At 43.9% G+C, this 57671-nt stretch carries 49 protein-coding genes, 1 tRNA gene and 2 other RNA genes (1 of these 52 only partly in view); 50 read left to right on the top strand and 2 right to left on the bottom strand.

Annotated features, from left to right (window positions below):
* Positions 1 to 226: 226 nt before the first annotated feature.
* From EO126_RS03015 to EO126_RS02810, 43 genes are all read left to right on the top strand, one after another.
* Positions 227 to 787, top strand: coding sequence for a hypothetical protein (locus EO126_RS03015; protein ID WP_127007502.1), 561 nt, complete (start codon positions 227 to 229; stop codon positions 785 to 787).
* Positions 788 to 790: 3 nt separating this feature from the next.
* Entirely contained in the window at positions 791 to 2005 is a 1215-nt protein-coding gene (locus EO126_RS03010; RefSeq protein WP_006555138.1) for an acetate/propionate family kinase, read from the top strand.
* 111 nt (positions 2006 to 2116) lie between these two features.
* Entirely contained in the window at positions 2117 to 2749 is a 633-nt protein-coding gene (locus EO126_RS03005; RefSeq protein ID WP_127007500.1) for a Maf family protein, read from the top strand.
* 162 nt (positions 2750 to 2911) lie between these two features.
* A complete protein-coding gene (gene radC, locus EO126_RS03000) occupies positions 2912 to 3607 on the top strand; it encodes a RadC family protein (RefSeq protein ID WP_374111564.1) in 696 nt (231 codons plus the stop codon).
* Positions 3608 to 3779: 172 nt separating this feature from the next.
* A complete protein-coding gene (gene mreB / locus EO126_RS02995) occupies positions 3780 to 4817 on the top strand; it encodes a rod shape-determining protein (protein ID WP_127007496.1) in 1038 nt (345 codons plus the stop codon).
* Entirely contained in the window at positions 4817 to 5734 is a 918-nt protein-coding gene (mreC, locus tag EO126_RS02990; protein ID WP_127007494.1) for a rod shape-determining protein MreC, read from the top strand. The genes mreB and mreC overlap by 1 nt, the downstream gene beginning before the upstream one ends.
* Complete coding sequence (gene mreD, locus EO126_RS02985) at positions 5731 to 6222, top strand: rod shape-determining protein MreD (protein ID WP_006555133.1); 492 nt, start codon at positions 5731 to 5733, stop codon at positions 6220 to 6222. Before mreC ends, mreD begins: the two co-directional genes overlap by 4 nt.
* A 20-nt stretch (positions 6223 to 6242) precedes the next feature.
* Positions 6243 to 8219: a penicillin-binding protein 2 gene (gene mrdA, locus EO126_RS02980; RefSeq protein WP_127007492.1), complete on the top strand. Its 1977-nt coding sequence runs from the start codon at positions 6243 to 6245 to the stop codon at positions 8217 to 8219.
* A 130-nt stretch (positions 8220 to 8349) separates the two neighbouring features.
* Complete coding sequence (locus EO126_RS02975; RefSeq protein WP_127007490.1) at positions 8350 to 9753, top strand: AAA family ATPase; 1404 nt, start codon at positions 8350 to 8352, stop codon at positions 9751 to 9753.
* Positions 9754 to 9775: 22 nt separating this feature from the next.
* Positions 9776 to 10879 (top strand): rod shape-determining protein RodA, encoded by a 1104-nt coding sequence (rodA, locus tag EO126_RS02970; RefSeq protein WP_006555130.1) that lies wholly within the window; start codon positions 9776 to 9778, stop codon positions 10877 to 10879.
* A 155-nt stretch (positions 10880 to 11034) separates the two neighbouring features.
* Complete coding sequence (locus EO126_RS02965; RefSeq protein WP_006555129.1) at positions 11035 to 12918, top strand: TIGR03960 family B12-binding radical SAM protein; 1884 nt, start codon at positions 11035 to 11037, stop codon at positions 12916 to 12918.
* Positions 12890 to 13582, top strand: a complete 693-nt coding sequence (locus tag EO126_RS02960; protein ID WP_127007488.1) for a TIGR03936 family radical SAM-associated protein — start codon at positions 12890 to 12892, stop codon at positions 13580 to 13582. The genes EO126_RS02965 and EO126_RS02960 overlap by 29 nt, the downstream gene beginning before the upstream one ends.
* Before the next feature lie 98 nt (positions 13583 to 13680).
* Entirely contained in the window at positions 13681 to 15111 is a 1431-nt protein-coding gene (locus EO126_RS02955; RefSeq protein ID WP_127007486.1) for an Rne/Rng family ribonuclease, read from the top strand.
* Between the two features lie 101 nt (positions 15112 to 15212).
* Complete coding sequence (locus EO126_RS11100; RefSeq protein WP_307986617.1) at positions 15213 to 15395, top strand: hypothetical protein; 183 nt, start codon at positions 15213 to 15215, stop codon at positions 15393 to 15395.
* Positions 15335 to 15781, top strand: a complete 447-nt coding sequence (locus EO126_RS02950) for a manganese efflux pump MntP (RefSeq protein ID WP_307986616.1) — start codon at positions 15335 to 15337, stop codon at positions 15779 to 15781. Before EO126_RS11100 ends, EO126_RS02950 begins: the two co-directional genes overlap by 61 nt.
* 297 nt (positions 15782 to 16078) lie before the next feature.
* Positions 16079 to 16390: a 50S ribosomal protein L21 gene (gene rplU / locus EO126_RS02945; RefSeq protein ID WP_006555125.1), complete on the top strand. Its 312-nt coding sequence runs from the start codon at positions 16079 to 16081 to the stop codon at positions 16388 to 16390.
* 3 nt (positions 16391 to 16393) lie between these two features.
* Positions 16394 to 16708 carry a ribosomal-processing cysteine protease Prp gene (locus EO126_RS02940; protein WP_006555124.1) on the top strand — a complete coding sequence of 105 codons (315 nt, stop codon included), beginning with the start codon at positions 16394 to 16396 and terminating at the stop codon, positions 16706 to 16708.
* 12 nt (positions 16709 to 16720) lie between these two features.
* The gene (gene rpmA, locus EO126_RS02935; protein WP_006555123.1) at positions 16721 to 17005 is read left to right on the top strand and encodes a 50S ribosomal protein L27; all 285 of its coding nucleotides are present in this window, start codon (positions 16721 to 16723) and stop codon (positions 17003 to 17005) included.
* Between the two features lie 378 nt (positions 17006 to 17383).
* Positions 17384 to 18802 carry a [FeFe] hydrogenase H-cluster radical SAM maturase HydG gene (gene hydG, locus EO126_RS02930; protein ID WP_127007484.1) on the top strand — a complete coding sequence of 473 codons (1419 nt, stop codon included), beginning with the start codon at positions 17384 to 17386 and terminating at the stop codon, positions 18800 to 18802.
* Between the two features lie 445 nt (positions 18803 to 19247).
* Positions 19248 to 21239, top strand: a complete 1992-nt coding sequence (recJ, locus tag EO126_RS02925) for a single-stranded-DNA-specific exonuclease RecJ (RefSeq protein WP_127007482.1) — start codon at positions 19248 to 19250, stop codon at positions 21237 to 21239.
* 10 nt (positions 21240 to 21249) lie between these two features.
* Positions 21250 to 23487 (top strand): RelA/SpoT family protein, encoded by a 2238-nt coding sequence (locus EO126_RS02920; RefSeq protein WP_127007548.1) that lies wholly within the window; start codon positions 21250 to 21252, stop codon positions 23485 to 23487.
* A complete protein-coding gene (dtd, locus tag EO126_RS02915) occupies positions 23487 to 23936 on the top strand; it encodes a D-aminoacyl-tRNA deacylase (RefSeq protein WP_006555119.1) in 450 nt (149 codons plus the stop codon). Before EO126_RS02920 ends, dtd begins: the two co-directional genes overlap by 1 nt.
* A 123-nt stretch (positions 23937 to 24059) precedes the next feature.
* Positions 24060 to 24680 (top strand): MBL fold metallo-hydrolase, encoded by a 621-nt coding sequence (locus tag EO126_RS02910; RefSeq protein ID WP_127007480.1) that lies wholly within the window; start codon positions 24060 to 24062, stop codon positions 24678 to 24680.
* A gap of 13 nt (positions 24681 to 24693) precedes the next feature.
* On the top strand, positions 24694 to 25758 hold the full coding sequence (locus tag EO126_RS02905) for an AI-2E family transporter (RefSeq protein ID WP_006555117.1): 1065 nt from the start codon (positions 24694 to 24696) through the stop codon (positions 25756 to 25758).
* Positions 25755 to 26231, top strand: coding sequence for a Fur family transcriptional regulator (locus tag EO126_RS02900; RefSeq protein ID WP_006555116.1), 477 nt, complete (start codon positions 25755 to 25757; stop codon positions 26229 to 26231). The genes EO126_RS02905 and EO126_RS02900 overlap by 4 nt, the downstream gene beginning before the upstream one ends.
* Positions 26224 to 27660: a coproporphyrinogen dehydrogenase HemZ gene (gene hemZ, locus EO126_RS02895; protein WP_127007478.1), complete on the top strand. Its 1437-nt coding sequence runs from the start codon at positions 26224 to 26226 to the stop codon at positions 27658 to 27660. The genes EO126_RS02900 and hemZ overlap by 8 nt, the downstream gene beginning before the upstream one ends.
* Before the next feature lie 3 nt (positions 27661 to 27663).
* Entirely contained in the window at positions 27664 to 28935 is a 1272-nt protein-coding gene (gene hisS / locus EO126_RS02890) for a histidine--tRNA ligase (protein ID WP_127007476.1), read from the top strand.
* Positions 28936 to 28940: 5 nt separating this feature from the next.
* On the top strand, positions 28941 to 30737 hold the full coding sequence (gene aspS, locus EO126_RS02885; RefSeq protein WP_127007474.1) for an aspartate--tRNA ligase: 1797 nt from the start codon (positions 28941 to 28943) through the stop codon (positions 30735 to 30737).
* 138 nt (positions 30738 to 30875) lie between these two features.
* Positions 30876 to 31049, top strand: a non-coding RNA gene (ssrS, locus tag EO126_RS02880) — 6S RNA.
* Between the two features lie 254 nt (positions 31050 to 31303).
* Complete coding sequence (locus EO126_RS02875) at positions 31304 to 32620, top strand: replication-associated recombination protein A (RefSeq protein ID WP_127007472.1); 1317 nt, start codon at positions 31304 to 31306, stop codon at positions 32618 to 32620.
* 78 nt (positions 32621 to 32698) lie between these two features.
* The gene (locus EO126_RS02870) at positions 32699 to 35500 is read left to right on the top strand and encodes an FtsK/SpoIIIE family DNA translocase (RefSeq protein WP_127007470.1); all 2802 of its coding nucleotides are present in this window, start codon (positions 32699 to 32701) and stop codon (positions 35498 to 35500) included.
* Between the two features lie 88 nt (positions 35501 to 35588).
* Entirely contained in the window at positions 35589 to 36038 is a 450-nt protein-coding gene (locus EO126_RS02865) for a helix-turn-helix domain-containing protein (RefSeq protein WP_006555110.1), read from the top strand.
* Between the two features lie 50 nt (positions 36039 to 36088).
* Positions 36089 to 38083, top strand: coding sequence for a YgiQ family radical SAM protein (locus EO126_RS02860; protein WP_127007468.1), 1995 nt, complete (start codon positions 36089 to 36091; stop codon positions 38081 to 38083).
* 28 nt (positions 38084 to 38111) lie between these two features.
* Positions 38112 to 39152, top strand: coding sequence for an ABC transporter substrate-binding protein (locus tag EO126_RS02855; RefSeq protein WP_164726693.1), 1041 nt, complete (start codon positions 38112 to 38114; stop codon positions 39150 to 39152).
* Positions 39152 to 40501 carry a 30S ribosomal protein S12 methylthiotransferase RimO gene (gene rimO, locus EO126_RS02850; RefSeq protein WP_127007464.1) on the top strand — a complete coding sequence of 450 codons (1350 nt, stop codon included), beginning with the start codon at positions 39152 to 39154 and terminating at the stop codon, positions 40499 to 40501. The genes EO126_RS02855 and rimO overlap by 1 nt, the downstream gene beginning before the upstream one ends.
* A 131-nt stretch (positions 40502 to 40632) precedes the next feature.
* Positions 40633 to 41877 (top strand): competence/damage-inducible protein A, encoded by a 1245-nt coding sequence (locus tag EO126_RS02845; RefSeq protein WP_127007546.1) that lies wholly within the window; start codon positions 40633 to 40635, stop codon positions 41875 to 41877.
* A gap of 73 nt (positions 41878 to 41950) precedes the next feature.
* Positions 41951 to 42982 carry a recombinase RecA gene (recA, locus tag EO126_RS02840; protein ID WP_006555105.1) on the top strand — a complete coding sequence of 344 codons (1032 nt, stop codon included), beginning with the start codon at positions 41951 to 41953 and terminating at the stop codon, positions 42980 to 42982.
* 4 nt (positions 42983 to 42986) lie between these two features.
* A complete protein-coding gene (locus tag EO126_RS02835) occupies positions 42987 to 43484 on the top strand; it encodes a regulatory protein RecX (protein ID WP_006555104.1) in 498 nt (165 codons plus the stop codon).
* A gap of 143 nt (positions 43485 to 43627) precedes the next feature.
* Positions 43628 to 45172 (top strand): ribonuclease Y, encoded by a 1545-nt coding sequence (gene rny / locus EO126_RS02830; protein WP_263969961.1) that lies wholly within the window; start codon positions 43628 to 43630, stop codon positions 45170 to 45172.
* A gap of 334 nt (positions 45173 to 45506) precedes the next feature.
* A complete protein-coding gene (gene dnaG / locus EO126_RS02825; protein WP_006555102.1) occupies positions 45507 to 47276 on the top strand; it encodes a DNA primase in 1770 nt (589 codons plus the stop codon).
* Between the two features lie 24 nt (positions 47277 to 47300).
* Positions 47301 to 48464: an RNA polymerase sigma factor RpoD gene (gene rpoD / locus EO126_RS02820; RefSeq protein ID WP_040770867.1), complete on the top strand. Its 1164-nt coding sequence runs from the start codon at positions 47301 to 47303 to the stop codon at positions 48462 to 48464.
* Between the two features lie 173 nt (positions 48465 to 48637).
* Positions 48638 to 48712, top strand: a tRNA-Ile gene (locus tag EO126_RS02815).
* Positions 48713 to 48881: 169 nt separating this feature from the next.
* Positions 48882 to 49640: a DUF1829 domain-containing protein gene (locus EO126_RS02810; RefSeq protein ID WP_127007462.1), complete on the top strand. Its 759-nt coding sequence runs from the start codon at positions 48882 to 48884 to the stop codon at positions 49638 to 49640.
* Here the strand turns inward: EO126_RS02810 and EO126_RS02805 are convergent.
* On the bottom strand, positions 49637 to 50131 hold the full coding sequence (locus tag EO126_RS02805; protein WP_006555099.1) for a DUF6978 family protein: 495 nt from the start codon (positions 50129 to 50131) through the stop codon (positions 49637 to 49639). The genes EO126_RS02810 and EO126_RS02805 overlap by 4 nt on opposite strands.
* A gap of 61 nt (positions 50132 to 50192) precedes the next feature.
* Positions 50193 to 50849 (bottom strand): polysaccharide deacetylase family protein, encoded by a 657-nt coding sequence (locus EO126_RS02800; RefSeq protein WP_127007460.1) that lies wholly within the window; start codon positions 50847 to 50849, stop codon positions 50193 to 50195.
* A gap of 205 nt (positions 50850 to 51054) precedes the next feature.
* On the opposite strand from EO126_RS02800, the gene EO126_RS02795 reads away from it, so the two are divergent.
* The 7 genes from EO126_RS02795 to cybH form a co-directional block, all read left to right on the top strand.
* Complete coding sequence (locus EO126_RS02795; protein WP_127007458.1) at positions 51055 to 51795, top strand: tRNA (adenine(22)-N(1))-methyltransferase; 741 nt, start codon at positions 51055 to 51057, stop codon at positions 51793 to 51795.
* A gap of 180 nt (positions 51796 to 51975) precedes the next feature.
* On the top strand, positions 51976 to 53091 hold the full coding sequence (locus EO126_RS02790) for a Nif3-like dinuclear metal center hexameric protein (RefSeq protein WP_127007456.1): 1116 nt from the start codon (positions 51976 to 51978) through the stop codon (positions 53089 to 53091).
* Positions 53092 to 53305: 214 nt separating this feature from the next.
* An RNA gene (gene rnpB / locus EO126_RS02785) (RNase P RNA component class A) lies at positions 53306 to 53654 on the top strand.
* Positions 53655 to 53821: 167 nt separating this feature from the next.
* Positions 53822 to 54148, top strand: a complete 327-nt coding sequence (trxA, locus tag EO126_RS02780) for a thioredoxin (RefSeq protein ID WP_127007454.1) — start codon at positions 53822 to 53824, stop codon at positions 54146 to 54148.
* A gap of 167 nt (positions 54149 to 54315) precedes the next feature.
* Positions 54316 to 55467: a hydrogenase small subunit gene (locus EO126_RS02775; protein ID WP_127007452.1), complete on the top strand. Its 1152-nt coding sequence runs from the start codon at positions 54316 to 54318 to the stop codon at positions 55465 to 55467.
* On the top strand, positions 55467 to 57368 hold the full coding sequence (locus EO126_RS02770; RefSeq protein WP_127007450.1) for a nickel-dependent hydrogenase large subunit: 1902 nt from the start codon (positions 55467 to 55469) through the stop codon (positions 57366 to 57368). Before EO126_RS02775 ends, EO126_RS02770 begins: the two co-directional genes overlap by 1 nt.
* Before the next feature lie 14 nt (positions 57369 to 57382).
* Positions 57383 to 57671, top strand: partial view of a Ni/Fe-hydrogenase, b-type cytochrome subunit gene (gene cybH / locus EO126_RS02765; RefSeq protein WP_006555092.1) — the 5' portion only. 425 nt of this gene lie beyond the right edge of the window; only the first 289 of its 714 coding nucleotides appear in the window; it begins with the start codon at positions 57383 to 57385; the stop codon falls past the right edge of the window.

The following is a 57671-nucleotide window of genomic DNA, read 5'->3' as shown; positions in this document are numbered from 1 at the left end:
GATAGTATTTTATCTGTTTGTATCATTATAGCATAGATATTTTAGGGATATAAAAGCTGTTTTTTCATTACAAAATGATGTTTTTACAATAAAATTACAGTAAATATATATATGTATAAAAATAATAGTGATTATGTCTAAAAAGAGGCGTGCAAGTAATCGCAAAGAATGGTATAATTTAAACGTACGTGATTGCTTGTACAAAGATTTTGAATCGAGGGATATTATGAAGAAATGGTTCACTGTTTTTTGCATGGCTTTGCTGGTGTTTGTGATTAGCGGCTGTGGCAGTGATAATGCACTGGATTCTTATAGTTTCGGTCACAAAGTGATTAAGAGCGGCAACTCGGAAATTACCGTTGCCTTACCTTACGATATAGGCGTACAGCCTAATACAACCAAAAATGCGTTGGGATATCCCGTAACAACGTATTTAGGGGCCGATAAAAACTTCCTGGTTTCCATTGAAGCTATCTCTCCGAAAGCCGGTCAGTCTTTACCGACAGCGGTTGCTTATGGCGCTGAAACTCGAAGCTTTTATGAAAAAAACTTCGGCGATAAATTGACATGGTCGGATGAGATGAAAACGGTAGACGGCGTGACAGCCTTTACCTCATCGGCTACACTTATAGCCAACCAAATCCAAATTCGTTTCTTTCAGTACACGTTTGCCGATAAAGGTGTATTGTGGAATATAACCTATCAGTATCCTGTTGACAGCACAATGGGAGCTCAGATTTCTGACCTTGTGGTAGGTAAAATTCAAATTACTAAGAAAGAGGGATAAGTAATGAATGTTTTAGTAGTAAACTGTGGTAGTTCTTCCTTAAAATACCAACTCATTGACATGGACAATGAAGCGGTATTAGCAAAAGGACAATTCGAAAAAATCGGTGCTGAAGATGCTATCTTCACTCACAAACGTCCGGATGCTGAAAAGTTGGAACGTGTAGAACCAATTTTGGACCACAAACAAGCGCTTAAAATTTTGCTCGACATTTTGGTTGATGCAGAATTCGGCGTAATTTCTTCCATGGATGAAATTGATGCAGTTGGTCATCGTGTGGTTCATGGTGCTGAAAAGTTTGCTGACTCCGTGTTGATTACACCGGCTGTTATGGAAGCTTTAGAAGAATGTGCTAAGATTGCACCTCTTCATAACCCACCAAACATCCAAGGTATTGAAGCTTGCGAAGCTATCATGCCTAAAGTTCCTCAGGTAGCTGTATTCGATACGGCTTTCCATCAGACTATGCCTGCTGAAGCTTTCCTTTACGGTTTGCCATACGAAGCATACACTGAACTTGGTGTTCGTCGTTACGGCTTCCACGGCACCAGCCATAAATATGTGGCTCAGCGTGTAGCTGAATTAATGGGCAAACACATGAGTGACTTGCGTATTATCTCTTGTCACCTTGGTAACGGTTCCAGTGTGTCAGCTATTAAAGCCGGTCGTTCCATCGACACTTCCATGGGCTTCACACCATTATCCGGTTTGATCATGGGTACTCGTTGCGGCGATATTGACCCTGCTATCGTACCTTTCTTGATGGACAAATGGGACATGACTTACCATGAAATCGATGCCATCATGAACAAAAAATCCGGTGTATTAGGTATCTCCGGTGTTTCCAATGACTTCCGCGTTATTGAAGAAGCTGCTGAAGAAGGTAACAAACGTGCTCAGTTGGCACTTGATATGTTCCACTACAAAGTTCGTTCCACAATCGGTGCTTATGCAGCTGTTATGGGCGGTGTAGACGTAATCGTATTCACAGCCGGTATCGGTGAAAACGGCATCGGTAACCGTGATGCTATCTGTAACGGTCTCGAATACCTCGGTACTCGTCTTGATCGTGAACGCAACAACGTACGCGGTAAAGAAACTGAAATCAGCGTAGAAGGTTCCAAAGTTAAAATCTTCGTAGTTCCTACTAACGAAGAAATTATGATTGCTCGTGATACAAAACGTATTACTTCAAGCCTTGTAATGAAAAACTGGTAATATAATAGTCTGACTGAAGATTTATAATCTAAACGATGACACTGCTCGCGCAGTACCTTTCGGGGTACTGCGCGTTGTAGTTTACGGCATATTCGGGGGTAAACATAAACGATGAAACTATATTTGGCATCGGCGTCACCGCGGCGTCGTGATTTATTGGAGCAATTGCATATTGAGTTTGAAGTTGTATCGAGCACTTATGAAGAACATAATGAACAGGCAATGAATCCGTATGAGTTAGTAGAAGCACAAGCCTTGGGGAAGGCGTTGGAGGCTCTTATTCCGGTAACGACAGACTCGGAAACAACGGAAGCAACGGACACAACGGACACAACAACGGCTGCAGAAAGTAAAGGATATATTGTTATCGGTTCTGATACGATTGTGGCACATAAGGGGCATGTTCTAGGAAAACCGGTCGATACGACAGAGGCGATTCAAATGCTGAAGGAATTATCCGGTGATACGCATGAAGTAGTGACCGGGGTAGCTCTTTGCCGATATGATGAACAACATCAATTGGTGGCTAAGGAAGTATTCCATGTGGTTACTAAAGTGGTATTTTATCCGCTCACCGATGAAGAAATTAAAACCTACGTGGCAACCGGAGAACCGCTTGATAAAGCCGGTGCCTATGGCATTCAGGGGCAGGGGGCTTATTTGGTAGAACGGATTGAAGGTTCATATACCAATGTGGTTGGCTTGCCGGTAGAGGTGGTAGCGAGATATTTACGTAAATTTTAAGGCCGTGTTTTAAGACAGCGATTTAAAGAAAGCTTCTCTAAAAGCAGAATTTTAAGCGGCGTGTTTTTTAGAGCAGTATTATTGGGGTAATATTTTTCGGGTAGTATTTTAGGTGTTGGCTTAGTGTATTGGTTAAGCAAGTAAAATTTAGGGGGATATATGATTAAGACATATACAGGTGTTGTTAGAGAGTGGCAACCTTGGCAGCAGCCACGGGAGAAATTTTTGAATTTGGGGGCAGCCGGTGTAAGTACGGTAGAGTTGTTGGCTATTTTGCTGAGAACAGGACGGCGCGGTTCTTCTGTGCTGGAACTGGCAAAAGAAGTATTGGATACAGTGAGTCACGGCGCTTACGGTTTGAATGAGACCACGGTCAGTGCTTTGCAGAAAATCAAAGGAATTGGTCGTGACAAGGCGGTTACGGTCTGTGCGGCCATTGAATTGGGGCGTCGCTTGGGACAACTGCGCGTAAAAGAAAATTTTGAAGACTTCGGCAATCCGAAGGCGGTGGCATCCTACATTATGGAGCGCTTGCGTTATGAAAAAGAAGAACACTTTTGTGCGGCATTTTTAACGTGTAAAAACAAATTAATTGATGTAGAAACAATCTCTATCGGCGGTTTGACCGGCAGTTTGGCGGAGCAGCGAACTGTATTTCGACAAGCCATGCAAGCCAATGCGGCAAGTCTTATTTTGATTCATAATCATCCGTCCGGCGATCCTGAGCCGAGCTCTGAAGATATAGGAATCACCAAATTATTTGTAAAAGCGGGAAAACTTATGGGGATACCTGTTTTGGACCATGTAATTATTGGGGACGGACGGTATACCAGCCTTTGCGAAAAAGGTCATATATAGAAAAAATTGTCTAACCGAATTTGCGGTAAATGCTATAATAAAAGGGCAGGCGTAAGTATATCCGACAGCATGAACAGAGCATGATAATTGAAGGGTGAACGCCGTTTTGGTTGATTTATCCTTACTGCCGATAGTATAATATAGGGATGAGTAAAGTAAGGAGACTAAACATATGATTCGTATTTTTTCGTCTTTGGGACGAGATTTAGGCATAGATATTGGAACCGTAAATACGCATGTGCATGTCCAAGGTCGTGGCGTTGTATTGTCCGAACCGTCGTTGGTGGCCACCGATACCAAGCAGGAAGGTATTGTAGCGGTCGGCTCCGATGCGGAACGACTTTTGCTCAGAACCCCTGACATGTTGGATGAAATGCGCCCTTTACGGGATGGATTTATAGTAGATTACCGCGTTATGCTTACCATGTTGCGCCATTTTATGAGTAAGGCGTCACGTATGGTAGGTCGGACACGTGTTATTATGGCCGTACCATGCGGCATTACGGATGTGGAAAAAAGAGCCATGACGGATGCTATCATTCAGGCCGGAGCTCGCGAGGCATATTTGGTAGAAGCACCGGTGGCAGCCGCGTTAGGATGCCATTTGCCTGTATTTGAAGCTTGTGGCAGTATGGCGGTAGATATCGGCGGCGGTACGACCGATATCGGCGTTATGTCGTTGGGCGGTAAAGTTATTGTCCATTCAGCCCGTATCGGCGGTCATGATTTTAATGAAGCCATTTTACGATATATTAAAAATACCTACTCCGTTATGGTAGCCGTGGAAACGGTGGAGGGGATTAAATTGGAACTTGGTACGGCGTTGCCGCCGCAGGAAGAATTGGAAGTGTCTTTCATGGGGCGTGATATTGCCAATGGTCTGATGAAGCGGATTATTATTCGTAAATCGGAAGTTTATCAGGTTATGCAGGATACTTTACAACGGATCGTGGACGAAATTAAATCCGTTGTGGAACAGACGCCGCCTGAATTGGCTGCGGATATAATGGAGCGCGGCATGACTTTAACCGGTGCTACGGCACTCATGGAAGGTCTCGGACAGCGTATCAGTGAAGATTTGGGAATTCCGGTGCAAGTGCCTCCGGAACCCGGCTTTGCCGTGGCTGTCGGTTTAGGCCAGGCCTCTAAAGAATTTGCACGGATGGATCGTTTTATTATTGCATCGAAAAATCGGAAAGGAAGGGCGTAATGTTTTCATCAGAACGACGATTAATTGTCGTAGTAGGGTTGTGCTGTGTGTTTTTGGCGCTCTTAGGCTATGCGTGGAAACAACGAACGGCTATTCCCTATGTAACGGTACCGCTTGAGCAGGTTACAACGCCGTTTACTTATGGAGCCTCACGATTTTTAGGGAATATTCATACCGGTATTGCCGTAATTGATACAGCTATTAACGGTACAAAAGAAATGGATGCCATTCGTGAAGAAAATGCACAATTACAGCAACGGGTGACAAATTATGATGAAGTAGTAGCGGAAAACATGCGTTTACGTCAGTTGCTGTCTTTTCAAAACAGTCATCCTCAATTTGATATGATGGCTGCATCGGTAGTGACGCGCGATGTGGGAACTTGGACGAATACATTTACCATTGATCGCGGCAGTGCCGACGGCTTGGAAGTTAATATGGCGGTCGTGATTCCCGGCGGGGTAGTGGGCTTCATCAGTGATGTATATACCCACTCGGCTCGTGTTCAGACAATTCTTGATCCGCGTACGGCAATCGGTGTTATCATACAGCGTCCGGAATCTCGTGTAGCCTCTATTGTTAAAGGTAACGGGAGCAATCCGGATGAGCCTTTATTGGTTAATGTAGCTCGTGACGGCGATGTGTTGAATGGTGATACCTTGATTACCTCCGGTTACGGCGGCATATATCCTAAGGGATTGTTGGTAGGCCATGTGACTCGCATTGATAATGATTCGGAAGGTTTTGTTAAAAACGCCGTTGTTCAACTGTCGGCGGATTTACGCAATGTAGAAGAAGTATTTGTTATTTTGCGCTCTCGTGAAGGCGAATTGGATAAGCCAAGCCTGACTCCTAAATTGGTACCGCAAACTCAGCGTGACCAGGTAGAAGGGGTAAAAGGAGCATCGCAACAATGAGAACTTTAATATACATACTCATGGGTATATTTACCTTTTTGATTCAAGCCGATGTATTGCCTGTCTTGTTTCGTCAGGGCTGGATACCTAACTTGATTTTGGTTTGGGTCATTGTTTTGTCCTTACTCAAAGGTAGACGCATCGGGTTGATGGCCGCCATTACGGGCGGTTTGGTTCATGATATTTTGATTTCCAATGCCTTTGGCCTTCATTTGTTCCCTTATATTGCGGTAGCCTATATTGTCAGCATTTGGTCTTTTAGCGTCTATGAGGAACAATGGTATATTACCTTCGCCTGGGTTTCCGTAGGAACTTTGGCGGATATTATTTTCCGCATAGCCATGCTGTGGCTGGGCCGCGAAGATATTATGATAGGTTCGTATTTATGGCATCATATATGGCCGGTTTGGTGGTTAAACGGACTGTTGGGCATTATGATTCACGAACTTTTGTGGAATATGGAAGAGAAGGACGAATATATTTGGTAGTTATGTAAGGAGGCATCGGCGTGCTTGAAGCATTATACAAAAAGAATAAAAAAGGCCGTTTTGATGCCTTAATGTATATAGTAAGCGGTATATTCATTATTCTTATCATTCGCTTGTTTTATCTGCAGATTATGGATGGCGAATATTATCACACCAAGGCGGAAGGTAACCGTTTGCGCATGGTGTCGGTAACGGCGGCTCGCGGTGTTATGTATGATCGCAACGGCCAGATTGTAGCGGGATCAAGACCGGCTTATACGGTCTCTATAGTACCGACCGGCCAGGATATCGACCCGACCGAATTAAATCGTTTGGCTACGATACTCAACATTAAGCCGGATGTAATTCAGAGTAAAATTGCCGCTCACAAAGGCGGCTATGAACCGATACGTTTGGCTACGGATATTACGATGGACCGTGTAACTACGATAGAAGAACATCGCCATGAATTACCGGGCGTAACCATTGATGTGGAACCGCTTCGTTATTATCCGTATGATTCCATGGCCTCGCAGCTGTTTGGTTATGTAGGTGAAGTCAGCGAAGATGAGTTGAATGAGCTTAAAGCTGAAAATCCGGAAACACCGGTAGGTCCGGGCACAATTTTAGGTCGTTCCGGCCTTGAAAAAATGTATGATGATGTATTGCGCGGTATTGACGGCGGTAAACAAGTGGAAGTAGATGCTACGGGGCGACCGGTGGCGGAAGTAGGTCGAAAGGATACGATTCCGGGCCGTGACATCCATTTGACTATTGATTTGCAGTTACAAAAAGCGGCTGAAAAAGCTGTAGCCGATCAATTGGCATCATTGCGTTCACAAGGTATTCCGGCTCAAGGCGCAGCCGTAGTGGCCATGGATCCGAATACGGGGGCCATTTTAGCCATGGTAAGTGCTCCGGGTTTCAATCCGAACTGGTTTGCCCGCGGTATTACATCGGCTCAATGGAATCAGCTCAATACGGATCCTAATCATCCGTTCGACAATAAAGTTATTTCCGGTGAATATCCGCCCGGATCACCGTTTAAGATTGTCACCGGTGCGGCAGCATTAGAGCTTAAAGAAGTAACACCGAATGAGATGATCTACGATAGCGGTCGTCACTGGTTGATTGATAAACGAAATGCGGAAGGCGAAGCTTTAGGCTGGTTGGATTTCAATACGGCCTTGGCTAAGTCGGATAACGTATATTTCTATGAAATGGGTAACCGCGTAGGTATCGAAGAACTCGATCGTTTTGCAAAGTTATTCGGTTTGGGTGAAAAAACCGGTATTAAGTTATACGGTGAATCCAGCGGTAACTTGGCAAGTCCGGAATATAAGCGTAAAGTATTTGATCAAGATTGGTATTTGGGGGAAACCTTTGATGCCGCAATCGGTCAGTCCTTTACGTTAGTAACGCCGATTCAGATGGCGGTCTTGATGTCGGAAGTGGCTAACGGCGGTATTCGTTATCAGCCGTATGTAGTGAGTCGTATTGACAATAAAGACGGTACACCGGCTGAAATTTTCAGCCCTAAAAAAATCGGTGTTTTACAAGTATCCAAAACTGTTATGGATTTAATTCGTAATGCCTTGCGTGACGTAACTGCCGAAGGCGGTACGGCGGGCGCACTCTTTAAAGGGTGGCCGATTGAAGTAGCGGGTAAAACCGGTACGGCTGAAAACGCTACAGGTCGTGACCATGGCTGGTTCGTTGCGTATGCACCGTATGACAAACCTCGTATTGTCGTGGTCGCTTTGGTAGAACAGGGCAGTTTCGGTGCCGGTTCGGCCGGTCCTATTGTAAGGGATATTTTGGCTGAATATTTCCATATTAACGGAGCCGGTACAGATGCTAAAAACAATACATCGGGAAATACAACGACCGGTGGCAATGCCAACAGCTCTGCTAACGGCACATCAGGTGCCCAATCGGGTAATAATACGTCCGGCAGTTCGTCTGATACGTCCGGTAATACAACGAATACGACCGTAACCGGACCGCAACAACGATAGGTTTGCTACTTATTATGTTTTATTAAATGTGTGTCATTTATTATATGTTTCTGTGTATTTTTTACTGCTATAGGTGTGTTTAGTAAGATTGTGTAGTGTATTATGGTAGTGAGAAAGGAAAGGAGTTGCTATGGGAAAGGTTATAGCTATTATGTCCGGTAAGGGCGGCGTTGGCAAAACAACAATGACGGCTTATATTGGGGCCGCTTTAAATCGACGTGGTCATCGTGTGTTAATTACAGATGCCGATTTCGGTATGCGTGATTTGGATTTAGTCATTGGGAAAGAAAACGATATCTTCTTTGATGCGGTAGATATTTGGAAAGATAACTGCAATAGGGACAGTGCCATCATTCCGTTAACGGACAATTTTGACTTTTTACCGGCAACTCAAACTCGTCGTTGGGAAGATGTAGGGCGAAAAGGGTATGCCAAACTGATTAAAAGCTTGGCGGACAGCTATGATTTCGTAATTATCGACGCTCCGGCGGGTATCGGGCGCGGCAACGAAGCTGTTTTTAAAGCGGCCGATCAATTGTTGCTTGTAGCAGAACCTATGTGGGTATCTTTGCGTGCCGTACAACGTGTTATGCAACTTTGTCATGAAGAACGCCAGTTTAACTATGCCTTGATTTTAAATAATGTGGGGCGCAGTGAAGTGGCAGTCGGTATTGAAGAAGCGTTGGCAACTTTGCAAGTTGAGCAATTGGCTACGATTTTACCTCATAGCACTAAGCTTATGAGTTGGGCTCAAGACGGGACACTTCATGAATTCTGTGATGATGAAGTGGACACCATGATGGTGCCGCTCCTCGAATACATTGAAACCTCTGAAGTTTGGCCGGAAGAAGAATTGATGGAGCGTTGGTATCAATTGCATCCGGCTGAGGCAACAGCAAATGAAGCTGTGACGGTCGAACCTTTGGTAGATCGAATCGTTGAAGGGGAACGCGTTGAGGTCGAAACTGTTGAAGTTAATCATGATTCTGTGTCGGCTCACAGTGATGTGGCGACTCAAAATCAATCTGTTAATAACGGAGCTAAAATCGGTGCCGTTCCGGCTGTAAGTGACATAGTTGATGAGGTAAGTGACGAAGACAGTGCCGTAGAAGCGAAGTCTACGGTTGAAGCGGCTGTCACCGAAACGTCGGCGCCGGTGGCATCATCGGCTAAATCGGCTGTTGAGGCTGCCATTGACGCGGCTAAAGATACTACTGAAAAAGTGGCAGCTACGGTTAAAGAGACTGTTGAAACAGCAACCGATAAAGCGGAAGCTGTCGCTGAAGAGGTAGCCGATACAGCGGCAACAATGGCTGAATCAGCGGCTGAAAAAGCGGAAGCCGCCGCAGACACAGTGTCCGACAAGGCGGAGGATATTGTTGAAAATGTGACTGACGCAGCTGAAACAGCGGCCGAAAAAAAACAAGATGCAGTTGAAGCAGTGGCTGAAGCAAAAGAAGAAGAACCGGCACAGCCGAAGAAAATGGGCTTGTTTGAAACAATTAAGAAACGCATTTCAAGCCTATGGTCGTAGCCGTATGCGCTAGGAGGTATATATGTGGCATAGAATCTGGCGCGAATGGGACTGGACTGTTGTTATTTGTACAGTCTTGCTTATTAGCGTAGGTGTTGTCATTATTGGCAGTGCCACTCATGTAAATCGGGATGGGCTCAACATTACCGATTTAGTGAGTAAACAACTTATGTTTTTTGTAATTAATGCAGTGGTCATCGTCTTGATGCAGTGGTTTGATTATCGTCGTCTTCGTTCCTGGGGACGACCGCTGTATTTTATTACGATTTTATTATTGGTAGCGGTTATGCTTGTCGGTACCTCCGCTTTGGGGGCGCAGCGCTGGATTCAGCTCGGTCCGATTACCATTCAGCCGTCTGAGTTTACGAAATTACTCATGATCATCAGTATGGCACAAATGATGGAAAGTCGAGTGAACAAGCTGAATACATTCCGCTCGTTGGTTCCCATAGTTTTATATGTAGGGATACCTACCTTATTGGTATTTAAACAGCCTGACCTTGGTACATCCTTAGTATATTTGGCTATTATGTGCGGCATGCTTTTCGTGGGCGGTATCCGCATGCGCTTAGTGCAAATTATTGTAGGCGTAGCGGTAGTACTGGCACCGCTTGGGTGGTTTGCCTTGCAAGAGTACCAAAAACAACGTATTTTAGTATTTTTAAACCCTAACATCGATCCGTTCGGAGCAGGGTATCATATCATTCAGTCAAAAATTGCCATAGGGTCCGGTATGATTCTGGGCAAAGGACTTTTCGAAGGTACGCAGAGTCAGTTGAACTTCTTACCGGAAAACCATACAGACTTTATTTTCTCCGTTATCGGTGAAGAATTGGGCTTTGTGGGCTGTGTGATTGTATTATTGTTATTGTTCCTTTTAATTTATCGCAGCGTGATGATTGCCCGCAGTGCCAACGATACGTTCGGTATGTTATTGGCCACGGGGATCGGTTCCATGCTGGTGTTCCAAGTACTGGTTAACGTGGGCATGACCACCGGGATTATGCCGGTTACGGGGATTCCGTTGCCGTTCATCAGTTACGGTGTCAGTGCGTTGACCACCAATATGATCAGTGTCGGTTTATTGCTGAATATTGCAATGCACCGCAAGAAATTGATGTTCTAGGCATTAATTAGACTTTTTTGAAAAGATGTTAAAAGTCGGCAAAGGTCGATGTGATATTTTTAGAAGTCGGCAAATGTCGTTTATGATGTTTTAACAAGCGTAAAAGGGCAACTGCGGTCAGTTGCCGTAATGATAGATTTTGAATCGGAGGTCCTATGGTTCAATTAGATGCGAGCTGGTTGCAGCATGTACAAAAGCCCGCGCGATACACAGGCGGCGAATGGAATAGCGTTGTGAAAGATCACAAAGATATGGATGTTACCATGTGTTTCGGTTTTCCCGACGTTTATGAAGTGGCTATGAGTCACTTGGGTATTAAAATTTTATATTCTTTGCTTAATGAATTACCATATGTGGCGGCGGAGCGCGTGTGTGCACCGTGGCACGATATGGAAGAGGAAATGCGTAAACGCAATATTCCGTTGTATTCTTTGGAAACGAAAACACCGGTTAAAGACTTTGATTTCTTGGCCTTCACGTTGCAGTACGAAATGAGCTATACCAACATTTTAAACATGTTGGATATGGGTGGCATTCCGTTCTACAGTAAAGACCGCGACTTGTCCTTCCCGTTGATTACGGCCGGCGGTCCTTGTGCGTATAATGTGGAACCGATTGCCGATTTCGTGGATATCGTAAACCTCGGTGAATCGGAAGAACACATTGTTGAAATGGTAGAACTCTATCGTCAGGAAAAAGCTGCCGGATTCCCGGGCGGCAAAGAAGGTTTGTTGCGTAAAATGGCGCAAATTCCGGGCAACTATGTGCCGTCTTTATACGAACCGCAATATACCGAAAAAGGCGATTTCAAAGGCATGAAAGTGCTCGCCGAAGAAGCTCCACCGGTAATCCAAAAACGCATTATCGAAGACATGGATAATTGTTTCTATCCGACCAAACCGGTTGTACCGTATATCGATGTAGTACATGACCGGGCCGTGTTGGAATTATTCCGCGGTTGTACGCGCGGCTGTCGTTTCTGTCAGGCCGGTATGCTGTATCGTCCGGTTCGTGAACGTTCACCGGAAAAATTGGTCCAATTGGCCAAAGAAATTATTGCCAACACCGGGTATAACGAGATTTCCTTAATGTCCTTGAGCTCGGCCGACTATTCACGGTTGCCGGAACTTGTTGACATGCTCATGGAAGAATTTAAAGATAAACAGGTGAGTGTGAGCTTGCCGTCTTTACGTATCGATGCGTTCTCTATTGATATTGCCAAAAAAGTACAACAGGTGCGTAAGAGCGGTTTGACCTTTGCACCGGAAGCCGGCTCGCAACGCATGCGTGATGTAATCAATAAGGGCGTAAGCGAAGAAGACTTAATAGCCGCTTGTACGAATGCGTTTAAATCGGGCTGGAATACGGTTAAATTGTATTTCATGATGGGCCTTCCTACCGAAACGGACGAAGACGTAGCGGGTATTGCCGATTTGGCGTATAAAGTGCTTGATTTACATCGTGAAATTACAGGCAAACGCAATGGTAAAGTAACTGTTAGCGTGTCCTTCTTTGTGCCGAAGAGCCATTCACCATATCAGTGGTACGGGCAACAATCGGTAGAAGAAATTCACCGCAAACAGCAGTATTTAAAAACACTCATCAATAACCGCAACATTTCCTATCATTATCATGACGGAGCGACCGGTTATATGGAAGCCGTGTTTGCTCGCGGTGACCGCCGTTTGAGCAAGACTTTAATAGAAGCTTGGAAATTGGGCTGTAAATTTGACGGTTGGACTGAATTCTTCTCTATTGACAAATGGATGCAGGCCTTCAAAAATACGGGCATCGATCCGGATTACTATGCGCGCCGCGACCGTGATTTTGACGAACCGTTGCCATGGGATCATTTGGATGACACTGTTTCCAAAGCTTATTTGAAACAAGAATGGGACCGTGCCGTGGATGCAACCTTGACGCGCGATTGCCGCCGTTTACCATGCAACGGCTGTAATGTGTGTCCGGAACTTAATACAGCGATTGTAGATTATCAGGAGGGTGGACGCGTTGAAAAAGTTACGTTTGGCCTTAAGTAAGGGCGAAGAAATGCGGTTTTTATCGCATTTGGATTATGCACAGGCCGTGGAACGTATGATTCGACGTGCCGAGATTAAAATGGCCTTTTCCGAAGGCTTTAATCCTCATATGAAAATCAGTTTTTCCTCCGCTTTGGCTTTAGGCATTACAGCGGAAGTGGAATATCTTGATATGGATATTGTGGAAGACGCTACCGTAGAATCCATCATGGAGCGTTTGAACCGCGTGGCACCGCCGGGACTCACCGTTATGGCCGGTCGTGAGATGCCGGATAAGGTGAAAAAACTCATGGCTATTTGTAACTATGCCGTGTATGAAGTGTCGGGCCCGGTAATCGGTGATGTAAATTGGGATGAACTTTTGAAATCCTTTAATGAAGCACCGGAAATTGAGTATGAAAAGGTAACACCGAAGAAGACACGTACTATTGACGTGAAGCATTTTGTGAAAGAACCGATTACGGCATGTCTTGACGGTAATCGCGTGACCTTGACTATGGGAATCGGCATTTATCCGGAAGGAACTATGAAACCGGGCGATGTGTGGCAGCTGGGCAGTGAAAAATTCGGCTGGCCCGTAACCGACGGTTATTCTATTCATCGCCATGAAATCATGGTTGAGCGGGAAGGCCAGTTGTTGTCACCGTTAGATGTGACTGTATAATCCTAGACTCGTTGTTATATAAATAAATTCGCTTAAAATTGAAAAATTTTATATAATAGCAGTAAGAATCAACGCGTCTTAGGAGAAGGGAGTTTGCCATGAAACGAATCGTAGCCAATGTGATGGCGGAAGAAATTCGCATGGTTGTTTTGGACGAGCAAAACGAGCTGGTAGATACAGCCTTTTATCGGCCTACTCGTGACGAAACCATTAACCATATTTATAAGGGCGTAGTGCGCAATGTATTACCCGGCATGTCGGCGGCTTTCGTGGATATCGGCCTAAAACAAAATGCGTATCTTAATTTAAAACAAGGTAAGCAGACGAAGGCTATGGGCAAACTCTTTGTGGGTCAAAATGTACTCGTTCAGGTTGTTAAAGAAGAAATGCTCGGTAAGGGGGCACGCGTCAGTGCCGATGTCAGTTTGGCCGGCCGTTTTATGGTGCTCCTGCCGTATTCGGAAGGTCTTCATATTTCGAAACGTATTACCGATGATATTTTGCGAGCACAGTTGGCTGATATGGCAGCACCGTACTTAGCCAACGGTTGCGGCTTTATCTTGCGTACGGCGGCTGCGGAAGCGACGGCTGAAGAATTGCAAGGCGATATGGAGTTTTTGTGGCGCACTTGGCACCAATTGCAAAATCGTTATAAGGTTGCTAAGGGCGGAACAGAACTTTATAGTGATGCGGATTTTTGGTTCCGTGTGATTCGTGAATATTTGGGGCATGATGTGAACGAAATTATCGTGGATGATCAGGGTGCCTATGAACGGTTACAGGAACTCTTGAGTATCACCAATATGGCTGATGCGGTTACTCTGCGCCAACATACGGCGGCAGAACCTATCTTTAAAGAGTGGCAGGTGGAATCACAGCTTGATACACTTTTAAACTCAACGGTTGAATTACCGTCGGGCGGTTTTTTGAAAATCGATACGACAGAAGCACTTACCGTTATTGATGTCAATTCCGGTCACTTTACGGGGCGTTCCGGTACAGCCGGGGAAGTGGCCCTTGAAGTGAACCGTGAGGCGGCGCGCATGATTGCACGGCAACTACGCTTGCGCGATATTGGCGGCATCATTGTTTGCGATTTTATTGATTTACCGAAAAAAGCACAGCGTGATGAATTGCTTGCTTATTTAACTCAACTGGTGCACGAAGATCGCGTGAAAACCGTTGTTTGCGGTATTACCTCATTAGGCCTCGTAGAAATTACGCGCAAACGAGAACGGCAAGGTTTGCAGAGTATTCTGTTTGACACCTGTTCCCAATGTGGCGGTACAGGTCAATTATTTTCGGCGGAAACGGTATATTTACAGATTATCCGTCGTCTTCGAGAATTGTATCGGGCCGGTCGTTTAAAATCCAATGTGCTCATTGAGGTCAATGATGAAGTAAAACAGTACTTCACTAAATCCGTAGTATCGGCTTTAGAAGAGGAATGTAAACGAACTATTAAGGTTGAAATGCAACCGTCCATGAGTCGCGAAGCCTATTCCTTGCTTGCGCTTGGTGACGACTAAAATAATATGTAAAATTTGTAAGACTTAGCTTGCTAAGTCTTATTTTTTTAGATATAATAGTCAGGTTATTTGTTTTACCTTTTAAGTGAGGTGCATGCTGTATGTCGATGTGGGAGCTCGTGTTAATTGCTGTGAGTCTTGCTATGGATGCCTTTGCAGTTTCCGTAGCTAAAGGCCATTGTTTCACGGGTCAGGATAGTGTAAAAAAATTGGAATGCCGTTCATGTTTGGTGTATTCCAGATGGCTATGCCACTTATCGGTTGGTTTGTTGGGGCACAGTTGACAGACATGATTAACAGCTATGATCATTGGATTATTTTCGGACTGCTGGCGTATTTGGGGATTAATATGATACGCAACAGTAAAAAGGCGGCGGAAGAAGAAAATGAAGATTTTTGTGAACTTGTAAGTTGGCGTGAAATCATCATGTTGGCTTTTGCTACCAGTCTCGATGCCTTAGCTATCGGTTTAACATTTGCCTTTATGGATGTCAATGTTTGGGTGGCCAGCAGTTTAATCGGTGTGGTTGCTTTTATTATCTCTTTGGTTGGTGTATTTTTAGGGCAGCAATTAAAACGATTCTTGGGCGGTCGCGAAGAGGTCTTAGGCGGCATTGTGCTCATCGTAATCGGTTTGAAAGTTTTATTGCAGCATATGCAGATTATTTGATTATAAGTTAATGTATTCTAATTAAATTTAAAGTTTTCGCACTCAATGCTACATATTGCTACAGCGCAATACATTAGTTATAATGCGATGCATTTGGTTTTACATGTAAGAAGTCAATGACAAACAATTCGTTTAAGTCATTGACTTTTGTTGCGTAATCATGTAAAATAAATTAGTCATAGTTTGGGTACGCCCAGCTATTGCAGCCGCGTGGAGAGGTGTGTAAATTTCACTCATCCCGATTCCGGCATGAGAGAATACCGTATTCAGCGAGTTCGAAAACAAGGAGGTGTCACAATGTACGCAATTATTAAAACCGGTGGTAAACAATACCGCGTTGCCGAAGGCGATGTAATTACTATCGAAAAATTGGAAGCAGCTGCTGAAGAATCCGTAACGTTTGACGAAGTTTTAACTGTAGTTAACGACGGTGACGTTAAAGTAGGCGCTCCACTTGTGGACGGTGCAAAAGTAACAGGTAAAGTACTTGAACATGGTAAAGCGAAGAAGATTTTAGTTTTCAAATATAAAGCAAAATCCAACTATCGTCGTCGCCAAGGTCATCGTCAGCCGTTCACAAAAGTTCGCATTGAATCCATTCAGGCGTAAGTCATGATTAAGATTCATATTCGTCGTAATGAGGCACAACAAATTGTTGCTTGCTCCATTAACGGACATGCCGGCTATGACGAGCATGGCTATGATATTGTATGTGCCGCCGTTTCTGTACTGTCTTGTACCGCAATTTTGGGGTTACAGTCAGTCGCTGAGCAACAAGGTATTTACGAGAACAGTTCCGGTGAATGCACCATTGAATTACAAGGGGCCATCACAGAAAAGGGACAGGCTATATTGGCAACCATGGTTCTTGGCTTCCAAGAAATTGCTCGCCAATATGATGATTTTGTATCACTTAGTGAAACATAGGAGGTGAACGGAATGTTTACTTTTGATTTGCAATTATTTGCACATAAGAAAGGTGTATCCAGTACACGTAATGGTCGCGATAGCGAATCCAAACGTCTTGGCGTTAAATGTCATGATGGTTCCGTAGTAAAAAGCGGTAACATCATCGTTCGTCAACGTGGTACTCATTTCCATCCTGGCACTAATGTAGGTATTGGTAAAGACGATACTTTATTCGCATTAGTTCCTGGTAAAGTTGCTTTCGAACGTGCCGGTCGCTATAACCGTAAAGTTAGCGTATACCCGGTAGAAGCGTAAGCTTAAACGAATATACAAGAACCCCTGATTTATATCGGGGGTTTTTTTGTGTGTTCTTTTTATATGATAGGTAGGTAATCTCTAAAAAAGCACTTTATACGTGGTAAATAGACATGGTAATGAGAAAATTCGATGAGCGTCCGACATCAATCAAATAATGATAAAAACAGGCTTATTAGGCGGTGTTTTTATTTTCAAAAGTGGAGAAAAGGTGTATAATATAAGACATATTCAAGAGATTCAATATAGCAGAAGTGAAGTGCATAGTAAGTATGCTTGACCTGAATAGGCAGTCGGAGTGTGGGCTGTCATTGAGCTCGTACTTGGGAAAGGACGAGGGCACAGGACTTCTCTATGGTATGAGTAAAGGAGACCAGTATGTACGATGTAAAATCTTCTAAAGCAGAAGAGTTTATTAACCACGAAGAGATTCTTGATACGTTGGCCTATGCGGAAGCTAATAAAGAAAATCGTGAGCTTTTGGACCAAATTTTGGCAAAAGCGGCTACCATGAATGGCTTAAATCACCGTGAAGCGGCTGTTTTATTGGAATGCCCGTTGCCTGAATATAAAGATAAATTATTTGCCTTGGCCAAAGAAATCAAACAAAAGATTTACGGGGACCGCATTGTATTATTTGCCCCTTTATATTTGTCCAACTATTGTGTTAACGGTTGTGTATATTGCCCGTATCATGCTAAAAACCGTCACATTACCCGTAAGAAATTGACCCAGGAACAGGTTCGTGAAGAAGTATTGGCTTTGGAAGCTATGGGTCATAAACGTATCGTTATCGAATCCGGGGAAGATCCTGTAAACAATCCGTTGGAATACATTTTGGAATGTATTAAAACAATTTACAGCATTAAGAATAAAAACGGTGAAATTCGTCGTGTTAATGTAAATATTGCTGCTTGTGAAGTGGAAGACTACAAGAAGCTCCACGAAGCGGGTATCGGTACCTATACTTTGTTCCAGGAAACTTACAACAAAGAAAACTACGAAAACTTGCATCCGCATGGTCCAAAGAGCAACTATGCATACCATACGGAAGCTATGGACCGCGCTATGAAGGGCGGTATCGATGACGTAGGTATCGGCGTTTTATACGGTCTTGAACATTATCGTTATGACTTCGTAGGTTTGTTGATGCATGCGGAACACTTGGAAGCCGTATTCGGTGTAGGTCCGCATACAATCAGTGTGCCGCGTATTTGCCCGGCTGATGACATCGATGTTGATGATTTCAGCAATGCTGTGCCGGACGATACATTTGAAAAAATCGTAGCCCTTATCCGTGTATCCACACCTTATACCGGTATGATTATGTCTACTCGTGAAAGTCAGCGCATGCGTGAACGCGGTTTGGCACTCGGTATTTCTCAGATCAGCGGCGGCTCCCGTACCAGCGTTGGCGGTTACAAAGAAGAAGAATTGCCGGAAGATAACTCGGCTCAGTTCGATACCAGCGATCGCCGCAGTCTTGATGAAATCGTTGACTGGTTGTTGGAACTCGGTTATGTACCGAGCTTCTGTACTGCATGCTATTGTGCCGGCCGTACGGGTGACCGTTTCATGGCCTTGGCTAAGAGTGGTCAGATTCACAACTGCTGCCAGCCTAATGCGTTGATGACGCTTAACGAATACCTGATTGACTATGCAACGGATGAAACAAAAGCTACGGGCGAAGCTGTTATTGAAAAACAGTTGGACCTTATTCGTAATGAAAAGGTTAAAGAAGCATCCGCCAAGTACATCAAACAGATGGAACATGGTGAACGCGACTTCCGTTTCTAGGCATTATTCAGAGGATTTTGTTCCCGAGAATCAGTTGTTTAGGATGTTTTATAAGAATCAATTTCAAAGAAGATTAAAATCAGGGCGTTCAAATCTCGGTTGTAATCTTTGAATCTGTATAAAACGGTCATCAATAATAAAAATATTTGAATAAGAAATTTGTCATTTAAAAGTTTATTTAACATAAGCTATTAAGTGAAAATGATAAAGAAAGAGTGATTATATAATGATAATCGCTCTTTCTTTTTTTATGGGATATAATCAAGAAAATTGAAAAAGAGGTTTAATTTAACAGGTTAATGGTGTATAATAAAATAAATTGAGAATGATAATACAGTATTTAATAGTAGGAAATCACAAATTGAGATTGATATTCGATTAAGTGATTTTATACATGCGCTAAACAGATAAATTGATAATAAGCAGATGATAAGTGAGACGAGATATGAGACAGACTAAAGCGAAACGATGGCGCATAGAGCCCGGTGATGAAACAATTGAACAGGAACTGGTCAGAGAACTCGGTGTATATCCGGTAGTGGCAAAATTATTGGTGAATCGCGGTATTACGACGGTAACAGCCGGTCGTGACTTTTTATACGGCAATCTGGGAGATTTATTGGATCCCTATTTGTTGAAAGGCATGAAAGAAGCGGTACCGCTGATTCAGGAGGCCATTGAAAAACAAAAACGGATTGTTATTTACGGCGATTATGATGTGGACGGCATTACGGCTACCTCTTTGATGTATCGCTTTTTAAAACGATGCAATGCCAATGTAAGCTATTATATTCCGGAGCGTCAAAGTGAAGGCTATGGCCTTAACGAAGAGGCTTTGGAACACATTATTGAACAGGGGACGGAACTTGTCATTACGGTAGACTGCGGTATCAGCTCGTATGATATTGTGGAATCTGTACGCGACCGTTTGACCATGATTATTACCGACCATCATACGGCACCGCCGGAAATTCCGCGTGCTGCGGCCGTTATTAACCATAAACAACCGGATTGCCCGTATCCCGATAAGAATTTGTCCGGCGTGGGCGTAGCCTTCAAAGTGTGTCAGGCCGTATGGCGTGAGCGCACCGGTAATGATTATTTGGAAGATTTGGATATCGTGGCTCTTGGTACCGTGGCCGATGTGGTTCCGTTAGTCGATGAGAATCGTATTATTGTCCGTGAAGGACTTAAGAAGATGATGGAATCACCGAATATAGGGATTGAAGCACTGGTTGCCGTAGCGGGGCTTGAAGGCCGTAAATTGACGACCGGACATATCGGTTTTACCTTGGCACCGCGACTCAATGCAGCCGGTCGTGTTACTCATGCGACGCGGGCCGTAGAGTTATTGACGGCGACCGATATTTCAACCGCCAATGTGATTGCGGAAGAGTTGCAGGAAACAAATCTGGAACGACAGACAATCGAACGCGGTATTCACGAAGAGGCTCGTCAAGATGTGATTAATCAAGGTGAGTCGGCCCATAAGGTTATCGTGGTGGCTGGTGAAGGCTGGCATCCCGGTGTTATCGGAATTGTAGCCTCGCGTTTGGTAGAAGAATATTATCGACCGTCACTGGTTATCAGCATCCATGACGGCGTAGGCAAGGGGTCTTGCCGCAGTATAGATAATTGCAATATTTATGATGCGTTGAAATCGGCGGAAGATTTGCTCTTGCAATTCGGCGGTCATAAACAGGCTGCGGGTTTCAGCATTGAATCGGAAAAAATTCCGGCTTTGCGTGAACGTTTAACGGCTTACTGCGAAGAACATTTGACAAATGAAGATTATGTACCGATTATCGATATCGATTCCAAGCTGGAACCGGGCGAAGTGACAGTGGAATTGGTGGATCAGATTGAAACTTTGGAACCGTACGGCATGGGGAACAGCACACCGGTATTTGCCATCAATCCGATTGCCGTACAGGATGTGTTCCTGTTGGGGCAGCAGAAAAATCACTGCAAGATTATCCTGCAATCTCAGATTGGCCCGTTGGATGCCATTATTTGGCACGGCGCCGATTATCACCGGGATGTATTCCCCGATGAACGGGTTAAAGTGGCTTTTTCATTACAGAAAAACGAATGGCAAGGTCGTGTTTCACCACAATTAATGGTGCAGGATTTGGCTCATTTGGATGAGCAGCCGATTAAGTTGACGGCGGAAGGTTTGCGTGAAATGTATGTTATTGTACGCAGTATTTTCCGAAGTGCCACGGCACCGCGCTATATTGTGGAATCAGAAGTTTTGCACCGTCATCCGGACAATCAGACCAATAAAGAAGCCATATTGTCATTGGATGTTTTTAAAGAACTCGGCATCTTGCAGGAAGAAGTGACCGATGACGGCATGGCCTTATATCGTTGGTGCCATGTGAAAGAAAAATTGGAGTTAATTACATCACTGACATTTTTAAAATACAGTGCCTGAGGAGGTGGAAATTATGGCTGAAAATGAAGAAGGCAAGGTAATCGTCGATCAACCGGCTTTTAATAAAGAAGTGGAACTGGCACATCTCATGGAGATTGTTCGCTCCTACTTGGATGAAGCGGATTGTAAAGAGATTATGCGTGCATTTGAAGTGGCTGACAAAGCTCATGCACCGCAAAAAAGAGCATCCGGCGAACCATACATCTTACATCCTTTAGACGTTGCCACCATATTGGCCAATTTACAAATCGATGCGACGACCGTTATCGCCGCACTGCTCCATGATGTTGTGGAGGATACGGAATATACGTTGCCGCAGATTGAAGAGTTATTTGGGAAAGAAGTGGCGTTTTTAGTTGACGGTGTTACGAAATTAAATCAATTTCAGTATCATACTAAAGAAGATCAGCAGTTGGAAAACTATCGTAAGATGATTCTGGCTATGGCTAAGGATGTACGCGTGGTAGTTATTAAACTGGGGGACCGTCTGCATAATATGCGGACCTTGAAGCATATGCGCAGTGATAAGCAAAAGCGTATTGCTCAGGAAACCTTGGAAATCTTCGCACCGTTGGCTCATCGGTTGGGGATTTTTAACATTAAATGGGAATTGGAAGACTTATCCTTCCGTTATTTGGAACCGGATAAATATTATGACTTAGTAGAGCAAATGCAGGAAAAACGTCATGTCCGTGAGGAAATCGTTAACGATACCATGGAACAGCTCAAAAAAGCATTGGAAGACGCTCATATTAAGGCGGATGTAAAAGGTCGTCCAAAACATTTTTACAGTATTTATAAAAAGATGAAAAAAGACAATCGCGATTTGTCGCAGATTTACGACTTATACGCGGTTCGTGTAATTGTTGACACCATTCCGGATTGTTATGCAGTCCTCGGTATTGTCCATAATTTGTGGAAACCGTTGCCATATCGTTTTAAAGATTACATCGCCATGCCGAAGTCGAACATGTATCAATCCTTGCATACTACGATTATCGGGACCATGGGACACTCCGTAGAAATTCAGATTCGTACTTGGGAAATGCACCGCGTTTCGGAATACGGGGTAGCTGCTCATTGGCGTTATAAAGAAGGCAATAAAGGTGGCGACAAAGATTTTGACCAGAAGGTGGGTTGGCTTCGCCAAGTTCTTGAATGGCAGGATGCCAGCAATCCGAAAGAATTGGTTAATGCGTTGAAATTGGACGTATTCTCCGGGGAAGTGTTTGTATTTACGCCGCGCGGCGATGTGCTGAAACTCCCTAAGGGGGCCGTTCCGTTGGATTTTGCCTATCGCATTCATACCGACGTAGGTCATCACTGTGTGGGGGCCAAAGTAAACGGCAAGATTGTATCGCTTGATTACACTTTGCAAAACGGCGATATTGTGGATATTATTACGTCTAAAACGGGTAAACCGAGCCTTGACTGGTTGAATATCGTCGGTTCTACGGAAAGTCGCAGTAAAATCCGCAATTGGTTCAAAAAAGAAAATAAAGAAGAGAATATCGTTAAAGGTCGTGAACTTCTTGAAAAAGAAGCGAAACGACTCAACTACGAATGGAAAGAATTGAACAAGCCCGGTCGTATGGAACAGATTGCGAAAGCGTTGAACGCCGGCAGTGAAACCGAATTGTTATCGGCTGTGGGTTACGGCGGCATTCCGGTAAATTCCGTATTACTTCGTTTTGTCGATTTATATAAACGTGATTTAGCCAAAGAAGATAATCGTCGCGACACGATGGCTCTTTTGGAAAAACTGAAAACACCGGAACGTGTTCATCGCAAGAGCAGTACGGGGATTCTCGTTAATGGTGAACCGGACGTGATGGTCCGCATGGCCCGTTGCTGTAATCCGGTACCGGGTGATGAAGTGGTCGGCTATATCACGCGTGGTCGCGGTGTATCGGTTCACCGGGCGGATTGTCCGAATATCGGTCATACACCGGAAGATGTAGACCGCATGATTGAAGTATCGTGGGATGCGGGCACGTCGGAAAACTTCCATGTAGCCATTGAAATTACGGCCTATGACCGTGGCGGTTTGCTCATGGAAATTATGGCCACCTTATCGGAAATGAAAATTAATATTGTAAATATTAATGCTAAAGTAGATGATACGAAGAATGCGAACATTAACTTAGTCATTGAAATTCGCGACGTGTCGGAACTTGATTTTGTTATGACTAAAGTACGACGTATCCGTGATGTGTACACGGTACAGCGTGCCAATGGAGGTAGTTGATGCGGGCGGTAGTTCAAAGAGTCAGTGAAGCGGCTGTAACCGTGGCCGGTGAAACAACGGGCGTCATTCCTAAGGGGCTGATGGTTTTGCTGGGCGTCGGTAAGAGCGACACGGAGGTCGATGCGGTGTATTTGGCCGATAAAATTGTAAATCTCCGTATCTTTGAAGATGCCGAGGAAAAGATGAATCTGTCCGTCGCAGATGTGAATGGTGAAATCTTGGTCGTATCGCAATTTACCCTGTACGGTGATGTGCGCAAAGGTCGACGTCCCGGTTTTGATCAGGCAGCTCCGCCTGATGAAGCGGAACGCTTGTATGAGGTTTTCATCAACCGCTGCCGTGAAACCGGCGTCAAGGTTGAAACAGGACGTTTCAGAACGCATATGATGGTAAGCCTTACCAATGACGGACCGGTTACCATTTTGCTGGACAGTCAGAAACAGTTCTGACACTGCTTAAATCGGTTTTAAAATAGGTATTAAGCAATCTTGGTCGAGCCTTAAAGGCCGATTAAGATAATATTTAAAATATATTCGTAATTTATCGCATAGAGTTAATGGAGAGTGATGCGTATGAAATTATATCGGATGCCTTTAGGGGCATTTGCGACGAACTGCTACATCGTCATTGATGAAAGCAATCAGCATTGTTTGGTAGTTGACCCGGGGAGTGAAGGTAACCGCCTTGTTGAATTTTTAAAAGAAAAAGGCTTACAACCGGAAGCTGTTATCCTTACTCACGGTCACGGCGATCATATCGGCGGCGTACAGGCCGTAGTTGATGAATTCAAAGTGCCGATTTACATCAATAAGGGCGATGAAGAATATTTGACTAACGGCGAGCTTAATTTGAGCAGTACTTATGGTCAACCGGTGAAAGTAACCGGCGACGTTCGCCTCATCAAAGAAGCTGATGTAATCAGCTTGGGCGACCATACATTTACCGTTATTGAAACACCGGGGCATACACCGGGCGGCGTATGTTTCTACGGGGAAGGTCTGGTACTGGCCGGCGATACGCTTTTCCAAGAGTCTATCGGCCGTACGGACTTCCCACGCAGTAGCTATGAAGATTTGATTGACGCCGTGCGCACCAAATTATTCGCTTTGCCGGATGAAACGGTCGTATATCCGGGCCACGGGCCTGAAACGACAATCGGTCATGAAAAGATTTATAATCCGTTTGTTCGTTAGGCGGTGACCGAAAATGTTAAAAAAATCAACACAGTATTGGTTGCGCGTCGTGTTGATTGTGCTGGCCGTAATTTTTCTGTGGGCCATTATTCCTGTGCTCTGGCCGCTTATCGTGTCCTTAATCTGTACGCTGATTTTACTCCCCGTAGTAAACAATATTCAAGATTATATGCGACATCGGTTGGGCTTTACCTGGTTTCCGCGATGGCTGGCCATCATACCGGCATTTTTGTTGGTAGCTCTCATTTTATTATTGGTAATTCAGTTTATTATTTTACCGTTCATAGCTGAATTTACCCGTTTGCTGAATAACTTACCGGTATTAATGTCACAATTAATCTTGTTGTGGCAGGATATTACGTCCGGTGAATGGTTAAAATTACCGCCACAGATAGATGCCATCGTCATGACAACCTTGGCGCGAATCAGTTCCTATGGCGTGGAATTGGCTCAACGCGGTATATTTGCTATTTTTTCACTGGCTACGACCATGCTGGAATGCTTACTGGTACCGATTATGACCTTCTATTTATTGAAGGACGGACGGCAAATCAAAAGTAAAGTTATTTCGATTTTTCAATCGCCCTATAATCGATATTTAATGGATGTGGTGAATCAGATGCACCGCACCATGGGGCGTTATTTGCGCGGTCAGTTGTTGCTTGCCACCAATATGTTCTGCGTGACGCTTATTGTAGCTTATTTTTTTCAATTACCTTACCCTTTGGTATTGGCGCTTTTCGCGGCCATAGCGGAATGGATTCCGATTATCGGCCCGATTGTAGCGGCGATACCGGCTGTTATATTGGCCTCTTTGGTGGGGCCCGGCTTGGTAGTGAAAATTATCATTACCTATGCCATTATTCAGTTAATTGACGGTCAGATTGTAATGCCTAAAATTCTGGGGCATGTCATCAAGCTGCATCCGTTAGTTATATTAACCGTAATTTTTGTAGGCGGTTATTTCTATGGCATCATCGGTATGATGACGGCAGTGCCGCTCACAGCGATGTTACAAATCGTGCTTACAAAACTTTGGTATTTTAACTCGTTTTACAAGAAGGATGGAACTGTATGAACACGACATTAGAAAAATTGAAAGAACGTATTAAAGACAAAAAGTATAAGTTGACGACTCAGCGCCAGACAATTTTACAAGCGTTTATTGATGCGGAAGAAAAGCATTTATGCGCTGAAGATGTATATGTATTGGTAAAAGCGGTAGCGCCTGATATCGGTTTGGCTACAATTTACCGTACCCTCGATTTATTCACCGAACTTGATTTGTTAAAACGTTTGGACTTCGGCGACGGCCGTAATCGTTATGAACTCAATGATGAAGAATTCGCTCATTTCCATCATCATTTGATTTGTGTAAAATGCGGTTGTGTCAAAGAATTCGAAGATGATATGCTTGAAACTTTGGAATCCATTATTGCCAAAAAACTTAACTTTAAAACAATTGACCATCAGTTGAAAGTTTACGGCTACTGCGGCGACTGCCAGGAAAAAATGAAAGCGGAAGAAGCCGCGGCTCAAAAAGGTGAGTAATTTGCCCTATCGTTATACGGGGCCCTTGCCGCTCGGCAGTGTGGTAGCTCATTATTGTGGAGCTGCCGGGCTGACAACGACTAAGGAGGACCCGACTTGGCGTTTGGATGCGTCTGAAAACGATAAAGCATATACCTTGGCCGTTTGGCATGAAGAAACTCATGTTACCGATTTAACAGGGCCCTTATCCAATGAAGGGCGCCTTCAAATCGGTGGTCAATTATTGAAATTGATCAGAACGGCACAGGGGCGTTCGCCATTGGGTGAGTGGGGCACCTTGGTAGGCGTGAGACCTACCAAATTGTTTCACAAACTGTGGGATAATTCCGATAGTGCCGATCAGGCTGTTACGGCTTTGCGTGAGCGCTTTGAAGTGAGTCAGTCAAAAATTGATTTATTGCGTGATATTGCAACCTTGCAACGCCCTTATGTGGCACCGCATGAAACGGCGGACCGGGAAATCAGCATTTACGGCGGTATTCCGTTTTGTCAGACACATTGTACGTATTGCTCGTTTCCCTATGGTCTGATTCAGGATTACAAGCGTATTCCTGATTTCTTGAAGGCCTTTGTAAAAGATGCAACGCAGCTGAAGACGATTCTTGACGAATATGCCTTAACCGTATCTACGGTGTATATGGGCGGCGGTACGCCGACCAGTTTAAATGATGATGATTTTGCAACGGCTCTTGGAGCTTTGGCAGAATTGCATCGTGCAAACAGCGAATTTACCGTAGAAGCGGGTCGTCCCGATTCGGTAACACCGCATAAATTGGAGACTATGGCTCGCTTAGGCGTAAATCGCATCAGCATTAATCCTCAAAGTATGCACGACAATATTTTAAAAGCTGTCGGGCGCGGTCATACGGCTGAAGCGATTAAAGAATTGTACGGTTATGTGCGAAAGCATACGGACTTTGCGGTAAATATGGATTTTATTGCCGGTTTGCCGTATCAGACATTGGCTCATATGGATGAAAATCTGGATTATGTTTGTCAGGCACGGCCTGAAAATGTTACAATTCATACATTGGCATTGAAGCGGGGCAGTCCGCTTTATGACGGTACAGGTCGTGAGGCTATGCCGGAGGCGGCTGTTGTGGAAGCTATGGTGGCACGCAGTAAAGACCGTTTGGAAGCGGCCGGTTATGTGCCGTATTATGTGTATCGCCAGCAATATATGACGAGTCAGACCGAAAATATCGGCTATACTTTGCCGGGCCATATATGTGAATATAATATTCGGATTATGGAAGAACGACAGAGTATTTTGTCAGTTGGTCCGGGCAGCTCCTCCAAATGGATGCGAGGACCTGAATATCGGCAATTACAACAGCATATGCCTAAAGATGTATCCGTATATATTGATACGTTACCAACACTGCTTGAAAAACGCAGTCAACTAAGCAAACGATTTTGGGAGGGATAAAATATGGGAATTCAAAAGCCAAGAGGCACACAAGACTTATTGCCGAACGTCATCGGTAATTGGCGCTATGTGGAAGACAAAATTCGCCGTATTTGTGCAGCGTACGGATTTGATGAGATTCGCACACCGATGTTTGAAGAAACCGGTTTATTTTTGCGCGGTATCGGTGAAACAACCGACGTAGTACAAAAAGAAATGTACTCGTTCCCAACGGGCGACAAAAAAGAACAGACGTATACTTTGCGCCCTGAAAACACGGCATCCGCTGTACGTGCGTATTTAGAAAACAAAGTGTACGGCCAGGAAAGTTTGACAAAATGGTTCTACATCGGACCGATGTTCCGTCATGACAAACCACAGGCCGGTCGTTACCGTCAGTTCCACCAATTCGGGGTGGAAGTATTGGGCACTCAGGCCCCGGCAATCGATGCCGAAGTTATTTTGATGGTATTGCAATTATTTAACGACTTCGGCCTTCAGGATTTAAGCGTACAGGTTAACTCCGTAGGTTGTCCTAACTGCCGTCCGGCCTATCGTGAGAAATTAATTGCTTTCTTCGAACCGAAGAAAGATCAGCTCTGTCCGGATTGTCAGGAACGCTTGTACAAGAATCCGCTCCGTATTTTAGACTGCAAAGAAGAAACCTGCAAAGCGTTATCTGTAGGGGCTCCTGAAATTCACGAAAATCTTTGTCAGGAATGTTCCGATCACTTTGATCAATTGCAGAAATTCTTAACGGCAGCGAATGTAAATTACGTGGTAAATCCTCGTTTGGTACGCGGTTTGGATTACTATACGAAGACAGCCTTTGAAGTACAATATGCTCCGCTCGGTTCGCAAAGTGCGGTAGCCGGCGGCGGCCGTTATGACGGTCTCGTGGAAGAATTGGATGGTCCTCATACACCGGCAGTCGGTTTTGCCATGGGCATCGAACGACTCTTATTGGCCCTCGAAAAACAAGGTTTATTGCCGGAAACAACCGTTGATCCGTCTGTTTTTGTAGTTGCTTTAGGCGATGCGGCTCAAGTAGAAGGCTTTAAACTTGTAAATGACCTTCATAAGGCTTATATTAAAGCAGCTATGGACGGCGACGGTAAAAGTATGAAGAGTCAGCTGAAACATGCTAACAAAATTAACGCAAAATATGTTATTATATTGGGTGATGATGAATTAGCTCGCGGTGAAGCGATTATTCGCGACATGGAAAGTAGCGAGCAGGAAACCGTAGCCTTTACGGATGTATTGGCACGAGTAACTTCTCTAGTGAAAGGATGACAAGAATGGAAACAATGCAAGGATTGCATCGCACACACGGTTGCGGTACTATCAGCGAAGAACAAGTAGGTAAGGAGGTTGTCCTTTGCGGCTGGGTAGAACGCCGTCGTGACCATGGCGGATTGATTTTTATTGACCTTCGCGACCGCTCCGGCGTAGTTCAGGTTGTAGCATCCCCTGATCATAATTTAGAATCTTTCCATAAAGCGGAAGATGTACGTAGTGAATATGTGCTTTGTGTTCGCGGTAAAATTACGGAACGTGATGCCGAAGCTATCAACCCTAATTTGGCTACCGGTCGTTATGAAATGTATTGCGAAGAACTTCGCGTACTCAATGCGTCCAAAACGCCTCCGTTCTACATTCAAGATAATATCGATGTGGATGAAAACATCCGCTTAAAATATCGTTATTTGGATCTTCGCCGTCCTGAAATGCAACGCAACTTAATCCTTCGTCACCGTGTGACTAAGGCTATGCGTGACTTCTTGGATTCTCGCGATTTCCTCGAAATTGAAACACCTATGCTTACGAAGAGTACACCGGAAGGGGCTCGTGACTACTTAGTACCATCCCGTGTTAACCCGGGTTCCTTCTATGCATTGCCACAGTCTCCACAGATTTTTAAACAAATCTTGATGGTAGCCGGTTATGAAAAATACTTCCAAATCGTTCGTTGTTTCCGTGATGAAGACTTGCGTGCCGACCGTCAGCCTGAATTTACTCAGCTCGACTTGGAAATGAGCTTCATTGATCAGGAACAAATTTTGGAAATCTTGGAAGGTTTGATTAAACACGTATTTAAAACGACTATGGACATTGATGTTCAGATTCCTATGGCTCGTATTACTTGGGACGAAGCCATGGATAAATACGGTTCCGATAAACCGGACCTTCGTTTCGGTATGGAATTCACCGACGTAACAGATTTGGTTCGCACTACTGAATTTAAAGTATTCCGTTCCGTTATCGACAACGGCGGCATGGTTAAAGGTATTGTAGTACCGGGCGACGCAGGTATTCCTCGTCGTGAACTTGATGACCTCGTAAACTATGTTGGTCAATACGGCGCTAAAGGTCTTGCATGGGCATGCTTCAACGAAGACGGCACTATCAAATCCCAGATCATGAAATTCTTGGGTGAAGATACGATTCGTGCTATCGGTGAAAAAATGCAGGCAAAACCTGGCGATTTGGTACTCATGATTGCCGACAAACCGGCTGTAGTAGCCAAAGCTTTGGGCGAACTTCGTCTTGAAATGGGTCGTCGTATGAATCTTATCGACGAAAACAAATTGGCTTTCACCTGGGTAACCGATTTCCCAATGTTCGAATACGATGAAGAAGAAAAACGTTATGTAGCTATGCATCATCCGTTCACTTCACCGCGTGCCGAAGATATGGATAAATTGGAATCCGATCCTGCCTCCGTTAAAGCGATTGCCTATGATATGGTATTGAACGGCGTTGAAATCGGTGGCGGCAGTATCCGTATTTATCAATCCGATGTACAAGAAAAAGTATTCAAAGCTATCGGCCTCAGCGAAGAAGAAAGCCGCAGCAAATTCGGTTTCATGTTGGATGCATTCCAATTCGGTGCTCCTCCACACGGCGGTTGTGCCTTCGGTCTTGACCGTTTGGTAATGCTTATGGCTAAACGCCAATCCATCCGTGACGTAATTGCGTTCCCTAAGACGCAGAGTGCAGCTGACCTTATGAGCCAGGCTCCTTCGACTGTTGCGCCAAAACAGTTGCGTGAACTTCACATTAAAACCGATACGGAAAAAGAAAAGTTAGTGTAAAATCAAGTTTTTTGTTAAAAAAGTATGACTGTTAGTACTTTTTGGTCTACTTCTGCTTGATATATGCTAAATTTATATCAGTCGTTTGTTTCAAGACCTTGAAATAAACGGCTGATTTTGTTAATATAATAGTAAAGAATCCCCCTGCTGTGTGCGTGTGGTATCGTAGCTTTGAGCCAACACTATTACATCGGGAGCCTGGACTCTTGTATTGGCACTATGCCTGATGAAGGACAGTAAGATTACAAGGAGGGCACCCACCTGCTATCGCAGGATCAAAACACGGTACATATACGGCATGGTGGGGATCTTATAAGCCGCCTTAGGGCGGCTTATTTTTTATCTCGAATTAGAGAGTATTCAGACCTAATTTAGACAGAGTCATTCCTAAATTGAGTTATTGACAGTTCCTGATTTGGCGATAAATAATCTCGAATTTAGGACCGGATAATCCCGAATTTAAGCTCAATTTAGGGTATAATAAAGTTAGCATGTATATACTTCATGACCTGTGGCCAACGCGTATGAGCCAATGCGTCATTGTGATAGATTTAGGAGAGACAGTTATGGACAGTTTATTTGCCGAATATGAACCGAAACGGTTTGAACCGTTGGCGGTTCGTTTACGTCCTACTTCGTTGGATCATTTTTTCGGACAGGAAAAAGTCGTGGGGAAGAGCAGCTTTTTGCGAGCCATGATAGAGCGTGATACGATTCCGTCTTTACTCTTTTACGGGCCGTCGGGCACGGGTAAGACGACTTTGGCCGGTATCATTGCAGCCATGACACATAGTCAATTTGTAGTCTTGAATGCCACCAATGCGGGCATCGGTGAGTTACGGGCTATCATTGAAAAAGCACGTAAGACAATTCAAAATCTGCAACAGCGGACGATTCTATTCCTCGATGAAATTCATCGCTTTAATAAGAGTCAGCAGGACGTGCTCTTACCGGGTGTAGAAGACGGCACTATTATTTTGATTGGTGCTACGACGGAGAATCCGTTTTTTGAAGTGAATCGACCGCTCTTGTCGCGGCTTCGTCTGATTACTTTGGAAACCCTTACGCCGGATGCCATTGTTAAGGTATTGCAAAGAGCGCTTACGGATGAGGAGCAGGGACTTGGAAAGCAACATTTGAAAGCTGAAGAGTCCGTATTGCGAGAAGTGGGCATGTTTGTAAACGGCGATGCCCGTATGGCACTGAATATTTTGGAACAGGCAGCGGCCATGGTGGCTGACGGCGGTGAGTTGACCCTTGATATTCTCGAACGCGTGGTAGGTCGCCGTATTTATAGTTATGACAAAAAGGGCGATAATCATTACGATACGATTTCGGCCTTTATTAAAAGTATGCGCGGTTCCGATCCGCAGGCGGTGGTATATTATTTGGGTCGTATGATTGAAGCGGGGGAAGACCCTAATTTCATTGCACGGCGTATTGTCATTTGTGCGGCCGAAGATGTGGGCCTGGCCGATCCGCAAGCTTTGGTAGTGGCCAATGCAGCGGCACAAGCGACTCATTTGGTGGGCTTTCCGGAAGCACGTATCATTTTATCGGAAGCCGCTTTATATGTGGCGTTGGCACCAAAGAGTAACAGTGCGTATATGGCCATTGACGCGGCTATCCAGGATGTACGTCATTATGAGCATGGCGAAGTGCCGGCTCATTTACGGGACAGTCACTACAGCGGGGCCGCCAAATTGGGGCATGGTGTGAGTTATAAATATGCTCATGATTATCCCAATGGCTATGTGAAACAACAATATTTGCCTACGGCCTTAGTAGGGCGTACCTATTATGAAGGAATTGCACGCGGTAAAGAGAAAGAATTAATGGCGGATTGGAACGAACGTACAAGCGGTAAAACTTCTAAAAAGTAGTCAATCTGTGGTATAATAAAATGCTAATGAGTTTATTGTTTGACCGGATTGATAAGTGTAGAGGTGTGTAGATAGATTATGGCGGAACAAAAAGAACGAGCGAAGGCGGCGCCGCGTAAAACAACGACTAAACGCAAGACGACGACTTCGTCACGAACTGTAAAAAAAGATAAAACCGATAAGGCCCCTAAAATTCGTAAAGAAGTACGAGGCCTTTTTACCATGCTCTTTGCCTTGGTAGCATTATTGGGGATGTTTAATATTACTTCCGGCACGGTCGTAGACATTATTGCCGGTATTTTTAAATATGGTTTCGGTTTAGGTGGCTTGATTCCATGCCTCTATGTAGGCTATATAGGTTGGCGTATTCTGTACGCCGATAAAGGCTTTTCGATAACGCGACGAGGCTTTTTATTAACTTTGGTATATGTATTTGCAATTACCTTTGTAACCCTCGTTTCAGCCGGTAACGGTGAAGAGTTAATGACTACCAAAGTAGCGACGCAGGGGGGCGTAGTAGGGGGCTTAATTGCCACATTATTACGCAGCTTGCTCGGCAATGTGGGAGCTATTATTTTCACGGTGGTTGTTGTTTTGGGATTGATTTTATTAATCTATCAAATCTCATTGCGTACCGGTTTGCATAAGGCGAAGGCTAAAACCGACATCGGTTTGGAAAAAGCTCGCGTTATTACGGAAGAAACCGTGCAGCATGCGAAAGAACGTTATGCTGATTGGAAAGAAGAACAGGCTGAAAAACGGCGCATTTATAATCAAGAAAAAGATACTCGGTTTTCAAAAAGTGCGGCTGCCGAAACGATTTCGCAGGCGGCTCAAGTATCAGCTGAAGCGAGAGCGGAAGCGGCTCGTATTGCTGAAGAAGAGCGTATGAAAGCACAGAATCAAGCTGAAGCTTCTCATAGTGCTGCAACACCTGACGAATCGTCATCGCTGGGCCTTACGAAAGCTCAGGCTGCTCAGATAGACGCGGCTCAAGCGGAGGCTGCCGAATTCTATGCCGGTACTACGGCGAATGAAACCGATACGGCTGCGGCCAGTCATTATACGGAACCTCAAACTGATGAATTTGATGATGAGGATGAATTGGAAGTACCGCCGTTTTTACGCGGTCGTGGAGCGGGTACAACACCGATTACCACCATTACATCCGGTGCTGTCAGCACGACTGTAGCGGCCGATACGGCTATGCCTGTGGCGGATACAGCCGGCTTGGCTGACGATACAGCGGCTGAAGAGATTTCCAATGTAGCTGAAGATACAGTGGTCGATGCCGATACGGGTGATGTTAACAGCACTGAACCGGCACAGGAAGCCGTTCCGGTTGCGGCCAGCACGATGGCTACATCTAATATGCAATCCGTGCCGACCATAAAAGGGACGGAAGAAGATACGGCGGCTGTAGCGGTTACCGTGGACGGCAAACCTAAACCGCGTCGCATTGAATTACCGTATCGATTCCCACCGTTGACTATGCTGGCCAAAGGTCAGACAAATCCGGTGACGAGTCAGGAAGTTACGCACAATGTAACGGTATTGGAAGAGACCTTAAAAAGCTTTGGTGTATCGGCTCATGTAGTGAATGCTACGCAGGGGCCGACGGTTACCCGCTATGAATTGGAACCGGCACCGGGTACAAAAGTAAGTAAAATTTTAAACTTGTCCGATGACCTCAAAATGGCCTTGGCTGCCATCGATATTCGTATTGAAGCACCGATTCCGGGTAAGTCGGCCGTAGGTATCGAAGTACCGAATAAACATACTTCGGCCGTTCATTTGCGCGATGTATTGGAAACGGAGAAATTCCGTAAAGCCAGCGGCGGTATTCCGGTAGGTCTCGGTAAAGATATTGCCGGTGAAGCGGTCATTACGGACCTTGCCAAGATGCCTCATTTACTCGTGGCCGGTTCGACCGGTTCCGGTAAATCCGTATGTGTGAATACGCTTATTTCCAGTATTTTGTTCAGCCGTAAACCGAATGAAGTACAGTTAATTTTAGTGGACCCGAAAATGGTGGAATTATCCATTTATAACGGCATTCCGCACTTAAAGGTACCGGTTGTAACGGATATGAAAAAGGCGGCAGCCGTATTGCGTTGGGCCGTTCGTGAAATGGAAGCTCGTTATCTTACCATGGCCACTTCCGGCGTGCGCAACATCAGCGGTTATAATGAACAGCATCCGGAATCGGCTATGCCTCTTATTTTGATCATTATCGACGAATTGGCCGACCTTATGTTGGTAGCACCTGATGTGGAAGAATCAATTAACCGCTTGGCGGCTAAAGCTCGTGCTGCCGGGATTCATATGGTTCTGGCTACTCAGCGTCCGTCCGTCAATGTTATTACCGGTACGATTAAAGCCAATGTACCAAGCCGAATTTCCTTTGCGGTGGCTACGCAGATTGACTCTCGAACCATCCTTGACATGGCGGGGGCTGAAAAGCTCTTGGGCAAAGGGGATATGCTCTTTAATCCGATTGGAGCCAGCAAGCCGATTCGTATTCAAGGTGCGTTTATTTCCGATGAAGAAGTGGAAGAATTGGTGGCCTTTGTTAAACAACAGGGGCGTCCCGATTACGATGAATCCATAACCGAAGAAGCAGAACAAAGTGCTGAGGAAGAATCCTCGGCGCCCGCAGAAGAACGAGATGAACTCTTGGAACGTGCCGTAGAACGCGTTATGAGTGAAGGTCAAGCATCGACTTCGATGTTGCAACGCCGTTTCAGAATCGGTTATTCAAGAGCGGCCCGCTTGGTGGATACGATGGAAGAGATGAAGATCATCGGACCGGCTAACGGCAGTAAACCGCGTGATATTTTGATGACACCGGAAGAAGCGAAGGCTCGTTACTTCTCGTAATAAACAGAGCCTGAAGTTATTAATATAAAAATTCAGCAAATATAAAATATAGCAAGTAGATTGTGTTAGAAATTAAAGGAGGCCGAACTTGTCAACGATAGGCGAAGAATTGCGACGCGAACGTACCCGACGAGGGCTGACTATTAAAGATATTGAACAGGTATTACATATTCGCTCCGCATATTTGGAGGCAATTGAAGAGGATAATTATAAAATTATTCCCGGCGATGTGTATGTGAAAGGCTTTATTGGCAACTATGCCGATTTAATGGGGCTCGAACGGCATCGTATGATTGACCGGTATAAAAGTTTAATCGGCGAGCCTTTGGGTGTACCTTTGCGTCGTGTAAAACCGCGCAAACTCGTTCATCATGAAGATGTAGAACGAGAAGTAGACATTGTAGTACCGCATTCCAAACGATTGAGTTATACGTCAAGGCAACAACGCCGTCAGAAGACGTTGGCACAGGAACGTTTGGCAGTGTCTATTATCAGTATTTGTATAGTAGTATTCCTGGGTTGGTTATTCTTTATATAAGTCAAGTGAAGTTAAACAAGTATGTAGTATGAATCAAGGAGATATGTGTAGTGAGCGACTTTTTAATTACGGAACGGGCAGAGATGGAGGCACGCGGTTGGGCTGAACTCGATTTTGTGCTGATTACCGGTGATGCCTATGTGGATCACCCTTCTTTTGCCGGTAGTGTGATTGGCCGATTGTTGGAGCACCACGGTTATCGGGTGGGGCTCATTGCACAGCCCGACTGGCAAGATGTGGAAGCTTTCAAAATACTGGGCAAACCACGCTTGGCTTCGTTGGTAACGGCCGGTAATTTAGACTCTATGCTTAACAAATTTACGGCGGCGAAGAAGTTCCGTCACAATGATGATTATTCTCCGGGCGGTGAAAGCGGTCACAGACCTGATCGTGCTACATTAGTGTATGCCAATCGCATGCGTGAGGCTTTTCGTGATGTACCCGTTATTATCGGGGGCATTGAAGCCAGTTTACGTCGTTTTGCCCATTATGATTATTGGTCCAATACGGTGCGCCGTTCTTTGTTGGTTGACAGCAAAGCGGATGCTTTAATTTACGGTATGGGTGAAAAACAGATTTTAGAACTGGCCAAAGCTTTGGATGAAAATCGTTTTGTTGAAAAATTGCCTTCGATTAAGGGCGTTTGTTACATGTCTAAAACATTGCCGGAAGGTAAAGTTGTGGAATGTTCGTCTTATGAAATAGTGAAAGAAGACAAGCGTCAATTTGCGGAAGCATTTCGTTTGCAATATTATGAACAAGATCCGTTCATCGGTAAAACGGTGGCACAATTGCACGGCGACCGCTACGTGATTCAGAACAGTCCGGCGTTACCTTTGACCCAGGCTGAAATGGATGAGGTGTACAGCTTGCCGTTTTCACGGCATTGGCATCCTCGCTATGATGCCAAGGGCGGCGTTCCGGCATTGAGTGAAGTACAATTCAGCTTGGTCAGTCATCGCGGCTGTTTCGGCAGTTGTTCGTTCTGTGCTATTACGAGTCACCAAGGGCGAATTATTCAAAACCGCAGCCATGAATCGCTTATAGCTGAAGCGGAACGAATGATAGCAATGCCTGATTTTAAAGGCTATATTCATGACGTAGGCGGGCCGACGGCCAACTTCCGTCATACGGCCTGTCAGAAGCAGGGAACTAAAGGTGCTTGTCCGGGCAAGAATTGTGCGGCCCCACATGCCTGTGAAAACCTTGATACCAGCCATGATGATTATTTGGCTATATTGCGTAAGTTACGTAAACTTAATGGCGTTAAAAAAGTTTTTGTGCGCTCCGGTTTAAGATATGATTATGTGCTGGAAGATAATAATCGTGAGTTCGTTAAGGAATTATGCGAACATCACGTAAGCGGTCAACTTAAAGTGGCGCCGGAACATGTTTCGGAAGCTGTTACGGAAATCATGGGGAAAGCGGATAAAAACGTATTCCTTAAATTTAAAGATTGGTTTGAAACGGCGAATCGCCAATTGGGTAAAAAGCAGTTTTTGGTACCGTATTTTATGAGCTCACATCCCGGTTGTACCTTGGCTGACGCCGTTGAGCTGGCGGAATTTTTGCGTGATCAGAAGATGACTCCGGAACAGGTACAGGACTTTATACCGACACCGGGCAGTTTATCTACGGCCATGTATTATACCGGTATTAACCCGCTTACGGGTGAAACCGTTTATGTGGCTAAAAAGGGTCGTGACAAAGCGATGCAACGAGCCCTTATGCAATATAGGAACCCTGATAATTATGATTTGGTTCGCGAAGCTCTGGTTAAGGCTGGGCGTACCGATTTAATCGGATTCGGACCTTTATGTTTGATTCCGCCGCGTCCGATCGGGCGAAATAAGGTCGGTAATCAGCATTCGAAACAAGGTGTTAATCGGCGCTCAAAATCACAATCGAAGCAGCAATCAACCAATAAGACTTCGGGACGGCAATCAAGTGGTCGTCAGCAGACGGCAAAGATGAACGACCGTGGCAAAATCAGTATAAGTAAACAGTCAAAACGAGGCGGTTTGGCTGGCAATAGACGACCTTAGTGTGTCATAATGGAGGCGGGCAATGAGCATGAAACGATTTTGGCCTATCGCATTATTAATAACCTTTGTTCTCGGCATGTTTGCAGCGGGAACATATTTTGAAAAAAATGAAGAAAAAGAGCGTACGGCCATTCCGGTTAAGGCGGAACTGACGATTTATACGGACCTGCCTTCCAATTTGACAACATTGTTGGCACAGCAGTATGAAATGCAGTATCATGTACGCCTCACCATGTTGCCGATTACGGAAGAACAGATGGCAACGCGTATGACATTGCCGGCATCGGATCAAAAAGGCGACTTAGTCATTACTACGCGTGATAATTTAGACATCGGCGTGAAATACCACCAGTTAAAACCAGTTCTTACCGAAGGAGTGGATGAAGTATCCGACCGTTTTAAAAACAATGACGCTCTTTGGGTAGGGATTTGGTATGATCCGGTCGTATTTGCTCAAAGCGATTCTTTTTATAATCGCATGGGACGCTATGTAACAGCCTGGCATTCATTGATTCTCCCCGGTGATTGGCGCGTCATTATGACGGATTTTGTAGCTTCGCGCAGTGCGGCCAATATTTTATACAGTTTTGTTGAAATGAACGGCGAAGAGCAGGGATTGCATTATTTTGTAGATTTAAAACCTCATGTTGTGCAATACGCGAAGTTTTTATCGACACCGATTCGTTTGGCGGCCTTGGGTGAAACCGATTTTGGTATCGGCAACTATTCCGATGGTCAGCAATATGTGAACCACAAATACCCGGTGAAGATTATTTTCCCGGCTGACGGTACGCCGTATTATTTAACCGGCGTAGGTATGCTGAAGGGAACAACCCATGAAGAAGAGGCAACCCAAGTTATTAAATGGTTATTGTCAAAACAAGTGTCACAATTATTACAAGACAACGGATTTTATTATGTGTACACCAGTCCGGAGCTACCAAATCCGGTAGATTCCTTGGGCCGTGAACTGGTTCTTTGGGATACGAAGGGCGGTTACACGGAAGACGGCAAAAAAGTATTGTTAGATAAATGGATTAGCCAAGTGCGCTTTAGAAAGGATATATAATGAGTAAAAAATTAGGCTATGTGAGTTTAGGCTGTGCCAAAAACCTGGTGGATACCGAAATTATGTTGGGTGCCCTTAAAGATAACGGCTATGAAATCACGGAAACCTTGGACGAAGCTGAGATTATCATAGTTAATACCTGTACGTTTATTGAAAAAGCAAAACAGGAGTCAATTAACACAATTTTACAGATGAGTGAATATAAGCAGTTTGGAAACTGTCGCGGCCTGATTGTGGCCGGATGTTTAAGTCAGCAGTACCAAGAAGAACTGTTTGCGGAAATTCCGGAGATTGATGCACTCATCGGTACCGGTTCTTGGAATCGTATTATGGAAGCCATTGAAGCGATTAATGACGGCAAACGCATCTGTATTATGGACTCGATTACCAATATTTATAACGAACGTATGCCACGTATGCAGACAACACCGACATATAGTGCGTATGTAAAAATTGCCGAAGGCTGTGATAACGGCTGTACCTTCTGTATCATTCCTAAAGTGCGCGGTGCTTATCGCAGCCGTACTATTGAATCTATCGTAGAAGAAGTAGAACGTCTGGCAGTTATGGGCGTTAAAGAAATTAACTTAATCGCTCAGGATACAACGAGTTACGGTTCCGATCTTAACAACGGTAAACCTATGTTGGCGGACTTATTAAAAGCGCTCGTTAAAGTAGACGGCATCGAATGGTATCGCTTATTGTACTTATATCCTAAGTATTTCACCGATGAATTATTGGATCTTATCGTAGCGGAACCAAAGATTTGTAATTATATCGACTTGCCGTTGCAGCACATTAATGACGATATTTTACGTCGAATGAACCGTAAAGACCGCAAGGCGGATATTGTAACCTTATTACAAAAAGTCCGCAGCAAAGCAAGTCATGTAACGCTTCGTACTTCCCTTATCGTAGGCTTCCCGGGCGAAACGGATGAACAGTTTGAAGAACTTTGTGAATTTGTAAAAGAAGTTCGTTTCGATAATATGGGTGTATTTACCTATTCACAAGAAGACGGTACGCCGGCCGGTGCCATGGCGGATCAGGTTCCGGAAGAAGTTAAAGAAGAACGCTATCATGCATTAATGGCGATTCAGGCGGCTATTTCCGAAGAAAACAATCGTGATTTGGAAGGCACCGAGCATGAAGCTATTATTGAAGAAATCAGCGAAGACGAACATGGTCATTTGTTGGCTAAAGGCCGTTTGGAAACGCAGGCACCGGATGTAGACGGTAATATGTATATCGAAGACTGCGAAGGCCTTGAAGTGGGGCAAATCGTACCGGTTACGGTAGCCCAAGGCTTTGCCTATGACGTGGTAGCTGAAGTTCGCGAAACAAAGTAATGTAATTATAGATTGCAGTGCTGAAATATCGAATAATCATTAAGTTATTTGAGTTAATTCGGTAAATCGCAATTAGTAATAAAAAAAGTAATCGGTATCCGGTATCCCGAATGGGAGAATTGAGGCAAATGATGATAGTAGAATTGATTTCAACAGGTTCAGAATTGTTATTAGGCGATACCATTAATACAAATGTGGCGTGGTTGGCTCGTGAGATGAATAAGCTCGGTTATACGGTGGCGTTTCAAAGTACTATCGGGGATAACCCGGCTCGTATGGAAGAATGTTTCCGCTTGGCCGCGAGTCGTGCCGATTTAGTCGTTTGTACCGGCGGCTTGGGACCGACTCAGGGGGATATTACCCGGCCGTCCTTGGCGAAAGCCATCGGTTTGGAACTCGAACTCAATCATGACGCAGAACGAATGGTTAAAGCCTTTTTTGAAAACAAAGGCCGTGAAATGCCGGATCCGAGTCGCCGTGAAATGATGTTGCCCGTTGGCAGCGAAGCGTTAAATAACAGTTGCGGCGTAGCACCCGGCGTGGCCGTTCAAGCCGATGGTACGACTTACATTTTGTTACCGGGACCGCCGGCTGAAATGAAAGCTGTATTTGATGAGTCTGTTCGCCCGTATCTGACAAAATATTTCGGCGGTCAAGGCGTGGTAAAATCCCATCGTTATGCCGTATACGGCCTGCGTGAGTTGGAACTGGAAGCATCTTTAATGGATTTGGTGAAAACTCAGCAAAATCCGACGATTGCCTTTTTAATTAAAAGCGGCTATATCGAATTGCGGATAACCGCCAAAGCGATGACACTGGAAGAAGCGGAAACGCTGTTGGCACCGTGGGATGCTATTTTACGTGAACGCCTCGGTGACTCTTTGGGGCGTCGTTTGGAAAAATCTATGTTGGAATTGGTAACCGATGCTTTATTGGAAGCCGGTGCTACGGTAGCTACGGCTGAATCCTGTACGGGTGGTTTGGTAGGCAAACGTCTCACCGATATGCCGGGCAGCAGTGCTTATGTACAGGGCGGTGTCATTTCCTATTCCAATGAAGTAAAACATAAGGTACTCGGTGTACCGCAAGACGAATTGGATACCTATGGTGCTGTCAGTGAACAGGTGGCCAAATCGATGGCGGCCGGCACGCGTAAGCTTTTAGGTACAACCTACGGTGTATCGACTACAGGCATTGCCGGACCGGGTGGCGGAATGGTAACAAAACCGGTAGGATTGGTCTATATCGGTGTTTCCGGTCCTGAAGGTACGGTTGCCTATCGCAATGATTTCATCGGTGACCGGGAAAGTATTCGTCAGAGTACGGCAGAAAGAGCCTTATATCTCTTGTATCAGGCGATAACCGGTAAGAAGTAAAATCCCTTATCGATTTTTAAGATTAATATATTTATATAGTCATACGATTGTATGACGCAGAAAGGATAGTAACATGGAAGGTAGAGAACAAGCCTTAGACAATGCGTTGAAAAAAATAGAGAAAGATTATGGTAAAGGCGCCATTATGCGCCTCGGTGATATTACGGACCGCATGAATATTGAAGTTATTTCTACCGGCTGTTTGGCCATTGACCTCGCTGTAGGCGTAGGCGGTTTCCCACGAGGCCGTGTTATCGAAATTTACGGCCCTGAATCATCCGGTAAAACAACCGTAGCTTTACATGCTATTGCAGAAGCCCAAAAAGGTGGTGGTATTGCCGCATTTATTGATGCGGAACATGCCCTCGATCCTGTATATGCCCGTCATTTGGGTGTAGATATCAACAATCTCTTGGTATCTCAGCCGGACAATGGGGAACAGGCTCTTGAAATTACGGAATCCCTCGTTCGCAGCGGTGCCGTAGATATCATCGTAGTCGACTCCGTAGCCGCTTTGGTTCCGAAAGCCGAAATCGAAGGTGAAATGGGCGACGCTCACGTAGGTTTACAGGCTCGTTTAATGAGTAAAGCACTTCGTAAATTAACCGGTATTATCAGTAAATCCCGCACGGTTGTTATTTTTATCAACCAGCTCCGTGAAAAAGTGGGGGTTATGTTCGGTAACCCTGAAACAACGACCGGCGGTCGTGCTTTGAAATTCTATTCCACCATTCGCCTCGATGTGCGTAAAGGGGAAGTTATCAAACAGAACAATGAAAATGTAGGTAACCGTACTAAAGTTAAAGTTGTTAAGAATAAAGTGGCACCGCCATTCAAAACAGCTGAATTCGATTTGATGTATGGTACCGGCGTTTCCTATGAAGGCACTTTGATTGATATCGGTACCAACATGGAAATCATTAAAAAGTCCGGTGCTTGGTATTCTTACAATGATGAACGTATGGGCCAAGGTAAGGAAGCTGCTAAAGAATATTTACGCGCAAACCCTGAAATTGCTCATGAAATTGATACCATTATTCGTGATACTTTAATGGCAGAACCTGAAACCTTTGATGTAGTCGGTGAAGAAACTACGGAAGAATAAGCTGATGGCTTTGTCGAAAGAATATACGCTCACATCGGCCATGGATCAAGCGATGCGTTTTTTGGCGCCTCGCTTCCTTAGCCGATTGGAGCTGACGCAAAAATTACAGCGTAAAGGTGTGCCGTCTGACTTAATCAATCAAGTATTACAACGTTTGGAAGAACTTGATTACATCAATGATGAACGTTTGGCTCATGATGCATTACAATTATACATAAGTGAGGCTAAATACAGCGTTCAATATATTCGTAACAAGCTTTATCAACGAGGCTTGGCAATTGGGAATGAACTTTCACTGTATGATGAAAGTGAGCCGGCACTCAGACTGGTAGTTCGTCATTTTGTGGGCGTCGATGCGGCAGCTCAGGCCGAATGGTTTGACGAACCTTGGCCTGATGAGGCTCGCATTGAGTATAAGAAGATTTTTAACTATTTGAAAAATCGCGGTTTCAGTGCCGGGACAATCCGAACTATCTGTGACATGGCGGCTCGCTATGAGTAGTCTATATAGACTTAATCTTGACAGAGTATTGCTGACAGACTACAATTATAGTAGTCTCACAGTAGTGGGCAAATTTCAAATATGTATGAAACAGACGGCAATTAAGGAGAAGACGAAAGATCTTCTTACTTTTATATGAGGAGGTGAACATTATTTTAGAGTATAGTATTATTGCCGTTGTAATGGTGCTTATCGGTCTTGGTGTAGGCTATATGATGCGTAAGAACATCGCTGAAGGGAAGCTTAACCGTGCTGAAACTGAAGCGGCTCGTATTGTAGCCGATGCCGAACGATTGGCTGAGTCTAAGAAAAAAGAAGCCTTAGTAGAAGCTAAGGAAGAAATTCATAAACTTCGCAGTGAAGCGGATAAAGAAAACCGAGATCGACGCAATGAGTTACAACGATTAGAACGACGTATTCTTCAGAAAGAAGAACATCTCGACGGTAAATTGGAATCCTTAGAGAAAAAAGAAGATGCGTTGCATCGTAAAGAACAAGAAACAAAAACTTTAAAAGAACGTACAGAAGCTCTGTACGACCAACAGATGGCGGAATTAGAACGTATTTCCGGCATGACATTTGAGGAAGCGAAAGGAATTTTACTTTCCAATGTAGAACAAGAAATTCGTCACGAAACGGCGGTTCTTGTTAAAGATTTAGAACAACAAGCCAAGGAAGAGGCTGAAAAGAACGCCCGAGAAATTATTGCATCCGCAATTCAGCGTTGTGCTGCGGATCATGTTGCAGAGTCTACCGTATCGGTAGTAGCTCTTCCAAATGATGAAATGAAAGGGCGAATTATCGGTCGTGAAGGCCGAAACATTCGTGCCCTAGAAACCTTAACAGGTATAGATCTTATCATTGATGATACTCCTGAAGCAGTTATTCTCTCCGGCTTCGATCCGATTCGCCGTGAGGTAGCACGTATTGCGCTCGAGAAATTGATTGTGGATGGTCGTATTCATCCGGCTCGTATCGAAGAAATGGTTGGTAAAGCTCGTAAAGAGGTTGACCAAGTTATTAAAGATGCGGGGGAACAGGCAACTTTCGAAGCTGATGTTCATGGCTTACATCCAGAAATCGTACGTATTTTGGGTCGTTTGAAATACCGTACAAGCTATGGCCAGAATGTATTGAAGCACTCTATCGAAGTTGCTCACTTAGCAGGTATGATGGCGGCTGAATTAGGTTGTGACGTAACCCTTGCCAAACGCGGCGGGTTGCTCCATGACTTAGGGAAAGCCCTTGACCACGATATGGAAGGCTCCCACGTACAAATTGGTGTGGATGTAGCTAAGAAATACCATGAAAGCGTATTGGTACAGAACTGTATCGGTGCCCATCATGGTGATGAAGAATTCAAATCAGTTGAAGCTGTATTGGTGGCAGCTGCTGATGCTATTTCGGCGGCTCGTCCGGGTGCACGTCGTGAAACCCTTGAAAACTACTTGAAACGTTTGACTAAATTAGAGGAAATTGCCGAGTCCTTTGATGGCGTTGAAAAATGTTTCGCAATTCAAGCCGGTCGCGAAATTCGTGTTATGGTTAAACCTGAAAAGATTGACGAAGCGGAAGCTACCTTATTGGTACGTGAAATGGTTAGACGCATTGAGTCTGAATTGGAATATCCGGGTCAGATCAAAGTTGTTATCATTCGTGAAACCCGCGTAGTTGATTACGCAAAATAATTGAAATAAAGAGAACGTAAAACGAACTTTTTATAAAAGATTAATAAGAAAAAGACTATGATTACCACTCCCCTGACAACGTCATGAGGGAGTGGACAATTATGGTCTTTTTTCGTCTTGTTTTTAATTGAGAAAAGAAGTATAATAGTAATCCTTGTGAACAAAATAAATTATAATAGCCTATTTCATACCCTGAAGGCAATTGCACAAATTGCATAAAAATTTTGCAGATAAAAAATGGATATATTAAAAAAAATCTTCTTGACATAGAAGGAAAAACATTATCTTTTGTAGAAATATATATACAGTGAAGTTTATTAAGGGATGTGAGGAAATGAGTAGACACTTCGATGCTGAATTGATTGAACAGATAAAAGATGCAAATGACATTGTGTCAGTGATTTCTGAGCATATGACATTGAAGAAGAAGGGGAGGAATTATTGGGGCTGTTGTCCCTTTCATAATGAGAAAACTCCTTCGTTCAGTGTAAACCCAGAAAAGGGCTTTTTTTATTGTTTCGGATGTCACGAATCTGGAAATGCAATTGGCTTTTTAATGAAATATGACGGCCTGTCATTCCCCGAAGCCTTGGAAAGGTTGGCAAATCGTGCGGGCATTGCGTTGCCGCAGCGCGAATTAACCAATGAAGAGTTGCGTCGGCAGGCACATAGGGAAGAGTTATACAAGGTAAATGCCTTGGCAGCCACATTTTTTCATAATTGCCTGATGCAGACGGAAATGGGTAAAGCAGGGCTTGCCTATTTAGAAAATCGTGGCTTGTCCAGAGACACGATTGAAAAGTTCCAGCTTGGCTTCGCACCCGATAATTGGGACAAACTATATCGCTCCTTTAAAGAGCGAGGCATAGATGAACGCATATTGGTTGAAACCGGCCTCTGTCGTAAGAGTAATGGCAAAACTTATGATTACTTCCGTAATCGGGTGATGTTTCCCATTATGGACGGCAAAGGACGTGTTGTTGCGTTCGGCGGACGGGTACTGGATGACAGTAAGCCTAAATATTTAAACTCACCGGAATATCAATTATTCAATAAAGGCCATATGCTCTTTGCTTTTGACAAAGCATACCGAACTATTCGGGAGAAAAAACAGGTCATTTTAGTAGAAGGGTATATGGATGTTATAAGTGCTCATAATCGGGGCGTTACTAATGTAGTCGCTTCTTTGGGGACGGCTTATACCAAAGATCACGGGCGCTTATTAGTGCGCCAGGCTGATGAAGTCGTATTGGCCTATGATATGGACGGAGCCGGGCAACAAGCAGCGCGCAGAGCTATTGAGCTTTTACAAGATACGGAATTTAAAGTGCGCGTGGTAGCTATGCCGGACGGCAAAGACCCTGATGATTATGTGCGCAACCATGGGCCGGAAGCATTCTTAAAACTCGTAGATGAGGCCGTGCGGCCATTCGATTTTTACTTGAACAGTGCCATGATTCGGCATGACAGTAATACGATGGTCGGCAAACAGGCTATTTTGGAAGAAGTGTTTCCGCTCATAGGAGCTACAAGCAGTCAGATAGAACGAGAAAACTATCTGAAAGCACTGGCATTGCCATTGTGGCTGGATAACAGTCAGATTTTTCGCATGTTTCGCCAATACTTGTCCAAAGGTGGGCTAACCTTGCCAACCGATGCGGCTAGTGTGGTTGTGCCGAAAAATGTGACAACCGAAGAAGACCGATTACTGGCCGAGGCCGTAGTTTGGCCGGCGGCTTGGGAACGGGTTCATCAATATTTACCGTTAGAGGATATAACCAATCCTTTGTACCAAGCTTTGTTTAACAAAGCCGGAGAACTTCTCAGTAAGACCGGTGCGCTTTCGACAGTGGCGCTGGAAGAAATGCTTACTGATGATGAAAAGACCGCTTATGGTCGCTTAATGGTGCTTGGTGAAGGCGAGTATAAGGAAGCACAAGTGGATGGCTATATACGAGCAGTGCGCTTGAAGTCATTACGAGAACAGTATAAAACACATAGTGTTTTGGCAGATCAACTGAATCGGGCAGGCAATCCTAAATTTATTGAGGAATTGCGCAGGTGCCAGGATTTACAAACATTGATTAAGGAGTGGTCTCGATAAACTATGAAAGAAAGGAAGAGCATTGTGGCTAAGAAGCAAACTAAATCACGGTTAGAAGAAATAATAGAACAATTACTGGCAAAAGGACGTAAGGCAGGGGCATTAACGAGTAAAGAAATTACCGATGCTCTTCACGAAGAAGTGGAACTTACGGCTGAGCAGTTGGACGATATGTATGAAGTATTACAGAAGAGTAATATAGATGTTATCACCGATGATGTGGAAACGGCTGATGATGAAGAAGATATCATCGAAGATGAAGAAGAGAGTAACGAAGTTCGCGAAGCGAAAGAGGTAAGCCTTGACCTTAGTATTCCGGAAGGCGTTAACATTGACGACCCTGTACGGATGTATTTAAAAGAAATCGGTCGAGTACCTTTGTTATCCGCTGACGAAGAAATCTTGTTGGCTCAGCAAATCGAAGCCGGTGCCAAAGACGATGCGTCTTACAAAGAAATGAAGGCCGGTGAAAAAGCCAAACAGAAATTGATTGACGCCAACTTGCGTTTGGTAGTAAGTATTGCCAAACGTTATGTAGGTCGCGGCATGTTGTTCTTGGATTTAATCCAGGAAGGTAACTTGGGCCTTATTAAAGCCGTTGATAAATTCGACTACACTAAAGGTTACAAATTCTCTACTTATGCAACATGGTGGATTCGTCAGGCCATTACCCGTGCGATTGCCGACCAGGCTCGTACGATTCGTATACCGGTTCATATGGTGGAAACAATCAATAAATTGATTCGTATTTCCCGTCAGCTCTTGCAGGATAAAGGGCGTGAACCATTACCGGAAGAAATTGCGGAAGGTATGGGCATCAGCGTTGAACGCGTTCGTGAAATTCAAAAAATCGCACAGGAACCGGTTTCTTTGGAAACTCCAATCGGCGAAGAAGAAGACTCACATTTGGGCGATTTCATCGAAGACCAGGATGCGATTGCACCGGACGATGCAGCCAGCTATATCTTGTTAAAAGAACAAATCGAAGACGTATTCTCTTGCTTAACCGATCGTGAACAGCAAGTATTGGTATTGCGTTTCGGTTTGAAAGACGGCAAACCTCGCACTTTGGAAGAAGTCGGTCAGCACTTTAATGTAACCCGTGAACGTATTCGTCAGATCGAAGGGAAAGCTTTGACGAAACTTCGTAACCGCGGCAAACGCGATAAGATCAAAGACTTCTTATAAGATAAGTTATTGATAGTGACGGTCGTAAGGATTTTAATCTTTGTAGAGTATGTTAGCTATCGATATTCTAATGATGTGAATCACACTTTAAGTGTAGATTTTCGGCGTCATATTGACGTGAATCACACTTATTGTGTATAATATTTTGGTGGAATACTACTGTATTTCCCTATGGGCCTATAGCTCAGGGGTAGAGCAACCGGCTCATAACCGGTCGGTCCCTGGTTCGAAGCCAGGTGGGCCCACCAATTTTTGATAAATGAGCCGCCTGTATCATGTTTTATGATGCAGGCGGCTTTTTAAAAATAGTATATAGTATTAATTTAAAATTTCTAATATTTTCCCTATGTTTATTGCTCATGGAATTTTATTAAATATTAGGTAAAAAGTTATTATGGAGAAAGAGGGTCATATTATATGAAACATGTCAAGAATTATTTAAATTGGCTTGAATCTAATATGACAGAAAGAAAAATTACTTCGTCTATTACAGAAATAACAACTCCTTTTTTAGATAGACATAATGATTATACTCAAATATATCTAATTCATCGGGATCGAGATGAATATAAGATTTCGGATGACGGATATATTATTAATGATTTGATAATGTCGGGTGTAGATATTTACTCGACATCTAAAAGAAAATCACTGTTTAATCAGATTTTAGATAGACAGGGAGTAAAGTATGATGATGCAACTAATGAATTATACGTTTTATCAAATCGAAGAGGGATATCAGAAGCACAGCACCGTTTATTACAATGTATGTTAGATGTTAATGATTTATTTTACCTTGCTACTTCAACGGTAAAACAAATATTTCTTGAAGAAGTAATGTCATTTTTTGATGATAACCAAATATTTTATAGTATGGATATTTCGATTCTTGGGAAGTCAGGTTATGTTCATACTTATGATTTCTTATTTCAAAAAAATATTAATCATCCAGAGCGGTTTGCAAAAGTGATGAATTCTCCAAGTAGAAGTGAAATGGAAAGAGTCATATTCACTTGGAATGATATTAAAGATAGTAAAAGAGCAGATAGCCAGTTAATAGTTATCATGAATGATAAAAAACAAGTTGATAATTCAATACTTACAGGCTTTGAAAACTATGATATTGTTCCTTGTCTATGGTCTAGTATAAACAAGAATTTGTCGCATTTTAATTAAGAGAATAAGGTATAATCAATATTAAGATAGTTGGTTATATTATTGAGTTGACAAAATAGTGGAAAAAATTTTTTTACATCTTTTGATTCGATTTTTAAAAACTGTTCAAAATTAAAATACTTAAAATAGGTATTTAATCTACTATCGGTTAGTTCAAAGGCCCAACTTCCCGAATTATTATTTTTGTCAAATATATGCAGGTGAGTTCCGTTTATTATTTCTCCATTGGGGTTACGGTGCGGTTTTGTATCGATATCTAAACGTAATAATATTAAGGACTGTGGAATTCTATTTTGATAGGTAATTCTACTGACTAACAATGATTTTCTATTTATATCTAAGATAAATTGTTGATTTGAGACTTTTCCTTCTACATTTATGGCTTGTGAATCACCAGAAGAAGGGAAGCTAATATTATCATCTGTGATTACTTTTTCTTCATTTAAGAAATTTAAAAACTCTATATTTTCTTCACTTTTTAAATCTAACATTTGAATCTCCTTTTATATTACGGTTTGATAGTTCCCTCACCTATACAGGTGAGGGATATTTTTATTTATTCAATCTATTAATATACTCAATCTTTTCCGGTGTAAATACAATCCGTGTCACGCCGTTAGCATAATAAGAGATTTCATACGGCTGATAGAGCATGGCCAGTTTACCCTCGCCGAGTAATACATAGTTGTTATACCGGATTGCAATTTTCTTATCGGGAATCATAAATTCATTGTACTGCAATTGATGTTCGCGCGAACTGAAGACAGGCAGCATGCCTTCTATAACTAATTTATACAATTGTTCATCATCTTTAAGGTGAACATAATTGGAGGCCGGAATGAGATTTCCCGTATGTTTGTCAAAAACGAGCCCTTGTGATGTGTAATAGCCGTGGGCACTTTTGCCGTTGTACCAACCGCTGGTAATGAGGAGCGATAAATAATTATCATCTTCATACGTCGTTTCATAATTCAAGTTTACCGTATACATTTTTTCGTTGTAATATAAATCACGCATTTTATCGACGTAAACAGCGATTTCCGTGTTAACCTTATTTTGAGCCGTTTCGTTTTCCAAATAGACCAACGGATAGGTTAGATTCAGATTCGTATCTGTTTGATGCATTAAAATCGTATAAGCATCACTCGTAAATTGGGGACATGTCAGACAGGCAAGCAGGCCGGTAGACAGAAGAACTTTTTTCCACATAGGGCACCTCCGCAAGGATTGTGATTAAAAAGCCCAAACATAAAATCATAGAGGCTGTTGTTGTTTATTTCGACAGCGGCAGGGAAAACTCCTCTTATTTAAATGCGTACCAAGAAACAATACGTACTATGTGTTACAATATAATTAATATAGTAAATAATATAATTGCTTAACGAAGAACATATAGATTGAAAGGAATTACTCAATGAAAAAGATGACAGACCGGTTAGAAGCGGTGTTCACTTTGATTCCCCGGGCTGAAACGATTGCCGATATCGGTACGGATCACGGCTATTTGGCAGTGGAGCTCGTAGCACGGGGACGCGCTAAAAAGGCAATTGCCGGTGATGTGAATAAAGGACCGTTGGCTTCGGCCAAAGCCTATGTGGCATCGACCGAAGTGGCTGAGGATGTTGACTGCCGCTTGGGTGACGGATTGCAAGTGGTGAAAACCGGTGAACCGGAAGGAGCCGTTATTTGCGGTATGGGCGGTTTTTTGATGAGAGATATTATAGAAGCGGGGCCCGAAATGCTGGACTTTTATGTATTGCAACCGCAGAACGGTCAGGCAGAATTGCGACAATATATGGTGGCGAAAGGCTATCGTATCGTGCGCGAAGTCATTATGGCCGACATGGGCAAATTGTATCAGGCATTTTTAGCTGTTAAAAAAGGTCGTGAAGCGGCGTACGTTACAGCAGATGGTCCTGTTATTCAAGCCGTGCTCGATGCAAAGGATCCGTATGAAAACTTGTCGGATGCATCCATGCTATGGACGGTGGGAGCCTTGGTTCAGTGTGAAAAACCGGCATTGTGGGAAGAACACATGCATCATTTAATCCATATGCGTGAAGCGGCTTTGGAAGGAATGACGGAAACGCTCGCGCATACGGATAAATATCAAGTATTGGCAGCGGAAATTAACGAGTTAAAAGAATTAGTATAAGCGTTAAACGAGTTAGTATAAGAGCTCAAAGAGTTAGTATAAGAGCTCAAAGAGTTAGTATAAGAGTTTAAAGAGTTAGTATAAGAGCTCAAAGAGTTAGTATAAGAGCTCGAAGAGTTAGTATGAGAACTCAAAGAGTTAGAATAAGGGTTAATGAGAATTAGTATAAAGGAGAGACTTATGACAACTGTGCAAGATATTGCCGTTATGGTAGAAAAATTAGCCCCTAAGCATTTGTGCGAAGACTGGGACAATGTGGGCCTATTGGTAGGCGAACGCAGTATGGCGGTAACCGGAGTATTAACGTCGCTTGATGTAACACCTGAAGTCGTAGAGGAAGCGGAAGCTAAAGGCTACAATATGATTGTCAGTCATCATCCGGTGATTTTTAAAGGTATGAAACAGATTACTGATGAAACAGCGTTGGGGCGCTTAATGATCCAATTGATTTCCAAAAAAATCGCCGTATATAGTGCCCATACTAATTTGGATATTGCCAATGGAGGGCTTAATGATTTAGCCGCGGCTCAAATCGGGTTAGCCAATGTGAAAGGCCTTGAAACCGTTCATCAAACAGGTTTTTGTAAAATTATCACCTTTGTACCGGCTACGCATCGTGATGCCGTAATGCAGGCCATGGGAGATGCCGGTGCCGGTAAAATCGGCAATTACAGTCACTGTGCTTTTTATACGGAAGGAACGGGTACATTTAAACCGCTGGAAGGGGCCAATCCGTATATCGGCAAAGTGGGGCAAGCGGCTACTGTGAAGGAAGACCGCATTGAAGCCATCGTGCCGAAGAATTTGGTGAACAGTGTGATTGCGGCTATGAAAGATGCTCATCCTTATGAAGTGCCGGCTTATGAAGTGCATCAGCTGGTGACGCCGAGTGAAGAAGCAACCATCGGGCGCATCGGCGAATTGGCGGATACATTGGATACGGAAGGCTTTATTGAACTCATTAAAGCTTGTTTCCCAAGAGGCCGAGCTCGTTTCGGTGGGGCTAAACCGGATGCTGTTACCAAAGTGGCGCTTTGCACCGGCAGTGGTGCCGAATTTATTAAAAAAGCAGCTAAAATGGGGGCTCAAGCTTATGTAACGGGTGATGTGAAGTATCACGACATGCAAATGGCTAAGGAGCTGGGTATTTTAGTGGCCGATGTAGGTCATTTCGGTACGGAAATCGGCGCGGCTCAATTGTTGGCGGCTCATATCGGAATACAAATGCAGGAACAAGAAGTGACCGACGTGCCGGTCGTTGTCAGTGATGTGCATGAAGATTTTTTCTTCGCGTAAATTAATTGAGACTCAAATTGATGTATTAATTAATAATTCATCCCTGATTTGATAAAATTCAATTACGGTGACAGTTCAGTTATTGACGGATTATCCGACATCGGTAACGGAAGGTTATAATCTAATTCGATATCTTTAGATGTGCTGTTACTTCATACAAATATTGAGAAAAAGATAATTGACCAACTAGGCTGTATCTGCTAGACTTTAAGTAGCAAGTATGAAAGGTGATTGCGAGCGTAAGTTCGAGGAAAGTCCGAGCTCCATAGGGCAGGATGCCGGATAACGTCCGGCGTGGGTGACCATAGGGAATAGTGCCACAGAAAAGTAAACCGCCGCTTTTGCGGTAAGGGTGGAACGGTGTCGGTAAGAGCGCACCAGCAATATAGTAATATATTGGCTCGGTAAACCCCATCCGGAGCAAGGCCGAATAGGGAAGGGATAAGGGTGGCCCGCCTACCTTTCGGGTTGTGCCGCTTGAGCCTATAAGCAATTATAGGCCTAGAAAGATAATCACCGCTGTGCAAACAGAACAGAACTCGGCTTATTGATTGCTTGCTTAAAACCGCTCTTCGGGGCGGTTTTATTTTAGTCAAAATATTAAATGGTAAATATAAAGATTCAAATTTATATGTGAAGAGATGAAAACAATATTTTTTGACTAAACTTTGTCACCTCATACATATAATGAAACAATACTAAGAGGATTAGGTATTAAGGAGGGATTGTAATGTCAGTTACAAAAATTGAAAGCTTAGAAGCATTGGAAAAATTAGTAAAAGAATCATCTAAAGTGGTAGTTGCCGATTTTTGGGCTACTTGGTGCAAACCTTGTGAATTAATGAATCCCGAAATGGAAACGTTAGCTGAAGACATGAAAGACGACATTGAAGTGGTAACTATTGACGTAGAAGCCTTAAAAGATGTTGCTTTGAAGTATGATATTCAAGGTATTCCGACCCTAATTTGCTTCAAAAACGGTAAAGAAAAAGATCGTATTGCAGGTTATAAACCGGCAGCTGTTGTAGAAGGCTTAATTCGTTCTATTATAAAATAATGTTTATACTAATATAGTTAAGTTTTGCTAAGAAAATGGCAAATTTCATGTAAAATTCTATAGAAAACATTAATGTAACATGATATACTTACTATATTAATAGATATAAAGATTTAAACGTTTTACTAAAGGACAGTAAAGTTATTGCAAGCAAGGGGGGTCCACCTGTGAAAGAGAACAAAAACAGTCTGTGGAAGTTATTCCGAGAACGTAAAATCAGCCGCCGCACATTTATGAAAACATGTGTGGCTTTGACCGCCGTTTTAGGCCTGCCTCCAACCTATTTGAATAAAGTAGTTGAAGCAGCCGATACGAAAGAATTGCCAACCGTAATTTGGTTGCATGGTCATGAATGCACGGGATGCGATGAATCTTTTATCCGCTCTACGTCGCCATTCGCTTCTGATGTGGTTTTAAATATGATTGCGTTGGAATATGATGATACCCTATCTGCAGCGGCAGGTGCTCCTTTTGAAGCTCATTTGCATAAATTGTTGAACGACAAAAAAGGTCAGTATGTATTAGCCGTTGAAGGTGGCGTGCCACTGGATGACAACGGTGCCTATTGTATGGTAGGCGGTCGTCCGTTCGTTGATGTGCTCAAAGAATGTGCCGCCGGAGCCGCGTTTATTATTGAATACGGTTCCTGTGCCGCTTGGGGCGGTGTTCAGGCCGCTAATCCGAACCCTACGAACACCGTATCGGTTTCTGAAGTAGTGTCCGGTAAAAAAATTATTAAAGTACCGGGCTGTCCGCCAATTCCTGAAGTTATGACGGGCGTTATCATGCATTATGCATTGTTTGGCGAAATTCCGCCACTCGATGTGGAAGGTCGTCCAAAACAATTTTACGGCAATCGCATTCATGATACATGCTATCGTCGTCCGTTCTTTGACTCCGGTCTTTTCGTTGAAAAATACGATGATGAAGGGGCTAAAGCGGGCTGGTGTCTCTATAAAATGGGCTGCCGTGGCCCGGTAACCTATAACTCCTGCGGTAATTTACGTTGGTGGAATGGTTTATCCTATCCGATTCAGTCCGGTTCCGGTTGTATCGGTTGTAGTGAAAAAGGTTTCTGGGATAACGGTGTTTTCACACAACGCTTACCACAAGTACAGGTGGCCAATACCGTTACCACGGCTGACACTATCGGTACCATTGCCGGTCTTACCGCCTTCGGTGCCGTCGTGGCTCATGGTGGCGTAACCTTGGCTAAACATAAATATGATACAATTCAGCTGGAAAAGAAAATGATAGCTGAACAGGAAGCAAAAAAAGCAGCGTCTGAGCAGACGAATAACGAAGGAGGTAACCACTAATGAAACGTGTAGTAGTTGATCCGATTACTCGTATTGAAGGTCATTTGCGGGTTGAGGTAAATGTAGATGAAGCAACCGGTAAGGTAGAAGACGTGTTGTCCAGTGGTACTGCTTGGCGTGGTATTGAATTGGTAGCTAAGGGTCGTGATCCTCGTGATGTGTGGGCATTTGTGCAGCGTATTTGCGGTGTTTGTACATCTACGCATGCCATTGCATCCTTGCGTTCCGTTGAAGATGCTTTAGGCATTCAGATTCCTAAAAATGCGAACTATATTCGTAACATCATGCATAGTTGTTTAGATGCGCATGACCATATCGTTCACTTCTATCATTTGCATGCTCTCGACTGGGTTAGTCCAATCGAAGCGTTAAAAGCCGATCCGGTGCAAACAGCTGCGCTTCAGGAAACCGTACTTAAAAACTACAACTTGAGCGGTTTAGAACCGGCTGAAACACAAAGTACTTCATCAGCGTATCCGAAAGAATTTCCTAAAGGCAATGCAACCTACTATGCCGCTATTCAAGCGAAAGTTAAAAAAATCGTAGACAGCGGTCAATTGGGCATTTTTGCCGCGCAGTGGTGGGATCATCCGGATTATCAATTATTGCCACCGGAAGTTCATTTGATGGGCGTAGCTCATTACCTCAATATTTTGGACCGTCAGCGTGATATTGTAACACCTCATGTTGTATTTGGCGGTAAAAACCCACATCCGCATTTCTGTATCGGCGGTATGCCTTGTTCCATCTCCATGGATGACATGAATGCACCGGTTAATGCGGCGCGCCTTGCAACAGTTGATGAATCCATTTCGTTGGCTAAGGATTTGGTAAACTACTTCTATGTACCTGACGTGTTGGCTATTGGTCAGATTTACGCCAAAGCGGGCATGGTTGATGGTGGTGGTTTATCCAAGAAACGCGCCATGGCTTACGGTGATTATCCGGATGAACCGTATAGCGGTATTTCCAACGGCGATTATTTCAAAAAAATCTTAGTCCGTGCCAACGGTGTAGTTGAAGATTTCGGCCTCGGCGTAGATAAAGCTAAATTTATCCCAATGGATGGCCCTGATTTGATGAATCCTGACTTCTTATCAGAAGAAGTTGAACATTCCTGGTATGAATATCCAAACGGCACGAAGACAGCCCATCCGTCTGAAGGGATTACCAAACCTAACTATACCGGTCCTAAGACAGGTACGAAGGAACATTGGGAATTCCTTGATGAAACTAAGAAATATTCGTGGATTAAATCCCCAACATTTAAAGGTAAAGCCTGCGAAGTTGGTCCTTTGGCAAAATATATCGTAGTGTATACCAAAGTTAAACAAGGCATCATCAGTAACCCGTCTTGGGCGGAACAGATGATTGTAAAACAAATTGATACCGTTTCTTCCGTATTGGGCGTTTCGGCTCATGTATGGATGTGTAGTACAGTAGGCCGTACCGCTTGTCGTGCCCTCGATGCACAGGTTGCGGTTAATATGAGCCAATACATGTTCAATAAATTAGTAGCCAACATTAAAGGCGGCGACGAAGTAGTAGCCGATATGAGCAAATTCGATCCTAACTCTTGGCCGAAAGAAGCCAAAGGCGTTGGTGTTCTTGATGCGCCTCGTGGTGCCCTCGGTCACTGGAGCGTTATTAAAGATGCAAAAATCGACAACTATCAGTGTATCGTACCATCCACTTGGAATGCTTGTCCTAAGACGATGGCCAATGAACATGGTGCTTACGAATCTAACATGATTGATACGCACGTTAAAATTGCGGATAAACCGCTCGAAATTTTGAAAGGGATTCACTCGTTTGACCCTTGCCTTGCTTGTGCAACCCACTTGTACAATAAGAAAGGTGAAAAAATCGTCTCTGTTAATACGGATGCTTTGTGCAAATAATAGGGGGGATTCATATGTTAGAACAACCGGAAAAAAAGCCATATCGTGTATTTAGTCTGTGGTTACGTATTTTCCACTGGACCATGGTGCTTTGCGTTACGTTCCTGTTCTGGACCGGTCTCTATATCGGTGACCCCGGTTTCAGCATGTTCGTAGGTAAAGAACCGGCTGAAGCTATTAACAGCTGGTTTTCTATGGAAATGATTCGCCGCATTCACTTCGGATTTGCGTTTATCCTTGTTTTTGCTTTCATATTCCGCATTTATGGGGCCATTCGCTATCGCGGTGACCGTTTACTGCCTA

The sequence above is a fragment of the Veillonella seminalis genome, from assembly GCF_003992065.1.
Lineage (GTDB): Bacteria > Bacillota > Negativicutes > Veillonellales > Veillonellaceae > Veillonella_A > Veillonella_A seminalis.
The sequence above is the reverse complement of the archived record's forward strand: the minus strand, read 5'-3'. Positions and strand labels throughout refer to the sequence as shown.

Excerpts from the sequence above, each read along its gene's own strand:
- hisS (WP_127007476.1), top strand. The coding sequence starts at position 27,664 with ATGGGAATTCAAAAGCCAAGAGGCACACAAGACTTATTGCCGAACGTC.
- EO126_RS02845 (WP_127007546.1), top strand. The coding sequence starts at position 40,633 with ATGATAGTAGAATTGATTTCAACAGGTTCAGAATTGTTATTAGGCGAT.
- EO126_RS11100 (WP_307986617.1), top strand. The coding sequence starts at position 15,213 with ATGTCGATGTGGGAGCTCGTGTTAATTGCTGTGAGTCTTGCTATGGAT.
- EO126_RS02805 (WP_006555099.1), bottom strand. The coding sequence starts at position 50,131 with ATGTTAGATTTAAAAAGTGAAGAAAATATAGAGTTTTTAAATTTCTTA.
- trxA (WP_127007454.1), top strand. The coding sequence starts at position 53,822 with ATGTCAGTTACAAAAATTGAAAGCTTAGAAGCATTGGAAAAATTAGTA.
- EO126_RS02870 (WP_127007470.1), top strand. The coding sequence starts at position 32,699 with ATGGCGGAACAAAAAGAACGAGCGAAGGCGGCGCCGCGTAAAACAACG.
- EO126_RS03005 (WP_127007500.1), top strand. The coding sequence starts at position 2,117 with ATGAAACTATATTTGGCATCGGCGTCACCGCGGCGTCGTGATTTATTG.
- EO126_RS03015 (WP_127007502.1), top strand. The coding sequence starts at position 227 with ATGAAGAAATGGTTCACTGTTTTTTGCATGGCTTTGCTGGTGTTTGTG.
- EO126_RS02950 (WP_307986616.1), top strand. The coding sequence starts at position 15,335 with ATGTTTGGTGTATTCCAGATGGCTATGCCACTTATCGGTTGGTTTGTT.
- EO126_RS02835 (WP_006555104.1), top strand. The coding sequence starts at position 42,987 with ATGGCTTTGTCGAAAGAATATACGCTCACATCGGCCATGGATCAAGCG.
- EO126_RS02940 (WP_006555124.1), top strand. The coding sequence starts at position 16,394 with ATGATTAAGATTCATATTCGTCGTAATGAGGCACAACAAATTGTTGCT.
- EO126_RS02875 (WP_127007472.1), top strand. The coding sequence starts at position 31,304 with ATGGACAGTTTATTTGCCGAATATGAACCGAAACGGTTTGAACCGTTG.
- mreD (WP_006555133.1), top strand. The coding sequence starts at position 5,731 with ATGAGAACTTTAATATACATACTCATGGGTATATTTACCTTTTTGATT.
- EO126_RS02770 (WP_127007450.1), top strand. The coding sequence starts at position 55,467 with ATGAAACGTGTAGTAGTTGATCCGATTACTCGTATTGAAGGTCATTTG.
- rodA (WP_006555130.1), top strand. The coding sequence starts at position 9,776 with ATGTGGCATAGAATCTGGCGCGAATGGGACTGGACTGTTGTTATTTGT.
- dtd (WP_006555119.1), top strand. The coding sequence starts at position 23,487 with ATGCGGGCGGTAGTTCAAAGAGTCAGTGAAGCGGCTGTAACCGTGGCC.
- rplU (WP_006555125.1), top strand. The coding sequence starts at position 16,079 with ATGTACGCAATTATTAAAACCGGTGGTAAACAATACCGCGTTGCCGAA.
- rimO (WP_127007464.1), top strand. The coding sequence starts at position 39,152 with ATGAGTAAAAAATTAGGCTATGTGAGTTTAGGCTGTGCCAAAAACCTG.
- rpmA (WP_006555123.1), top strand. The coding sequence starts at position 16,721 with ATGTTTACTTTTGATTTGCAATTATTTGCACATAAGAAAGGTGTATCC.
- EO126_RS02855 (WP_164726693.1), top strand. The coding sequence starts at position 38,112 with ATGAAACGATTTTGGCCTATCGCATTATTAATAACCTTTGTTCTCGGC.
- EO126_RS03010 (WP_006555138.1), top strand. The coding sequence starts at position 791 with ATGAATGTTTTAGTAGTAAACTGTGGTAGTTCTTCCTTAAAATACCAA.
- EO126_RS02910 (WP_127007480.1), top strand. The coding sequence starts at position 24,060 with ATGAAATTATATCGGATGCCTTTAGGGGCATTTGCGACGAACTGCTAC.
- mreC (WP_127007494.1), top strand. The coding sequence starts at position 4,817 with ATGTTTTCATCAGAACGACGATTAATTGTCGTAGTAGGGTTGTGCTGT.
- recA (WP_006555105.1), top strand. The coding sequence starts at position 41,951 with ATGGAAGGTAGAGAACAAGCCTTAGACAATGCGTTGAAAAAAATAGAG.
- aspS (WP_127007474.1), top strand. The coding sequence starts at position 28,941 with ATGGAAACAATGCAAGGATTGCATCGCACACACGGTTGCGGTACTATC.
- EO126_RS02955 (WP_127007486.1), top strand. The coding sequence starts at position 13,681 with ATGAAACGAATCGTAGCCAATGTGATGGCGGAAGAAATTCGCATGGTT.
- hydG (WP_127007484.1), top strand. The coding sequence starts at position 17,384 with ATGTACGATGTAAAATCTTCTAAAGCAGAAGAGTTTATTAACCACGAA.
- EO126_RS02975 (WP_127007490.1), top strand. The coding sequence starts at position 8,350 with ATGGGAAAGGTTATAGCTATTATGTCCGGTAAGGGCGGCGTTGGCAAA.
- mreB (WP_127007496.1), top strand. The coding sequence starts at position 3,780 with ATGATTCGTATTTTTTCGTCTTTGGGACGAGATTTAGGCATAGATATT.
- EO126_RS02810 (WP_127007462.1), top strand. The coding sequence starts at position 48,882 with ATGAAACATGTCAAGAATTATTTAAATTGGCTTGAATCTAATATGACA.
- EO126_RS02905 (WP_006555117.1), top strand. The coding sequence starts at position 24,694 with ATGTTAAAAAAATCAACACAGTATTGGTTGCGCGTCGTGTTGATTGTG.
- EO126_RS02790 (WP_127007456.1), top strand. The coding sequence starts at position 51,976 with ATGACAACTGTGCAAGATATTGCCGTTATGGTAGAAAAATTAGCCCCT.
- EO126_RS02800 (WP_127007460.1), bottom strand. The coding sequence starts at position 50,849 with ATGTGGAAAAAAGTTCTTCTGTCTACCGGCCTGCTTGCCTGTCTGACA.
- EO126_RS02965 (WP_006555129.1), top strand. The coding sequence starts at position 11,035 with ATGGTTCAATTAGATGCGAGCTGGTTGCAGCATGTACAAAAGCCCGCG.
- recJ (WP_127007482.1), top strand. The coding sequence starts at position 19,248 with ATGAGACAGACTAAAGCGAAACGATGGCGCATAGAGCCCGGTGATGAA.
- dnaG (WP_006555102.1), top strand. The coding sequence starts at position 45,507 with ATGAGTAGACACTTCGATGCTGAATTGATTGAACAGATAAAAGATGCA.
- EO126_RS02900 (WP_006555116.1), top strand. The coding sequence starts at position 25,755 with ATGAACACGACATTAGAAAAATTGAAAGAACGTATTAAAGACAAAAAG.
- EO126_RS02795 (WP_127007458.1), top strand. The coding sequence starts at position 51,055 with ATGAAAAAGATGACAGACCGGTTAGAAGCGGTGTTCACTTTGATTCCC.